The sequence below is a fragment of the Sphaerotilus montanus genome (assembly GCF_013410775.1).
In the GTDB taxonomy this organism is placed as follows: domain Bacteria; phylum Pseudomonadota; class Gammaproteobacteria; order Burkholderiales; family Burkholderiaceae_C; genus Sphaerotilus; species Sphaerotilus montanus.
This window is the reverse complement of the sequence record NZ_JACCFH010000001.1, coordinates 3,490,550-3,545,667: the sequence shown is the minus strand read 5'-3', so window position 1 is coordinate 3,545,667 and position 55,118 is coordinate 3,490,550. Positions and strand designations below refer to the sequence as shown.

The following is a 55,118-nucleotide window of genomic DNA, read 5'->3' as shown; positions in this document are numbered from 1 at the left end:
ACGTGCTGCCGCAGTCGCTCGAAGTCATCCGCACCCGCGCCAAGCCGCTGGGCATCACGGTCGACCAGGTCCACGCGACCGAGATCGCCGCCTCGCTGGCCGCCGCACCCGCGTTCGGCGTGCTGCTGCAATACCCCGGCGTCAACGGCCAACTGCGCGACCTGAAGCCGATCATCGACGCCGCGCACGCCGCAGGCGCCATGGCCATCGTCGGCGCGGACCTGCTGGCGCTGACGCTGCTGGTCTCGCCGGGTGAACTCGGCGCGGACATCGCGTTCGGTTCGACCCAGCGCTTCGGCATGCCGATGGGCGCCGGCGGCCCGCACGCCGCGTATCTGGCCACGCAAGACGCCTTCAAGCGCTCGCTGCCCGGCCGGCTGGTCGGCGTCAGCGTCGACAGCCACGGCGCGCCCGCCTACCGCCTCGCGCTGCAGACCCGCGAGCAGCACATCCGCCGCGAGAAGGCCACGTCGAACATCTGCACCGCGCAGGTGCTGCCCGCCGTCGTCGCGAGCCTCTACGCGGTCTACCACGGCCCGGCCGGCCTGAAGCGCATCGCGCAGCGCGTGGCCGTGCTGACCGCGATCCTGGCCGAAGGGCTGAAGGCAATGGGCTGGCGCCTGCTGCACGACACAGCCTTCGACACGCTGCACGTCGAAGCCGGTGAGCGCCGTGACGCGCTGATGGCCGCTGCCGTCGCGTCGGGCCGCAACCTGCGTGCCGCGAGCGCCGACACGCTCGGCATCAGCCTGGACGAGACCAGCACCCGCGCCGATGTCGAGGCGCTGTGGGCCGTCTTCGCCCAAGGCAACGTCACGCCGACCATCGCGCAGTACGCCGACACGGTGACGCCGATGATCCCCGCCGCGCTGCAGCGCACCAGCGACTACCTGACGCACCCGGTCTTCAACACGCACCACAGCGAGACCGAGATGCTGCGCTACATCCGCATGCTCTCGGACAAGGATCTGGCGCTGGATCGCAGCATGATCCCGCTGGGTTCCTGCACGATGAAGCTCAATGCGACCTCGGAGATGATCCCGATCACCTGGCCCGAGTTCGCGCACATCCACCCCTTCGCGCCCGCCGAACAGCTCGCCGGCTACGCCGCACTGAACACGCAGCTCACCGGCTGGCTCGCCCAAGCCACCGGCTACAGCGGCATCAGCCTGCAGCCGAACGCCGGCTCGCAAGGTGAATACGCCGGCCTGCTTGCCATCATGGGCTGGCACGCTTCGCGCGGCGACGCCCACCGCAAGGTCTGCCTGATCCCGGAAAGTGCCCACGGCACCAACCCGGCCTCGGCACAGATGGCCGGGATGCAGGTCGTCGTCGTCAAGTGCGAGGCGGGTGGCAACGTCGATCTGGACGACCTGCGCGCCAAGTGCGGCAAGCACGCCGCCGATCTGGCCGCGATCATGATCACCTACCCCTCGACCTACGGCGTGTTCGAGCCGCAGGTGCGCACGCTGTGCGAGATCGTGCATGCGCATGGCGGGCGGGTCTACGTGGACGGCGCGAACATGAACGCGCTGGTCGGGCTGGCCGCGCCGGGCGAGTTCGGCGGCGATGTGTCGCACCTGAACCTGCACAAGACCTTCTGCATCCCGCACGGCGGTGGCGGGCCGGGCGTCGGGCCGGTCTGCGTCGTGGAAGACCTCGTGCCGTTCCTGCCGGGCCATGCGACGGCCGGTGAAAAGCGCGCTGGGGGCGTCGGCGCCGTGTCGGCCGCGCCGCTGGGCAACGCAGCGGTGCTGCCGATCTCGTGGATGTACATCCGCATGATGGGCGCGGATGGCCTGAAGTCGGCGACCGAAATCGCGATCCTGAGTGCCAACTACATCGCCGCCCGACTGGCCGACCACTACGACATCCACTTCAGCGGCGGCATCGACGGCGTGAAGGGCGGCGGCGTGGCACACGAGTGCATCCTCGACCTGCGCCCGCTCAAGGACTCGTCCGGCGTCAGCGCCGAGGACGTGGCCAAGCGGCTGATCGACTATGGCTTCCACGCCCCGACGCTGAGCTTCCCCGTCGCCGGCACGCTGATGGTGGAGCCGACCGAGAGCGAGCCGCTGGCCGAGCTGGACCGTTTCTGCGACGCGATGATCGCCATCCGCGGCGAGATCGCGCAGGTCGAATCCGGCGCCTGGCCGCGCGAGGACAACCCGCTGAAAAACGCCCCGCACACGGCGGCCAGCCTGCTCGCCAACGACTGGACCCACGCCTACGCCCGTGAAACCGCCGCTTACCCGGTGGCGAGCCTGCGCCGCGGCAAGTACTGGTCGCCGGTCGGGCGCGTGGACAACGTCCACGGGGACCGGAACCTGTTCTGCTCGTGCCTGCCGGTGGGCGACTACGCCGGCGAATGAGGCACCGCGCGCCCGCTAGGGCGCCGAGGCTGCAGCGGGCGGGGCCGTGAGCTGGTGGTACACCGCTTCGGCCACGGCCTGCAGCTGCGGCCGCGCGACCCGGCCCGACAGCGCGTAGCCGAAGCCGTCCTCGACCCAGTAGAAGACCTCGACATCGCCTTCCCGGGCCACCTGGAAGGCGGTCAGCGTGTCCGCGGGCATGACCCCGGCCGGCGCGGCGCGGCGCACGTAGAGCGTCAGCCGGGCGCCTGCCGCGTTCTGGTACATGAACTGCGCGACCGGCCCTTCCCCTGCCGCGAGCAGGCGCCCGCCCAGCAGCTCGTAGCCCAGTGGCGCGAGTTGCGGCGCGTGCAGCGGCGTGCCGAGCCGCTTGGACAGCCAGGCGACAAGGTGGTCCACCTGCCGGGCATCGACCTCGACCGGATGGCGCTGCTCGGGTGTGTAGACGGCATGCGCCAGCGCGGCGTCGTGGACGAAGCGGCCAGAGGCGGCGGCCGTGACGCCGGCCGTCTGCCCACCTTGGCCAAGCCGGTAGCCCAGACCACCGCCCACGGCGAGTCCGACCAGCCCGCAGACCAGCGCGGCGGTGGCGGCGCGGCCCGAGCCAGCCCGCGACCACAGACGCCAGCGGCCAGCGTTGCCCGACTGCGGCGGCGACACCGACGTCGGCGCCCCCCCCTGCGCGGCGCGGACCAGTCGCAGCGGCAGCGGCTCGTTGAGCACGTCGTCGAACCCCAGGTGCAGCGCCTGGTTCAGCGACTGCCACTGGCGCACCTGCGCCGCCTCGTCCGGATGCGCGGCCAGCCAGGCCTGCACCGCCAGCCGGCGCTCGGGCGGCAGGCGGCCGTCGGCGTAGGCGTGCAGTTCGTCGGCTTGAACGTCAGCGGTCATGGTGTTCACTTGACTCCGTCACTTCACCACCTGCTTCACCACGTTCCAGCCCGCCGCCACGCCCTGCCGCGGCGTGGCCACCGGATGCGACAAGGCCACCCGCATCGCCGCCCGCGCCCGCGACAGCCGCGACATCACGGTGCCCACCGGCACATCGAGCACGGCCGCCGCCTCGGCATAGCTGAATTCCTCCAGCCCGACCAGCAGCAGCACCTCGCGCTGCGGCAGCGGCAGGCCCGCCAGCGCCGCGTGGATGTCGCGCAGCGCCAGCGTCTCCAGCTGCCCGCCGCTGACCACGGGCAGCGCCGGATCGTCCTGCAGCTCGTCCAGTGGATCGGTGGGCAGGCGGTGCTGGCGCAACTGGTTCACGTGGACGTTGTGCATCAACGTGAACAGCCAGGCCCGCAGCCGTTCGGACGGATCCGCCGGGTCGTCCTCCGCCGGCGCACGCCACTGGTGCAGCCGCGCCCAGGCGCGCTCCAGCGTGTCCTGCACCAGATCGTCGGCGCTGGCGGCGTCGCCCGTCAGTGCGCGCGCATACCGCCGCAGGCGCGGCAGGTGCACGATCAGGTCCGGCAGATCGGGTTCGGCCACAGCGGCGGCGGGCGGTCGCGTTCAGGGACGGGCGATGTGCCAGACGCTGTTGAAGCCGTCGCCAGTGGTGTCGCCGGCCTTCATGTCCTTGACCCAGGTGTAGAGCGGCTGGCCCTTGTAGGCCCACTGGCGCGAGCCGTCGTCGCGGGTGACGACGCTGTAGTCGCCGCGGGGCTTGGCATCGGCCGGGGCCATCAGCGGCGGCCAGTTCTTGGCGCAGGGGCCGTTGCAGGCACTGCGGCCGGCGGCGTCCTTGTCGAAGGTGTAGAGCGTCATGCCCGCCGCGTCGGTCAGCAGGCCGCCCGCGGTCATGGCCGGTGGCGGTGCCATCACCGCGCAGGCGCCCAGCACCAGCGTGGCCGAGACGGTGAGCGCGAGGCTGACACGGCGGATCGAGGAACGAATCGAGGTCATGGCGTTATCTCCAGGGTTGCGCAACGGCAGGGCCAGCAGCCGCAGAGATCGACACTGCACGCCTGCAACCCGGTGAACACAGGATGCGCCCGGTTCATTCCAGCGTTCATCAAATAAACAGCGCGACAATCCCGCCCCATGAGCACCCCGTACCCCGCCCCGGCCGAAACCACGCCCCCCCGCCAGCACTTCGCCAGCGACAACTACGCTGGCATGTGCCCCAACGCCGCGCGCTGGTTCATGGAAGCCCAGACCAGCGGCCACGAACCCGCCTACGGCGACGACCGCTGGACGCAGCAAGTCTCGGAATCCCTGCGCGAGCTGTTCCAGACCGACTGCGACGTCTACTTCGTCTTCAACGGCACGGCGGCCAACTCGCTGGCGCTGGCCTCGCTGTGCCAGAGCTACCACTCGGTGATCTGCACCCCGGTCGCGCACATCGAGACCGACGAGTGCGGCGGGCCGGAGTTCTTCTCCAACGGCTCCAAGCTGCTGACCGCCGAGGGCGAGAGCGCCTCTGCCAGGCTCGGCAAGCTGACGCCCGACGCCGTGGAGACGCTGGTCACCAAGCGCAACGACCTGCACTACCCCAAGCCCAAGGTGGTAAGCCTCACGCAGGCCACCGAACTCGGCACCGTCTACAGCGTCGAGGAAGTCCGCGCCATCGCCGCCATCGCCAAGCGGCGCCACCTCAAGGTGCACATGGACGGCGCGCGCTTCGCCAACGCGGTCGCCACGCTGGGCTGCCACCCGAGCGACATCACCTGGCGCGCCGGGGTCGATGTGCTGTGTTTCGGCGGCACCAAGAACGGGCTGCCGATCGGCGAGGCGGTGGTGTTCTTCGACCGGACACTCTCGGAAGACTTCGCCTACCGCGTCAAGCAGGCGGGGCAGCTCGCCTCGAAGATGCGCTTCATCTCGGCGCCCTGGCTCGGCCTGCTCGAAAACGACACCTGGCTGGCCAACGCCCGCCACGCCAACGCGATGGCACTGCGGCTGTACCGGGCGCTGGACGGTGTGGCCGGGGTCGAGCGCCTGCACGCTCCGCAGGCGAACGCCGTGTTCGCCCGGCTCTCGCCTGCGGCCATCGCCCGGGTGCAGGCCAAGGGCTGGCGCTTCTACCAGTTCATCGCGGGCGGCGGCTGCCGCTTCATGTGCTCGTGGGACACGACGCCTGAGTCGGTGGACGCCTTCGCCGCCGACATCGTGCAGGCCTGCGCCTGAGCGCCGGGCGCCCCCGCCTCCTCTGCTTCCGTTTCACCAAGGATTCCCCATGACCGCTCGCCTGATGCAGAGCCTGCCGGACTCCGGCGCCCCCGCCCAACTCTTCATCCTGCTGCACGGCGTTGGCGCCTCGGCCGACGACCTGGTGCCGCTGGCCAAGGTGCTGCGCCAGTCCTTCCCGCAGGCGGCGCTGCTGCTGCCGGACGGCTTCGAGCCCTTCGACGCCGCACCCGCCGCGCAGGGTCGCCAGTGGTTCTCCATCGTCGGCGTGACGGAGGAGAACCGTGCCGAGCGCGTGCAGGCCGTGGTGCCGACGCTGATCGACTGGGTGCGCGGCCACCAGCAGCGCCTCGGCGTGGGCCCGGCGGCGACCGCGCTGGTCGGCTTCTCGCAGGGCAGCATCGTGTCGCTCGAAGCGGCGGTGGCGGCGCCGGATCTGGTCGGGCGGGTGCTGGCGTTCTCGGGCCGCTTCGCGCAGCTGCCGGAAGCTGCCCCGCCGCTGACCACCTTCCACTTCTTCCACGGCGCGCAGGACAGCGTCATCCCGGCGCAACAGTCGACCACCGCCTTCGAGCACGTGGCCGCACTCGACGACGGCGATGCCACCCTCGACATCGCCGAGGAAGTGGGACATGCACTGCATCCGGCGCTGCTGGAGCGGGCCGTGTTTCGCCTGACGCACCACGTGCCGCCGCGCCTCTGGCGCGAGGCCATGAGCCTGGCTGGCGCCCCCACCGACGCAGCCTGAGGGCCGGCACCCGTTTGTTCACCTGGGCATCGATCCGGGCTGAACTGCCCTTCAATTGCTCCTGAATTTCGGGGATTGCGCAAGACGGACAAACGCGACAGTGCGGACTCTGCACTCCACTTCGCCTGTCATTCCCATGCCGCTGCATCCCCGGTCAGACTGCGATCCCGCCACACCGCTCGGCGAGGGTCCGCGCATGATGGTTGCCGAGGTCGTGCCCGTGTGGCAACGCCACGTCGAAGCGTCCCGGGCTGCCGTGGAGAGCAGCATCAGCGACCTGCTCGAAACGTTCTCCCGGCTGTGCGATGGCGTGCTGGCCGCCAGCCAGCACACACCCGGCACCCAGCAGGACCGCACCGACCCGTCGGTCACCGCGGTGCAGGCCTATCAGGACGCCGTGCTGACCCGCATGCTCGACGAGACGGGCATCATCCACCAGCGCCGCGAGCAACTGCTTGCGCAGCTGTCCGAATCCCTGCTGCAGCTGGATGCGATCGAGGCCGATCTGCGCGGCAGCCTGCCCCCCGATGCCAGGCCGCTGCTGCGACTGGACGACTCCCGCTCGGCGCTGGCCCTGCTGGCCCAGCAGGTGGCGGCGGACACGCGGGCAGACCATGAGCGCCAGGACCGGGCCTTCGTCGAAGCGCGGCAGGCGCTGATCCAGCTGACCCTGGAACGTGCGCCCGCCGAAACCGCGGCCCAGGCACTGCAGGCACTCAGCGCGCGCATCGAGAAGGACCTGGAGCGGATGCTGGTCAGCATGCAGTTCCAGGACCGCCTCAACCAGACGCTGGTCAGTGTCACCAGCGACATGCAGCGCTTCACGGAATGGATGCGCTGCAACGAGCACGCCAGCCACGCCGACGCGATGCGCTGGCTGGCCGAGCTGGAACGCTCCTACACGATGCAGGACCAGCGTGCCCGGCACCACGACCAGACCGACACCGCTGCGCCGGGTGGCAGCGTCGAGTTTTTCTGATTCAGACCGAGGACCTTTCCATGAACACGCCCCTTCCTGCCGGCAAGACCATTCTGGTGATCGACGATTCGAGCAGCTTCCGCACCGTCGTCAAGCTGGCACTGCAGAAGGCGGGCTACGCGGTGGTGGAGGCCGTGGATGGAGAAGATGCCGTGGCGCAGCTCGACACCCATCCGCCGGCCCTGATCGTCTGCGACGTCAACATGCCGCGCATGGACGGGCTGAGCTTCGCGCGCCACGTCAAGACCACCGCCGACCACCGGTTCACGCCCATCATCATGCTGACCACCGAGTCGCAGGACGCCAAGAAGGCGGAAGGGCGTGCGGCCGGCGTGCGGGCCTGGATCACCAAGCCTTTCCAGCCCTCGCAGCTGGTGGACGCCGTGGCCAGGCTGTGCCCGTGAGCAACCGATGAGCTGGCCGATCGACGGTGACCTGACCATCCGCCACGCCACCCGGCGGCGCGAACAGCTGCTCGCCTGGCTGGCCGAGGCCGGCCCGGACGACGCGCTGGACATGGCCCGCGTGGCCGCATGCGACTCGTCGGGACTGCAGCTGCTGCTGGCGCTGCGCCTCAGCCGTGCCGGGCAGGGCCGTGGTCTGGCGCTGTGCAACGTGACGCCAGCGCTGGCCGAGGTGCTGCAGCGCTGCGGTCTGGACAACACCCTGGCCCATGCCTGACCCGGCGCACCAGTACCTGCGCTTCGCACTGGGCCTGGGGCGCTACACGGTGGACCTGGCCCGGGTGAAGGAAATCCTGGAGATCGGTCCGCTGACGCCGGTGCCGATGATGCCGTCCTTCGTCCGCGGCGTGATGAACCTGCGCGGGGCGGTGGTACCGGTGATCGACCTCGGTGACCGCCTCGGCCTGGGCGTCGCCAGCATCGGGCGCCGGTCCTGCATCGTGATGGTCGATCTGGCCGTGCAGACGCGGGACGAACTGCCACCCATGGGCGTGCTGGTCGATGCGGTGGACGAGGTGGTCGATGCCAGGGCGGCCGACCACGAACCGGTCCCGCCCCTGGGCACCGAGGTGGATCCGCGCTATCTGCGCAGTCTGGTGCGGGTGCGCGGCGTGGCCACGCCGGAGCTGGACCTGCCCGCGGTGCTGGACCCGGCTGCGCTGGCACACGCCATGGTGGCCAGCACCTGCCGACGCTGAATCACGTCGAGAGCCCGTCAGCCCGCGTCCGGCAGGCTGCCCGGCAGCGGCGTCACCGGCAGTGCCACATCCCCGCACTGCGCACGGTGGCGCAGCACATGGTCCATCACCACCAGCGCCAGCATCGCCTCGGCGATCGGCGTCGCGCGGATGCCGACGCAGGGGTCGTGGCGGCCGAAGGTTTCCACCGTCGTCGGCTCGCCCGCGCGGTTGACCGAATCGCGCGGCGTGCGGATCGAGCTGGTCGGCTTGATGGCGATCGACACCACCAGATCCTGCCCGGTCGAGAGACCGCCGAGCACACCGCCGGCATTGTTGCTGCGGAAACCCTCTGGCGTCATTTCGTCGCCGTGCTCGGTGCCACGCTGAGCCACCGATGCGAAGCCCGCGCCGATCTCGACACCCTTGACTGCGTTGATGCCCATCATGGCGTAGGCCACGTCCGCGTCGAGCTTGTCGAACAGCGGGTCGCCCAGCCCGACCGGCATGCCGCGTGCGACCACCTGGATGCGCGCGCCGCAGGAGTCTCCCGCTCGACGCAGGTCGTCCATGTAGGTCTCCAGCGCCTCGATCTGCGACGTGCCGGGAGCAAAGAACGGATTCAGCGGGATTTGCGCCTCGTCCTCGAAGGGAATCGCGATCGGACCGAGCTGGCTCATCCAGCCCAGGAAGGTGGTGCCGTGGCGGGCCTGCAGCCACTTCTTGGCGACGGCACCGGCCGCCACCATCGGTGCAGTCAGCCGTGCCGACGAGCGCCCGCCGCCGCGCGGATCGCGCAGGCCGTACTTGCGCCAGTAGGTGTAGTCGGCGTGGCCCGGGCGGAAGGTGTCGAGGATGTTGCCGTAGTCCTTGCTGCGCTGGTCGGTGTTGCGGATCAGCAGGGCAATCGGCGTGCCGGTGGTCAGCCCCTCGTAGACGCCGGAGAGGATCTCGACCTGGTCGGGCTCGTTGCGCTGGGTGACGTGGCGGCTGGTGCCGGGGCGGCGGCGGTCGAGGTCGGGCTGGATGTCGGCCTCGGACAGCGCCAGCCCGGGCGGGCAGCCGTCGATGACGCAGCCGATGGCCGGGCCGTGGCTTTCGCCGAAATTGGTGACTCGAAACAGGAGACCGAAAGTGCTGCCGGACATGGTGCGGATGGGTGCTGCTTGCGCTGGAGAAGAACGCCCGATTGTAGGCGCCGACCTGTAGCGCGAACTGAGCCCCCTATCCCCTGCTGCTCCAGCCATTGGCATCGCCGCCGCCCATGAGAATTCAACCGAATCGCACATCAAGGATCAAGATGAGCACGGCCCTCAAGAACCCTACATCCCCCCGGTCATCGACTGGCGGCGGAACCCCCTCCGCACAGCGCAGCGGCAACGCTGCAGGCGCTGCCGGTGATACCAGCCACATGCGAGGCGAGTACCTGACGTTCCGCCTCGGCCATGAGGAATACGGCATCGACATCCTCAAGGTGCAGGAAATCCGCTCCTACGAGGCCCCGACGCGCATCGCCAATGCCGCCTCGTGCTTCAAGGGCGTGGTGAACCTGCGCGGCGTGATCGTGCCGATCGTCGATCTGCGCATCAAGTTCGGCTGCGAGAGCGTCGAGTACAACGGCTTCACGGTGGTGATCGTGCTGAACATCCGCGGGCGGGTGGTCGGTGCGGTGGTCGACTCGGTGTCGGACGTGCTGGAGTTGCCCGGCGAGGCCGTGCGCCCTGCCCCGGACATGGACACCAGCCAGGACACCAGTTTCATCACCGGCATTGCCAGCCTGCAGGACCGCATGCTGATCCTGCTCGACATCGAACGCCTGATGGGCAGCAACGACCTCGGCCTCAGTTCGGCCTCGTCCGACATGTGAACAGATGCTGAAGATTCCAGCCGCGAGTCCCCAGGGGCTCGTTTCAGGCACGGTGCGTTAAGGGCACCGTGCCTTTTTTATGGCATCCTGCGTTAATAACATTTAGTTACTTTTGTATCAGAAATTGATACGTAATCGATCCAGGAGGAAAAAACCATGGCTGATCGCTTCCGACACATGTCCATCCAGACTCGGCTGGTCCTGGGAACCATGGTTCCGCTGGGGTTTGCCGCTGCAGGCATGGGGATGGCCTGGGTGCCGGCCATCACCGGTTCGGCCAGCGCAGGCCGCTTCGAGCTGCTGTCCGTGGCGCTGCTGTTCGTGGCCATCGGAACGGGGCTGGTCCTGCTGCAGGTCAACACCCAGGCCGTCCAGCGCCCGCTGGAAGACGCCAGCGCGATGACAAAGGCACTGATGCAGGGGCAGTACGGGGTCCACGTGCGCGTGAACCGGCTGGACGAGACAGGCCAGTTGCTGGTCGCGCTGGAACAGCTCGGTGACTACCTGGCGGTGATGCTGCCGGAACCCGATGACGAGGCATCAGGCCGTTCGCGACACACGGGCCCGACGACCGGCGCGCTGGAGCGCATTGCCGAGCAGTTGCGCGGCGACGAAGACCGGTCTGCCGCACCGACTGCGGTCCTGCCGAAGGCATCGCCGACACCATCGCCAGCACACCTTCGTCTGCTGACCGCTCAGGCCTGACCGCGGACCGGGTCGGTCGTGGTCGGCTCGGTCGCGTCGGCCGGCCAGTCGCGGATATAGGCCTTGAGCATGCGGTTCTCGAAGTCCTGGCTGTCCACCACGGCCTTGGCGACGTCGTAGAACGAGATCACGCCCATCAGCATGCGCGCGCTCATCACGGGCATGTAGCGCGCATGGCGCTCCAGCATCATGCGGCGCACCTCGTCGATCTCGGTGCCGGGCGTGCAGGTCAGCGGATGGTCGTCCATCACGCCACGCACCAGCATCTTGCCGACCACGCCGCCATTGCGCACGATCGCCTGGATCACTTCGCGGAAGGTGAGCATGCCGGCCAGATCGCCGTGCTCCATCACCACGAGCGAGCCGATGTCGTTCTCGGCCATGGCCGTGATCGCTTCGGACAGCGGGTGGTCCGGGGTGACGGTGAACAGCGTGTTGCCCTTCACACGCAGGATGTCGCTGACTTTCATGGTGGCCTCTCGAAGACTGGAATACTGGAAACGCTGGAAACGCTGCAAACGGATGCGCGAACGACAGGCGCTGTTGCGCCAATATAGCCCACAATGCGCGCAAAAATCACCCTGAGGAGCCCCCGATGGCCGGATACGCCGCCCCCGGATTCGACACCCTCGCGCTGCACGCCGGCAGCGCGCCCGACCCGGTCACCGGGGCCCGCGCCGTCCCGCTGCACCTGAGCACGTCCTTCGTCTTCGAGTCGGCCGAGCATGCCGCCTCGCTGTTCAACCTGGAGCGCCCCGGTCACGTCTACAGCCGGCTGTCCAACCCGACCACCGCGGTACTGGAGGAGCGCATCGCCGCGCTGGAAGGCGGTGTCGGCGGTCTGGCCACGGCCAGCGGACAGGCCGGTCTGATGCTGGCCATCACCACGCTGGCCAGCGCGGGCGACCACATCGTGGCCAGCAGCGCGCTCTACGGCGGCTCGCACAACCTGCTGCACTACACGCTGCCACGCCTGGGCATCCAGACCACCTTCGTGCGCCCTGGTGACCACGACGCCTGGCGCGCCGCGATCCGGCCCGAGACCAGGCTGCTGTTCGGCGAGACGCTGGGCAGTCCGGGTCTGGACGTGCTCGACATCCCCGCCGTGGCGCAGATCGGCCACGACCACGGCCTGCCGCTGCTGGTGGACGCCACGCTGACCACGCCCTGGCTGCAGCGTCCGCTGGACCTTGGGGCGTCGCTGGTCCTGCATTCGGCGACCAAGTTTCTCTGCGGCCACGGCACGGTCGTCGGGGGGCTGCTGGTCGATGGGGGCAACTTCGACTGGGACGCCGCCCATGCCCGGCACGGCCGCGCCGCGACGCTGTGCGAGCCCTGCGACGGCTTCCACGGCATGGTGTTCACCGAGGAAAGCTCGGTCGGCGCCTTCGGGTTGCGGGCACGGCGCGAAGGTCTGCGCGATTTCGGGGCCTGCATGAGCCCGCACACGGCGTGGCTGATCCTGCAGGGCATCGAGACGCTGCCACTGCGCATGGCGCGCCATGTCGAGAACACGCAGCGCATCGTCGAGTTTCTCGCCACACAGCCGATGGTCGGTCGCATCCGCCATCCCTCGCGGCCCGACCATCCCGACCACGCCCTGGCCAGCCGCCTCCTGCCCAAGGGCTGTGGCGCGGTGTTCAGCTTCGACCTGCAAGGCTCGCGCCGGCAGGGCCAGGCCTTCATCGAGGCGCTGGAGCTGTTCTCGCACCTCGCCAATGTGGGCGATGCCCGCTCGCTGGTGATCCACCCGGCCTCGACCACCCACTTCCGCATGGACGACGCAGCGCTGGCCGCCGCCGGCATCGGCCCCGGCACGGTCCGGCTGTCGGTCGGCCTGGAAGACCCGGCCGACCTGATCGACGACCTCCAGCGCGCCCTCAAGGTGGCGCAGAAAGCCGCGTGATGGCCATGCCCATGTCCCTTTCCACCCGCTCTGCCATGTACGCCTACACCGGCGGCCGGCCGTTCGACGCAGCCCTGCCCTGCGTCGTGTTCATCCACGGCGCGCTCAACGACCACAGCGTCTGGACGCTGGCCGCGCGCTGGTGCGCACACCACGGCCACGGCGTGCTCGCCGTGGATCTGCCGGGGCATGGCCGCAGCGCGGGCCCTGCCCTGCCGGATGTCGAAGCGATGGCCGACGCCGTGCTCGCGCTGCTGGCCGAACACGGCGTGCAGCAGACGGCGCTGGTCGGGCACAGCATGGGCTCGCTGATCGCGCTGGAAGCCGCCAGTCGGGCCGCACCAGGGCTGGTCAGTCACCTCGTGATGGTCGGTACCGCCTATCCGATGCGTGTCTCGCCCGCGCTGCTGGCCACTGCGGCACAGGAGCCGCTGGCGGCGATCGACCAGGTGGTGACCTTCTCGCACGCGTCGATGGCAGCCAAGCCATCCTACCCCGGGCCAGGTGCGTGGCTGCATGGCGCCAGCCGCGCGCTGATGCGTCAGGTGCTCGCGCGGGGCACCGGGGTGGCAGGCATCGAACACAACCTGTTCCACCACGACTTCACGGCCTGCGACCGCTACGCCCATGGACTGGCCGCAGCGGAGCAGCTGCGCACCGCCGGAAACACCCGCTGCAGCCTCATCGTGGGCGGCCGGGACCGCATGACCATGCCGAAACAGGCCGCCACGATCGCCCAGGCCCTCGGTGCACAGGTGCACACGCTGCCGACCGCCGGCCACGCCCTCATGCAGGAAGACCCGGACGGCCTGCTCGCCGCGCTGCGCCTGTCGCTGCGCTGAGCGACTCAGCGCGACATCGCCGGCTTCATCTGGCGGCGCAGGGCAACCGCCGACGTGGCCGCTGCGGGTTGGGCCTGGGTGTCCAGCCGAAAGATGCGGACCGCTTCGGACACCATCTCGGCCTGCGCGCCCACCGAACTGGCCGCACGGCTCAGGTCCTGCACCAGCGTGGCGTTGTGCTGGGTGAGGGTTTCCATGTTGGCCACGGCCTCGTTGATCTGCGAGATGCCGACCAGTTGCTCGGTGGCGCCCGCGCCGATGCCGCCCACCAGCGTGCTCATCTGCCGCACGGCAGCGAGCGCCTCGTCCATGGAGCTGCAGGCCAGGTCGGTCTGCAGGGTCCCCGCCTCGACCTTGCTGGCGGCATCCTGGATCAGCTCCTTGATTTCCTGCGCCGCCACCGACGTGCTCTTGGCCAGCTGGCGCACCTCGCCCGCCACCACGGCAAAGCCGCGGCCCTGCTCACCCGCCCGGGCCGCCTCGACCGCTGCATTCAGCGCCAGCAGATTGGTCTGCAGCGCGATGCCATCGATGACCTGGACGATTTCCTGGATGCGGCGCGAGGCCTGGCTGATGGTCTGCATCGTCTCCGTCACGCGGTGGACGGCGTTCGTGCTGCGCGAGGTGATGTCCGACGTCTGCAAGGCCATGTCGGCCACGCCGCGGGCGCTTTCGGCGCTGTGGCGCACGGTGGCGGTGATCTGCGTCATCGACGCCGACGTCTGAACCAGACTGGACGCCTGGGACTCGGTGCGCTCGGACAGTTCGAGGTTGCCGCGGGCCATTTCACCCGCCGTGCCCTGCAGCGATTCCACCCCGGCACGGGTGTCCCCGACAATCGCCAGCAGGTTGACCGACAGCTGGTTGAGTGCCCGTTCGAGCCGCCCGGCCAGACCGGGTTGATCGGCTGGCAGGCGGCGGCTCAGATCACCCGCAGCCATGCGGTTGGCGAACTGGAGCAAGCGCTGCATCGGCTGCACGGTCGTGAAGCCGATGCGCCAGGCGGCCACTGCTGCCGCGCCCGCCACCAGCACCGCGGCCAGCACCCACGACAACACACCCAGGCCCCCAGCAGCCGCCTGGCCGACCTGTCCGGCGACCATCCCGGTCAGGCCACACCCGCAGCAGAGCAGAAACAGTCGCTTGGATGGACGGACTGCCAGCCGGCGGCCCAGCCTTGCTGACCAAGTGTGCAGTTCGACCCGTCCGCTGCGCAGCCGGTGACGGCCGGCACCGCCGGACGACTGCTCCGCCCGCATCGCGGCGTAGAGTTGCTCCGCAGCCTCGATTTGCGCGCGACTGGCCTGCGTGCGCACCGACATGTACCCCGCGGGCCGATCGCCCTCGAACAGTGGCGTGACATTGGCCATGACCCAGTAATGGTCGCCGTTCTTGCGCCGGTTCTTGACGATCCCGGACCAGGGCTCGCCACCAGCGATCGTGGTCCACATGTCGCGAAAGGCCTCCGCCGGCATGTCGGGATGGCGGATCAGGTTGTGCGGCTGCCCGAGCAGTTCCTCCCGGACAAAACCACTGACCTCGATGAACGCGGGATTGCAATAGAGGATGCGCCCCTGCGCATCCGTGGTTGACACCAGTGCTCGCCCGGTCGGAAATGGATATTCAGTCTGGGTGACTGGCAAGTTGCTGCGCATGGGATACCCCCCGGTAACACGCTCGGCCCGATTCCGTCAAATGACGGTCTGGCGAGAGGTTATGCAATGCACGCGCGCCAGAGATGCATAAAACAGGGACTAACGCGGGGTAGTTTCAGCGCGAGACAGGGACAGATGCCGGTACCGGTACCGATACCGACACCGATACCAGCATCAAGGCGAGAACGCCCCGCCCAGCGCGTCCGCCAGTCGCATCTCGGACAGACCGGCATGGCGCCAGAACGGCTCATCCTGCCAGCGTGCGGACAGCAGCAAGGCCTGCACCAGTGGCGCCACCGGCGTGCAGGCCGGATCGATCAGCAGCACGTGGCGCGCCAGCCCCGGCTCGGACAGGCTGCCGACCCAGTCCAGGCGCTGCAATTGCTCGACCACCGGATCGACCTGCAGCGGATCCAGATGCAGCCGCTCGCACAGCTCGACCAGCGCCACACCACGCACCGTGCTCTGCCGGGCCAGGGCCAGTTCGCGCAGCACGGTCAGCGCGAGCATGAACCGCCATCCCGGCGTCACCGCGTGGCGCACCACGCGCATCTGCAGGCTCGGCGCATAGGCCGCGATCACCGCGCCGAGCAGCACGATCACCCAGCCCAGGTAGATCCAGCTCAGCAGGATCGGCACCGTGGCGAATGCGCCGTAGATCGTGGTGTAGGTCGGTGCGAGGCCCAGGTACCAGGCCAGCCCGCGCTTGGCCAGCTCGAACCCCACGGCGACAAACACGCCCCCCAGCGCCGCATGGCTCCAGCGCACCTGGGTGTTGGGCACGAACTTGAACAGTGCCGACATGCCGGCGGCCATCAGTCCCAGCTCGATCAGCCCCAGCAAGAAGGAGACCCCGCCCGGCAAGGCCTCGACCAGTCCGCTGGAAGCGGACACGGCATACGAGGTCATCGACAGGCTGACACCCAGCACCAGTGGTGTCAGCGTGGCCGTGGCCCAGTACACCAGCACGCGCTGGGCGAGCGGTCGGGGCTGGCGCACCCGCCAGATGGCGTTGAGGGAGCGGTCGATGGTCAGCAGCAGCGCGAGGGCCGTGAAGACCAGCACCACCAGGCCGATCGTACCGACCTGGCTCGCCTTGCTGGCGAACAGCGTCAGCTGCTTCAGCACGGGGCGGGCGATGGCGTCCGGCACCAGGTTCTGCAGGAAATAGACCTCCAGCGCCTTGCGGAAATTCGCGAACATCGGGAAAGCCGTGAAGAGCGCGAAGGTCACCGTCGCCAGCGGCACCAGCGAGATCATGGTCGTGAAGGTCAGGCTGCCGGCCGTGACACCGAGCCGGTCTTCACGGAAACGCTGGCGCAGCGTGCGCAGCGTGTCGAGCCACGGCCAGTGCTGGAGGGCAGCCCAGCGACTGCTGAAGGGATTCATGATGGCTATCATGCCAAAGCTGAACCGATGACCCCCACGATGACCGAACCCGCCCTGTCCACACCCCACGCTGTCCCTGCGCCCGCCCATCCGGCCGGCATCCCCACCTCCGCGGTCCTGCGCAGCCGCTGGCTGGCCTTCGGGACCTGTCTGGCGCTCGTGGCGCTGGGGCTGCTCTGGGAACTGGCACTGGCACGCACCGGCAGCGGCACGCTCGCCATCAAGGTGCTGCCGCTGGTGCTGGCACTACCGGGCCTGTGGCGCATGAAGCTCTACACCTACCGCTGGCTGAGCCTGGCCGTCTGGCTCTACGCCGCCGAAGGCGCGGTGCGGATCAACAGCGCGCCAGGACGCGAGGTGCCGCTGGCCGCGGTCGAGATCGTGCTCTCGGTGCTGCTGTTCACCGCCTGTGCCTGGCATGTGCGTGAACGGCTGGCAGCCGGGCGGCTGGCCGCTGCGGTGGCCTGAACGGCAGGAGGACACCCATGCCGAACCAGGACCTTCCGCTGATCGCCGAACTCTGCACCGCTGTCGGAGCCGCCCACGTGCTGCGCGACGGTGATCTGGTGGCCTACGAACGCGACTGGCGCAAGCGCTGGCACGGCCGCGCGCTGGCGGTGGTGCGGCCCGGCAGCACGGCCGAAGTGGCCGCGGTGATGCGCCTGTGCGCCCGACACGGCGTGGCCGTGGTGCCGCAGGGCGGCAACACCAGCCTGGTTGGTGGCTCGGTGCCGGACGACAGCGGCACGCAAGTGCTGCTGAACCTGGGCCGGCTGCACCGGGTGCGCAGCATCGACGCGGCCAACCTGACGATGACGGTCGAGGCCGGCTGCGTGCTGCAGGCCGCACAGGCCGCGGCCGAGGCGGCAGGGCTGCTGCTGCCGCTGAGTCTGGCGGCGGAAGGCAGTTGCACCATCGGCGGCAACCTCTCGACCAATGCAGGGGGCACGCAGGTGCTGCGCTACGGCAATGCCCGCGAGCTCTGCCTCGGGCTGGAGGTGGTGACGCCATCCGGCGACATCTGGGAGGGTCTGAGCGGACTGCGCAAGGACAACACTGGCTACGACCTGCGCCACCTCTACATCGGCAGCGAAGGCACGCTGGGCGTGATCACCGCCGCGGTGATGCGCCTGTATCCGCAGCCGGCGGCCTCGATGACCGCGCTGGCCGCCTGTGCGTCGGTGGAACAGTGCGTGGCGCTGCTGCAACTGGCACAGGCCCGCGCGGCGGCATCACTGACCGGCTTCGAGGTGATGAGCGACTGCGCGCTGTCGCTGGTCCGCAAGCACTTCCCGCAGATCCCGCAGCCGCTGCCACCCGCCGCCTGGACCGTGCTGCTGGAAGTCTCCGACGCCGAAAGCGCCGACCACGCCCGGACCGTGTTCGAAGGGTTGCTGGAGGCCGCGCTGGAGGCCGGGGCCATCACCGATGCGGCCGTGGCGTCCTCGGTCGCACAGTCGCGGTCGATGTGGCACCTGCGCGAGTCGATCTCGATGGCGCAGGCCGAAGAAGGCCTCAACATCAAGCACGACATCGCCTTGCCTGTGTCGCGCATTCCGGCCTTCGTGGCCAGCACGGATGCGGCGCTGGAGCAGGCCTTCCCGGGCGCACGGCTGGTCAACTTCGGGCATCTCGGCGACGGCAACCTGCACTACAACGTGCAGGTGCCGGTCGGTGGATCCCCCGCGGAGTTCCTGGCACGGCACGAACACGCGGTCAACACGCTGGTCTATGACGCGGTGCAGGCGCACGGCGGTTCGATCTCGGCCGAGCACGGCATCGGGGCCCTGAAGCGGGATGAACTGGCGCAGCGCAAGTCACCGGTCGCGCTGACGCTGATGCGGTCGATCAAGCAGGCACTGGACCCCGGTCAGCGCATGAACCCTGGCCGGATGCTGGACACCGCCAGCATCACTGCAACGGACCCTTGAGTCCCTCGGGAATCGGCAGGTGAACGACGTCGATGCCCTCTTCGCGCAGGGCCTGCGCCTCAACAGGTGTCGCCTCGCCGCGGATGTTGCGGTGTTCGATCTCGCCGTGGTGGATGCGCCGGGCCTCCTCCGCGAAGTGCGCCCCGACGTCTTCGGTGTTGGCCAGGACATGGCGCATGGCCTGGAGCAGGATGGCCTCGGCCTGGGCACGCTCGGGGGTCTGGGCAATGCGTGAGCCCGGTTCAAGTCCGGACCTGGGCACATGGCCTGGTGCGGGACTGGCGGGAGCCGATGGGATGTCCGCAGGGGGTGTTCTGGCGCCGGACAGGTTGAGCCGCGGTGCAGAGGGCATGCGCAGGACCTCGGCCATCCCGCACATCGGACAGGTCAGCAATCCGCGGGACTGCTGCGACTGGTAATCCTCTTCCGAGCCGAACCAGCCCTCGAAGGCATGGCCGGACGCACATTGCAGATTGAGTACTTTCATGACCGAACGATTATCGGTCGCAGCCCCAGTCTTCGGCTTTTTTCCAGGTCAAAGCCCAGCGACCGGCACGCCATTGCTGCAACCAGAGCAGCGCGACCATGGTCTTGGCATCGGTGACGGAGCCATCGGCGATCCATCCGGCCAGATCGTCTTCGGTGGCCGCGAAGACATCGAGGAACTCCCCCGCATCCAGTTGCCGCTCGCCCGCCACCAGTCCGCGGGCGAACCAGACTTCGATCCGCTCGCTGGAGTAGGCAATGGCGTTGTGCAACTCTCCTGCATACGCCCATTCGGCCGCACGGTAGCCCGTTTCCTCGAACAGCTCGCGCACGCCGCAGACGATGCCGGGCTCGCCCGCTTCCAGCTTGCCGGCCGGAAATTCGAGGTAGGCACGGTGCATGGGGTAACGGTACTGCCGCTCCATCACCAGACGCCCGTCGTCCAGCACCGGCACGACCATCACGGCACCCGGGTGAACGATGTATTCGCGGTACGAGGTGCTGCCATCGGGCAGCGACACATCGTCCTGGCGCACCTGCAGGAAGCGTCCGCGGTAGGCCTCGCGCGATTGCACGCAGGTCTCGCGCAGGTGCGCGTCATCGGCGGGCAGTCCATCCAGTTCCAGCAATGCCATGGAGGGGTCTTGTCTCTCAGTGCTTGCGGCGAAGGTGGCGCCAGACGAACCCCGGGAAGGCCAGCGTCAGCATCACGCACACCAGAACTGCGTAGAACTGCCAGCCCTGTTCGGCCATCTGGCCGCCACGGCCTTCCAGCCAGCGGCCGACCCCCGTCACCACGGCGGTGTAGAGCATCAGCTCCAGCAGGCGCCACGACACGGTTCTGGTCGTCCTGCGGGGACCCACCGCAAAAAGCCGTTCACTGAAGAACGGCAGGTTGGCCAGCACGGCTGCGAGCAGCAGCACCAGCCAGATCGAGGCTGCCGGCGTCATCAGGTGGCCAGCGCCTTGACGATGGCCTGCGCACACATGGCCATCAGACTGCCCGGCAGGACGCCCAGCAGCAGCACCGCGGCACCATTCAGCGACAGCACCGCGCGTGCACCCGTGGGCGTGACGATCGGCGATGTGTCCTTCGGCTCATCGAAGTACATGACCTTGACGATGCGCAGGTAGTAGAAGGCACCGATCAGCGACATCACCACCGCGAAGAGCGCCAGCAGCAGGTGCACCGTGTCGTTGGTCGAAACCAAGGCCTGCAGCACGGCCAGCTTGGCATAGAAACCGACCATGGGCGGCACACCGGCCAGCGAGAACATGAAGATGCCCATCACCGCGGCCAGCGTCGGGCTGCGGCGGTGCAGTCCGGCCAGATCGGCAATCTCGTCCGCCTCGAAGCCGGCGCGTGCCATCAGCATGATCAGACCAAAGGTGCCCAGCGTCGTCACCACATAGGTGATGATGTAGAACATGGACGAGCTGTAGGCATTGGCCGCGGACAGCGTGTTGCCGTTGACCACGCCGGCCAGCAGGCCCAGCAGCAGGAAGCCCATCTGCGCAATGGTCGAGTAGGCCAGCATGCGCTTCAGGTTCGTCTGGGCAATGGCCGCCAGATTGCCGACCAGGAGCGAGCAGACCGCCAGCACCATCAGCATCTGTTGCCAGTCCACCGCAAGTCCCAGCATGCCATCGACCAGCAGACGCATCGTCATGCCGAAGGCCGCGATCTTGGGGGCACCAGCGATCAGCAGCGTGGCAGCCGTCGGAGCCCCTTGGTAGACGTCCGGCAGCCACATGTGGAACGGCACGGCACCCAGCTTGAATGCCAGACCGGAGACGATGAAGACCAGCCCGAACACCAGCAACTGGTGACTTTCGCCCCTGCCGATGAAGTCGAAGATCTGGCCCAGATCCAGCGAGCCGGTGGCACCGTACATCATCGACATGCCGTAGAGCAGGAAGCCCGAGGCCAGCGCGCCCAGCACGAAGTACTTCATGGCCGCTTCGGTGGACTGCGCATGGTCACGGCGCAACGCGACCAGCGAGTACAGCGACAGGCTCATCACTTCCAGGCCGAGGTACAGCGTCAGCAGGTTGTTGCCGGACACCATGATCGAGATGCCGAGCAGCGAGAACAGGCTCAGCGTGTACAACTCGCCCTTGAGCATCTCGCGGCTGGCGGCATAGGGACGCGCGTAGACCAGGGTCACGGCCACCGCGATCGTGGCGAACAGGGCCAGCAGGTGCCCCATCGGGTCGGTGACCACCATGCGGTTCATCGCATAGGAGGTCTGTCCCTCGTTGAACAGTACCCAGTGCATGCCGCCGACGCCGATCAGCGTCAGCAGGGTCAGCACATGGGTCGGCGTGCGCCGGGGGTCGGTGACGAACAGGTCGGCCAGCGCGACCACGCAGGCCATCACCAGCAGGAAGATCTCGGGATACACCGCGAGCCAATTCATTGCAGTCATGGGGTGCAGCGCTCCAGGATCACAGTTTCGACACGCCAACGTGGCGGATCAGCTCGGTCACCGACACATGCATGACGTCGGTGAAGGGCTTGGGGTACAGACCCATCGCGAGGGTGCAGATCGCCAGCACTGCCAGCAGCAGGTACTCGCGGGCATTGATGTCGGCGAGTTCACGCACATGGTCATTGGCAACTTCACCGAAGTAGACCCGCTTGACCATCCACAGCGTGTACGCAGCGCCAAAAATCAGCGCGGAAGCCGCCAGCATGCCGATCCAGAAGTTGAACTGCACGGCACCGAGGATCACCATCCACTCGCCGATGAACCCTGCCGTGCCAGGCAAGCCGGCGTTGGCCATGCCGAAGAACACCGCGAATGCCGCGAACTTGGGCATGGTGTTGGCCACGCCGCCGTACGAGGAAATTTCACGCGAATGCACACGGTCGTACAGCACCCCGATCGACAGGAACATCGCACCCGACACGAAGCCGTGCGAGATCATCTGCACCAGACCGCCGGAAATGCCCAGTTCGCTGAAGAAGAAGAAGCCCAGCGTGACGAAACCCATGTGCGCGATCGACGAGTAGGCGACCAGCTTCTTCATGTCGGTCTGCACCATCGCGACCAGGCCGATGTAGATCACCGCGACCAGCGACAGCGTGATCAGGAGACCCGACCACTCGTGCGAGGCATCCGGCGCGATCGGCAGCGAGAAACGCAGGAACCCGTAGGCGCCCAGCTTCAGCATGATCGCGGCCAGCACGATGGAGCCACCCGTGGGCGCTTCGACGTGGGCGTCCGGCAGCCAGGTGTGCACCGGCCACATCGGCACCTTCACCGCGAAGGCGGCCAGGAAGGCGAAGAAGAGCATCGTCTGGGCATCGGCCGGCAGCGGGAGCTTGTGCCAGGTCAGGATGTCGAAGCTGCCACCCGACTTGTAGTACAGGAAGATCAGGGCCAGCAGCAGCAGCAGCGATCCTGCCAGCGTGTACAGGAAGAACTTGATCGCGGCGTAGACACGGCGCGGTCCGCCCCAGATGCCGATGATGATGTACATCGGGATCAGGGTCGCTTCGAAGAACACGTAGAACAGCATGCCATCGGCCGCCGAGAACACGCCGACCGTCAGGCCGGACATGATCAGGAAGGCACCGATGTACTGGTGGGCACGGTCGGTGATGACTTCCCAGCCCGCCAGCACGACGATGATCGAGATGAAGGCCGTGAGCAGCACGAACCACACCGAGATGCCGTCGACACCCAGGTGGTAGCGGATATTGAACCGCGGAATCCAGGCGAAGTTTTCCTGGAACTGCAGGGCCGCCGTCGTGGTGTCGAAGCCGGTGATCAGCGGCAGCGTGACCGCGAAACCGATCAGCGCACCGATCAGGCCGATCCAGCGGGCGGCCTGGGGTTGGTCATCACGCCCGATCGCCAGCAGCAGCACGCCAAAGGCGATGGGGATCCAGATCGCAAGTGAGAGGTATGCCATGGTCCTTACCTCCGCTCAGCGATACTGCAGCACGAACCACGTCATCAGCGCGAAGACGCCGACGAGCATGACCAGTGCATAGTGGTAGATATAGCCAGTCTGGAACAGGCGCACGAGCGACCCGATCCAGCCCACCAGGCGAGCGGAACCATTGACGAACAGGCCGTCGATGATCGTCACGTCGCCGATCTTCCACAGGCCGCGGCCCAGCAGACGGGCGCCTGCAGCGAAGATGTTCTCGTTGATCCAGTCCATGTAGTACTTGTTTTCCATCACGGTCACCAGCGGTGCCAGTGTCCGGGCGAAGAACGCCGGGACAGCCGGAACCAGCATGTAGAACACGTACGCCGTCACGACGCCGCCCAGGGCCAGCATGAACGGCAGCGTACTGAACGCATGCATGGCCATCGCCGCCGCACCGTGGAACTCCTGCGCCAGTTCTTCCATTGCAGGATGCGCATGCAGATTCACGGAAATCGCATCCTTGAGGAAATCACCGTACAGCATCGGCTGGATGGTGAGGTAGCCGATCACCACCGAAGGGATCGCCAGCAGCAGCAGCGGCACGGTCACGACCCAGGGCGACTCGTGCGGCGTGTGTGCATGCGCATGGCCGTGGTCGTCTTCGTCATGGTGGTCGTGCTCGCCGGGGAACGGCTTGTGGTGGAAGTGCTCCTTGCCATGGAAGACGAGGAAGTACATGCGGAACGAGTAGAACGCCGTGACGAACACGCCGATCACGGCCGCCGCGTAGGCGATCGGGGCTGCGGACAGCGTGCTCGCGTGCAGCGCCTCGATGATCGAGTCCTTCGAGTAGAAGCCCGAGAAGAACGGCGTGCCGATCAGCGCAAGCGAACCCAGCAGCGACGTGATCCAGGTGATGGGCATGTACTTGCGCAGGCCGCCCATGTTGCGGATGTCCTGGTCGTGGTGCATGCCCATGATGACCGAGCCGGCACCGAGGAACAGCAGTGCCTTGAAGAAGGCGTGCGTCATCAGGTGGAACACGGCGACCGAGTAGGCCGAAGCGCCGAGCGCGATCGTCATGTAACCCAGCTGGGACAGCGTGGAATACGCGACCACCCGCTTGATGTCGTTCTGGATGATGCCCAGGAAACCCATGAACAGCGCCGTGATCGAACCGATGACCAGGATGAAGTTCAGTGCGGTGTCCGACAGCTCGAACAGCGGCGACATGCGCGCCACCATGAAGATGCCGGCCGTCACCATCGTCGCCGCGTGGATCAGCGCCGAGATCGGGGTCGGGCCTTCCATCGAGTCCGGCAGCCAGACGTGCAGCGGGAACTGCGCCGACTTGCCCATCGCGCCGATGAACAGGCAGATGCAGATCACGGTGATCAGCATCCAGTCGCCACCCCAGGTGTCGTACGGGAAGACGATCTTCGAGAGTTCATCCGCCTTGGCGAAGGTCTCGGTGTAGCTCAGCGTGCCCGCATAGGCGGCGATCAGGCCGATGCCGAGGATGAAGCCGAAGTCACCGACGCGGTTGACCAGGAAGGCCTTCATGTTGGCGAACACCGCGGTCGGCTTCTTGAACCAGAAACCGATCAGCAGGTAGGACACCAGACCCACCGCTTCCCAGCCGAAGAACAGTTGCAGGAAGTTGTTGCTCATGACGAGCATCAGCATCGAGAACGTGAACAGCGAGATGTAGGAGAAGAAGCGCTGGTAACCCGGATCCTCTTCCATGTAGCCGATGGTGTAGATGTGCACCATCAGCGACACGAAGGTCACCACGCACATCATCATCGCCGTGAGGCCGTCGATCATGAAACCGACTTCCATCTTCATGCCGCCCAGCACCATCCATTCATAGACGGTCTGGTTGTAGCGCGCCCCGTCCAGGGCAACGGCCTTGAGCGTGATGGCCGACAGGATGAAGGCGACCAGCACGCCCAGGATGGTGGCGACGTGTGAACCCGTCCGGCCGATGGACTTGCCGAAGAAACCGGCCAGCACGGCACCCGCGAGGGGCGCCAGCGGCACGGCCAACAGCATCGATTGCGAGAGCTGAGACATTTTCTGTTGTTCCCCTTGGCGTCAGCCCTTCAGCGAGTCGAGCTCATCGACATTGATCGTGGCGCGGTTGCGGAACAGCACGACCAGGATGGCCAGACCGATCGCGGACTCGGCCGCGGCCACCGTCAGGATGAAGAACACGAACACCTGGCCGGCCATGTCCCCCAGGTAGTGGGAGAAGGCCACGAAATTCAGATTGACCGCCAGCAGCATCAACTCGATGGCCATCAGCAGCACGATCAGGTTCTTGCGGTTCAGGAAGATGCCGACCACGGAGATCGCGAACAGGATCGCGCCCAGCGTCAGATAGTGTCCGAGCGAGATCATGCTTTTCCTTTCGGGGCGGCGTCGGCAGCGGGCGCGGCAGCAGGCACGGAGGCCACTTCGCGCACGGCATCCATCTTCACGATGCGCAGGCGGTCGGCCTTCTTCGCCTTGACCTGCTCGGACGGGTTCTGGCCGCGCACGTCCTTGCGGCGACGCAGCGTCAGCGCGATGGCGGAAATGATCGCCACCAGCAGCAGCACCGCAGCGATTTCCAGCGGATAGAGGTAGTCGGTGTACAGCTCGATGCCCAGCAGCTTGGTGTTGGGCATGCCGACCGGACCTTCCATCGGCTTGACCACGGAGGTGTTGAATCCCCGTTGAAGCACCCAGGCCATTTCCAGTGCGATCACGACACCCACGAGTGCCGCCACGGGAAAGTGTTTCCAGAAACCCTGCTTCAGCACCTCGATGTTGATGTCAAGCATCATCACGACGAACAGGAACAGCACCATGACGGCGCCGACATACACCAGCACCAGCGAAATCGCCAGGAACTCGGCATGCAGCAGCATCCAGATGCACGAAGCGCTGAAAAAAGACAGCACCAGGAACAGCGCGGAATGGACCGGGCTGTTGGCCGTGATGACTCGGAAGGCCGAGAGCAGCAGCACGGCGGAGAAGACGTAGAAGAGCGCGGTGGTCGTGTCCATGTCGTAGTCGGGTACGCGGTTGGTGCAAGCCCAGTCCCGCAGTGCAGTCATCAGGACCGCGGCCGCGAGTGTGGGCGCCTTGCCTTACCGGTACTTGGCGTCCGCCTCCTTGTTGGCTGCAATCTCTTTTTCGTAGCGATCGCCGACGGCCAGCAACATGTCCTTCGTGAAGTACAGGTCACCGCGTTTTTCGCCGTGGTATTCGAAGATGTGCGTCTCGACGATCGAGTCGACCGGACAGCTCTCTTCGCAGAAACCGCAGAAGATGCATTTGGTCAGATCGATGTCGTAGCGGGAGGTACGGCGGCTGCCATCGGCGCGGACGTCCGATTCGATGGTGATCGCCATCGCCGGACAGACCGCCTCGCACAGCTTGCAGGCGATGCAGCGCTCTTCGCCGTTTTCATAACGACGCAGCGCATGCAGACCGCGGAATCGCGGCGAAAGCGGCGTCTTCTCTTCCGGAAACTGCACAGTCACACTGCGCTGGAAGAAGTGACGCCCCGTCAGCTTCATGCCCTTGAGCAACTCAAGCAGCATGAAACTGGAGACAAAATCCTTGACACTGGCCACGGCGGACATGGTTGTTTTCCTCGCTCGCTCGGATTATTTCCAGATGTTCCAGGGCGACTGGATCCACAGACCCACCACCACCAGCCACACCAGCGTGATCGGGATGAAGATCTTCCAGCCCAGGCGCATGATCTGGTCATAGCGGTAGCGCGGGAAGGTGGCGCGCACCCACAGGAACATCGTCGCGACACAGAAGGTCTTCAGGCCCAGCCAGATCCAGCCCGGGATGAACCCCAGTGCGGTGAACGGAGTCGACCAGCCACCGAGGAACATCAGCACGGCCATCATCGACACCAGGATCATGTTGGCGTATTCGGCCAGGAAGAACATGGCGAACGACATGCCCGAATACTCGATCATGTGACCGGCCACGATTTCGGCTTCACCTTCGACCACATCGAAGGGGTGGCGGTTCGTCTCGGCCAGACCGGAGATGAAATACACGATGAACACGGGGAACAGCGGCAGCCAGTTCCACGACAGCAGGGGAACACCCATGTCGGCAAAATAGCCCTTGGTCTGGCTCATGACGATGTCCGTCATGTTCAGACTGCCAGCGACCATCAGCACGACGACAAAACAGAAGCCCATCGCGATTTCGTAGCTGACCATCTGGGCCGAGGCACGCATCGCACCCAGGAAGGCGTACTTCGAGTTCGAAGCCCAGCCGGCGATGATCACGCCATAGACTTCCATCGAGGTGATCGCCATCAGGAACAGCAGGCCGGCGTTGACGTTGGCCAGCGCCACTTCCGGACCGAACGGCACGACCGCCCAGGCAGCCAGCGCCGGCATGATGGTCATGATCGGGCCCAGGAAGAACAGGCCCTTGTTGGCGGCGGTCGGGGCAATGATCTCCTTGAAGATCAGCTTGACGGCGTCGGCGATCGGAGTCAGCAGACCCCACGGACCGACCCGGTTCGGGCCGGGACGGATCTGGGTCCAGCCGATGGCCTTGCGCTCCCAGAGCGTCAGATAGGCCACGCAGCCGAGCAGCGGCAGCAGCACGGCCACGATCTTGAGCAGCGTCCAGACCACGGTCCAGGCGGAGCCCAGCGTGGAAGCGCCGACGGTTTGCAGGGTGTCCAGCATCATCAGGTCCTTCTGCGGCTCAGGCGCGTTCGATGCTCAGGGTGCCGAACACGGCCCCCAGAACGGCGGTGGAGGGATGACCGGCGCTCACCCGTGCGGTGTTGGCAGCCAGCGTGGCATCCAGCGAGGCGGGCAGCACGACACTGCCGTCACCTTGCTTGACACGCACCTTGGCGCCTTCTTGCAGCCCCAGATGCGCCCAGAGCGCGGCGTTCAGGGCCACCAGCGGCGCGTTGGCGTCTGCGGTTTCCTGCAGCGACGGAGCACGACGGACGATGGAATCCGTGGCATAGACCGGCACGTTGGCAATGCGTTGCAGCCCGGCCGGGGCGGCCATGATCTGCGGCGTGGCGCTGCTCGCGTTGGACAGGCGGGCAGCAATCTTGCCGGCATCGTTCAGCCCGGCAGCCGCACGCACGTCCTCGACCGACTCCTGCGCGAAGCCGTTCAGGCCCAGCAGGTTGCCCAGCACACGCAGCACCTTCCAGCCCGGACGGGTGTCGCCCAGCGGACGCACCACACCGTGGAAGCTCTGCACGCGGCCATCGGCGTTGACGAAGCTGCCACCGGTTTCGGTGAACGGCGCGATCGGCAGCATCACGTCGGCGAACTCGGCATTCGCCTGGAACGGGCTGAAAGCGATGACCATCTCGGCCGCTTGCAGCGACTTGGCGGCTTGCGCTGCGTTGGCAGCGTCCAGCACCGGCTCGGTGTTGAACAGCAGGTAAGCCTTGAGCGGCTTGGCCAGCATCTGCCCGGCGTCCAGACCGCCCTGCCCCGGCTGCGCACCGACCAGCTGAGCGCCGACACCGTTGCCGGAGTCCCCCAGGTAGCCGCAGCGGGCACCGGCTTGCTCGGCAATCCAGTTGGCGATGGCCAGCAGTTCGGCCGCTTGCGGGTGTGCCGCGGCAGCGTTGCCCAGCAGCACGGCCTTGCGTTCACCCGACAGCAGCGCGTTGGCGATGGCTTGCGCCTGCTCGCCAGGCGTCACCGACAGCGGCGCGGTCACGCCCTTGGCGGTCGCGACAGCCGCGGCCACCTCGATCAGCACCGACAGCCAGTCCGACGGCGCCGCGACGATCTCGCCGGCGACGTTCATGGCCCAGTTGTCCGACTGTGCGCCGATGCGCATGACACGCGCACCGCGGCGGGTCGCCTGGCGCAGACGCTGCGCGAACAGCGGGTGGTCCTTGCGCAGGAAGGAGCCGATCACCAGCGCGCGGTCCAGCGTGGACAGCTCGGCAATCGGCAGCCCCAGCCAACGCACGGCACCGGCTTCGGTACGGAAATCGGCGTGGCGCAGGCGGTGGTCGATGTTCTGGCTGCCCAGACCGCGCATGAACTCGCCCAGCAGGAACAGCTCTTCGCTGGTGCTCATGGCCGAGGCCAGCGCACCGATCGAAGCCGCGCCGTGCTGCGTCTTGATCTGCTTCAGGCCATTGGCGACGTATTCGAGCGCCGTGGTCCAGTCCACCGGCTTCCACTGGCCGCCCTGCTTGAGCATCGGCTGCGTCAGGCGGGCATCGCTGTTGAGCGCCTCGTAGCTGAAGCGGTCGCGGTCGGCGATCCAGCACTCGTTGACGGCGTCGTTTTCCAGCGGCACCGCGCGCAGCACCTTGTGGTTCTTGACCTGCACGATCAGGTTGGCACCCGTCGAGTCGTGCGGGCTGACGCTCTTGCGGCGCGACAGTTCCCAGGTGCGGGCGCTGTAGCGGAATGGCTTGCTGGTGAGCGCGCCGACCGGGCAGATGTCGATCATGTTGCCCGACAGCTCGGAATCGATCGTCTGGCCGACAAAGGTCGTGATCTCGGAGTGCTCGCCACGCTGCAGCATGCCGAGTTCCATCTGGCCGGCGATTTCCTGGCCGAAACGGACACAGCGCGTGCAGTGGATACAGCGGCTCATCTCCTGCATGGAAATCAGCGGACCGACCTCCTTGTGGAAGACGACGCGCTTTTCTTCTTCGTAGCGCGAGGCCGACTTGCCGTAGCCCACGGCCAGATCCTGCAGCTGGCACTCGCCGCCCTGGTCACAGATGGGGCAGTCCAACGGGTGGTTGATGAGGAGAAACTCCATCACCGACTGCTGGGCCTTCAGCGCCTTGTCGCTCTTGGTACGCACGATCATGCCCTGCGTCACCGGCGTGGCGCAGGCAGGCATGGGCTTGGGCGCCTTCTCGACGTCCACGAGGCACATGCGACAGTTCGCGGCGATCGAGAGCTTCTTGTGGTAGCAGAAGTGCGGGATGTAGGTGCCCGCCGCTTCGGCAGCATGCATCACCATGCTGCCCTCAAGCACGGACACCTTCTTGCCGTCGAGTTCGATTTCAACCATGTTGGTTCGTCCCGGCCATGCAGGTCTTGTGTTCGATGTGGTGGACAAATTCGTGGCGGAAATGCTTGAGCATGCCGCGCACCGGCATCGCTGCCGCGTCCCCCAGCGCACAGATGGTGCGGCCCATGATGTTCTCGGCCACGTTGTCGAGCAGCGCCAGATCGTCCGGGCGACCGTGGCCGGTCTCGATGCGGTCGACCATCTTGGACAGCCAGCCAGTGCCTTCGCGGCACGGCGTGCATTGGCCGCAGGACTCGTGGGCGTAGAAGTAGGACAGGCGCTGCAGGCTCTTGACCATGCAGCGGGTCTCGTCCATCACGATGACGGCGCCCGAGCCGAGCATCGAGCCCGCCTTGCTGATGGAGTCATAGTCCATCGTGCAGGCCATCATCACGTCCGCGGGCAGCACCGGCGACGACGATCCACCCGGGATCACCGCCTTGAGCTTCTTGCCACCCTTGACGCCACCCGCGAGCTCCAGCAGCTTCGAGAACGGCGTGCCCATCGGGATCTCGTAGTTGCCGGGACGCTCCACGTCGCCGACCATCGAGAAGATCTTGGTGCCGCCGTTGTTCGGCTTGCCACATTCCAGATACGCCGGACCACCGTTGCGGATGATCCAGGGCACGGCCGCGAAGGTCTCGGTGTTGTTGATCGTCGTCGGACGACCATAAAGACCGAAGCTCGCGGGGAACGGCGGCTTGAAGCGGGGCTGGCCCTTCTTGCCTTCGAGCGACTCCAGCAGGGCGGTCTCTTCACCGCAGATATAGGCGCCAAAGCCGTGGAAGGCGTGGAGCTGGAAGCTGTGCTTGCTGCCGAGGATGTTGGCACCCAGGTAGCCAGCGGCACGGGCTTCTTCCAGAGCCTCTTCGAAGCGCTCGTAGGCCTCGAAGATTTCACCGTGGATGTAGTTGTAGCCGACCGAGATGCCCATCGCGTAGGCGGCGATGATCATGCCCTCGATGACGATGTGCGGGTTGAAGCGCAGGATCTCGCGGTCCTTGCACGTCCCCGGCTCGCCTTCGTCGGAATTGCAGACGAGGTACTTCTGCACCGGCAGCGCGCGCGGCATGAAGCTCCACTTCAGGCCGGTCGGGAAGCCCGCACCGCCACGGCCACGCAGACCCGAAGCCTTCACGTCCGCGATCACTTGGTCGGGGGTCATGCCCTCGCCCTCGGCCTGCGACAGGATCTTGCGCAGCGCCTGGTAACCACCACGCGCTTCGTAGTCCTGGAGGTGCCAGTTGCTGCCGTTCAGACCCGCATAGATCTGCGGATTGATGTGCCGGTCATGGAAACAGGTCTCGAAACCGGTCGCCTGGAATTTGGAGAGATCAAGAGTCATGTGCTTGTCCGCCCCTGGGGTCAGTTGGCCTTGGCCCTGGACTGCGCCTTGAGCGTGGCGACCAGGTCATCCAGCCGGTCGTTGCTCATGTAGCTGATCATCTGGCGGTCGTTGACCAGCATCACCGGCGCGTCGGCGCAAGCGCCCAGGCACTCGCACTTCTGCACGGTGAACAGACCGTCAGCGGTGGTGCCACCGTCTTCGACGCCGAGCTTCTCGCACAGGTAGTCCATCGCCTGCTGACCGTTGCGCAGCTGGCACGGCAGGTTGGTGCAGACGTTCAGCTTGAACTGACCCACCGGACGCTGGTTGTACATGTTGTAGAAGGTCGTGACCTCGCGCACCGCGACCGGCGCCATGCCGAGGACATCGGCGATGGCCTTCTCTGCCTCGGCCGAAACCCAGCCCAGTTCCTGCTGGGCAATCGACAGGCAGGCCATCACCGCCGACTGCTTCTGGTCGGCGGGGTACTTGGCAACTTCGCGCGCAAAGCGCGCCAGGGTGGCTTCACTGAACATGGAGGTGGTCGCTTCCGGAGAGCATCAGTCAATCAGCGGTCGATCTCGCCGAACACGACGTCCATCGTGCCGATGATGGCCACGGCGTCCGCGATCATGTGGCCGCGCGACATCTCGTCGAGCGCGGCCAGATGCACATAGCCGGGCGGGCGGATCTTCATGCGGTAGGGCTTGTTGGCACCGTCGCTGATCAGGTAAATGCCGAATTCGCCCTTCGGATGCTCGACAGCGGCGTAGGCCTCGCCTTCGGGCACGTGGAAACCTTCGGTGAAGAGCTTGAAGTGGTGGATCAGCTCTTCCATCGAGGTCTTCATCTCGACGCGCGACGGCGGTGCCACCTTGTGGTTGTCGGTGATGACCGGACCGGGGTTCTTGCGCAGCCAGTCGACGCACTGCTTGATGATGCGGTTGGACTGGCGCATTTCCTCGACACGCACCAGATAGCGGTCGTAGGTGTCGCCGTTGACGCCGACCGGGATGTCGAAATCCATGCGGTCGTAGACTTCATACGGCTGGTTCTTGCGCAGGTCCCAGGCAATGCCCGAACCCCGCAGCATCGCGCCCGTGAAACCGAGATTCAGCGCCCGCTCCGGCGACACGACACCGATGCCGACCGTGCGCTGCTTCCAGATGCGGTTGTCGGTGAGCAGGGTTTCGTACTCGTCGATCAGCGTCGGGAAGCGGGTCGCGAAGTCATCGATGAAGTCCAGCAGCGAGCCCTGGCGGTTCTCGTTCAGACGCGCCATCGCCTTGGCGTTGCGGATCTTGCTGTGCTTGTACTGCGGCATCGTGTCCGGCAGGTCGCGGTAGACGCCACCCGGACGGAAGTACGCCGCGTGCATGCGCGCACCCGACACCGCTTCGTACATGTCGAACAGGTCTTCCCGCTCGCGGAAGCAGTAGATCAGCATGTTCATCGCGCCGCAGTCCATGCCGTGGCAACCCAGCCACAGCAGGTGGTTCAGCAGGCGGGTGATCTCGCTGAACAGCACACGGATGTACTGTGCGCGGATCGGCACATCGACACCCAGCAGCTTCTCGATCGCGAGGCAGTAGGCATGCTCGTTGGCCATCATCGACACGTAGTCGAGGCGGTCCATGTAGGGCAGCGACTGGATGAAGGTCTTGCTCTCGGCCAGCTTCTCGGTGGCGCGGTGCAGCAGGCCGATGTGCGGGTCGGCGCGCTGGATGACTTCGCCGTCCAGCTCCAGCACCAGGCGCAGCACGCCGTGCGCGGCCGGGTGCTGCGGACCGAAGTTCAGGGTGTAGTTCTTGATTTCAGCCATGGATCAACCTCAGGTTGGGCGCTGCGCCAGCTCAGTGCAGGCCGCCGTAGTTGTCTTCGCGGATGATGCGCGGCGTGATCTCGCGCGGCTCGATCGTGACCGGCTGGTAGATGACACGCTTCTGCTCCGGGTCATAGCGCATCTCGACGTGCCCCGTGACCGGAAAATCCTTGCGCATCGGATGCCCGATGAAACCGTAGTCCGTCAGAATGCGGCGCAGGTCGTCGTGACCGTCGAACACGATGCCGAACATGTCGAACGCTTCGCGCTCGAACCAGTTGGCAGAGGACCACAGCGGCGTGAGTGCCGCCACGACCGGGAAGTCGTCATCGGTCGCGAACACCTTGAGACGCAGACGCCAGTTCAGGCGCACGGACAGCAGGTGGCTCACGACAGCATAGCGAGGCCCCTCGTGTGCGCCATCGCGGTAACCGCTGTAATCGACGCCGCAAAGGTCGATCAACTGCTCGAATCCGAGGTCCGGATGATCGCGCAGAGTCTTGGCAACGGACAGGTAGTCGGTCGCCTTGACCGTGATCGTGAGTTCCCCACGTGCACGCACCAGGCGCACGAGGCGGTCGGCCAGCACACGCTCCAGCGCAGCTTGCAGGGTATCGAGTTTCTGAGTCATGTCGGATGCACCTGCTCAGCGGGCGATGGTGTTTTCGCGCCGGATCTTGGCCTGCAACTGCAGGATGCCGTACAGCAGCGCCTCGGCCGTGGGCGGACAGCCCGGCACATAGACGTCCACCGGCACGACACGGTCACAACCCCGCACCACCGAATAGCTGTAGTGGTAATAGCCACCGCCGTTGGCACAGGAGCCCATGCTGAGCACCCAGCGCGGCTCGGCCATCTGGTCATAGACCTTGCGCAGGGCCGGCGCCATCTTGTTGCACAGCGTGCCGGCAACGATCATCAGATCGGACTGCCGGGGACTTGGCCGGAACAGCATGCCGAAGCGGTCGATGTCGTAGCGGGACGCTCCCGCGTGCATCATCTCGACCGCGCAGCAGGCCAGACCAAAGGTCATCGGCCAGAGCGAACCGGTCTTCGACCAGTTGATCAGGGTATCGACACTGGTCGTGACGAAACCTTCCTTGAGTACGCCTTCAATGCCCATGGTGTGCTTCCGTGGCTCTCGTGGTCTGGATCGAATTCATTCCCAATCGAGGGCGCCCTTTTTCCATTCGTACACGAATCCGACCACCAGGATGCCCAGGAAGATCATCATCGCCCAGAAACCTGTCGCCCCGATTTCACGCAGCGACACCGCCCACGGAAACAGGAACGCAATTTCCAGATCGAACAGAATGAAGAGAATCGCCACCAGGTAGTAGCGCACATCGAACTTCATGCGCGCATCCTCGAATGCCTCGAAACCGCATTCGTAGGGGGAGTTCTTGGCAGGATCCGGACGGTGCGGACCCAGCAGCGCACCCAGCAACTGGGGCGCAACGCCGACACCGACGCCGACAAGAATGAACAGAATGACGGGGAGGTATTGTTCCAGATTCATGTCAGCCTCTCATGCGGCAAAAATAAAGCGCGCCGCCCGGGAAAGCACTTGAGTGCTTAACCGCGTGCTTAGCGCGCCCACCTGTTCCCTGCGCCTAAGTATTGCCAGGGCGCCGAACCAAACCCTCGAAGAGAATCTGATTCACATGTCATTTCGTATGGTGCCGACGGCGAGACTCGAACTCGCACAGCTTTCGCCACTACCCCCTCAAGATAGCGTGTCTACCAATTTCACCACGTCGGCACGTGAAACCATCATTCTACAACCAGCATCGCCGCTGCATCTCTGCAATCAAGCGAATCCAGAACCTTGTCTGGCTGGCTGAACTGCAGGTAATCCCTTGCAGCGCAGCCTTGAATTCTAATGCCAACAAGGGTTTGCCTCAAGTACCCAGCCTGATTTTTCGCTCGATTCAGCGCGAGGCGGGCGCCGAAGCGGCCGCAGCAGAGGCTGCAGGAGCAGCCACCAGACCCGGAATCTGGGCCGCAACCGGGCCGCTGGCCGCCACTGGCGCAGGCGCAGAGGCCCTGTCCAGGATGCTGCCATCGGAGCCGCCAGCGCCGCGCAGGTTGCCGAAGTAGGCCAGCGCCAGAGTGCAGACAAAAAACAACGTTGCAGCCACCGCAGTCGAACGGGACAGGAAGTTGGCACTGCCTGTGGCGCCAAACAGACTGCCGGAGGATCCCCCACCAAAGGCGGCCCCCATGTCGGCGCCCTTGCCGTGCTGCATCAGCACCAGCCCGATCATGGCAATGGCCGTCACCAGCTGCAGCAGCAGCACCAGATTCATCATCACTTGCATGGAAAGAAACTCCGTATGAACTCGACAGGACCGACCGGCAATCGGTCAGCTCGCTGCGCGCGCCACGGCGACGAAATCCGCCGCCTTGAGTGCCGCGCCGCCGATCAGGCCGCCATCGATGTCGGCCTGGGAAAAGAGAATCGCGGCGTTGTCAGGCTTGACGCTGCCACCGTACAGCAGCTTCATGTCGCTGGCCCGCGGCGTTGCCGCAGCCAGCTGGGCACGCAGCACGGCATGCACGGCCTGCGCCTGCTCCGGGGAGGCGGTCCGGCCCGTGCCGATGGCCCACACCGGTTCGTAGGCCACGACCACTTCACCGATGCACTGCCCGAGCGCGTGGATGACCGCCGACAGCTGGCGCTTCACGACTGCCTCGGTCTCGCCGGCCTCGCGCTGCTCCAGCGTCTCGCCGACACACACGATGGGCGTGATGCCCTTGGCCAGCGCCGCCTTGGCCTTGTCCGCCACGAGCTGGTCCGACTCCCCATGGAAGGCGCGGCGCTCCGAGTGCCCGACGATGGCGTAGCGGCAGCCGAACTCGGCCAGCATCGTCGCCGACACTTCGCCGGTATAGGCGCCCTGCACATGGGCGGAACAATCCTGCGACCCCCAGGCCACGCTGCTGTTGGACAGCGTCACCGCCACTTCGGACAGGTAGGGAAACGGTACGCACACCGCCACCTCGGCCACGAAGGGCCGAGCGGCCAGAATGCCCTGCAGCAGTTCGGCGTTCGCCGCGTGGCTGCCGTGCATCTTCCAGTTGCCCACCACCAGCTTGTGACGTGTCGTCATGATGAATGCTCTTCGATCAAGTTGAAAAATGAGGTTCAGGCACCAGCCGCTTCAGGCGTCCAGCGCAGCACGATCTTGCCGACATGCTGGTTGGACTCCATCAGCGCGTGGGCCTGTGCGGCCGATGCGGCGGGCAGCACGCTGTACAGGACCGGACGGATCCGGCCTGCCGCGATCAACGGCCACACACGCTCGCGCAAGGCGCGGGCCACTGCGCCCTTGAAGTCCACGGAACGCGGCCGCAGGGTCGAGCCCGTGATGGTCAGACGACGCCGCAGCACCAGGCCAGCATCGAACTGCGCCTTCACGCCACCCTGCACGGCGATCACGACCAGCCGACCGTCCTCGGCGAGCGCTGCCACTTCGCGTGCGATGTAGTCGCCAGCCACCATGTCGAGGATGACGTCGACACCGCGCCCCGCAGTGAGTCGGCGCACCTCTTCGGCGAAGTCGGCCGTGCGGTAATTGATGGCGTGGTCGGCCCCCAGGTCCAGGCACGCCTGGCACTTGGCGTCGCTGCCGGCCGTGGCGATCACCGCCGCGCCCAGCGCCTTGGCCATCTGGATGGCTGTGACACCGATGCCGCTCGTGCCGCCCTGGATGAGCAGGGTTTCGCCCGCCTGCAGTCCGGCACGCATGAAGACGTTGGACCACACGGTGAAGCAGGTCTCGGGCAGGCTGGCGGCCTCGATGTCGCTCAGGCCGTCCGGCACCGGCAGGCACTGCACCGCCGGCGTCACGCACAACTCGGCGTAGCCACCACCCGGCGTCAGCGCGCAGACACGCTGCCCGACCGACAGACCGGCGGCGGCCATCGCCTCGGCATCACCCGACACGATGACCCCGGCCACTTCCAGCCCCGGCAGGTCCGACGCTCCCGGCGGCGGCGGATAGGCGCCCATCCGCTGCAGCACGTCCGGGCGGTTGATGCCGCTGGCGGTGACACGGATCAGCACCTCGCCAGCGCCGGGTACCGGATCCGCGCGATCGACCAGCGTCAGCACGTCCGGAGCACCCGGGCGAGAGATTTCAATGGCTTTCATGCGCGGACTCCTCCGGACGGACAGGGATCAGGACTGCGACGGCTCCGAACCGGCGTCCGGTGCAGCCACCGGAGCGGACGCTTCCGGCGCAGCAGCAGGCTGCTCGCTGCGCGGCGGGCGCTCGCTGCGCTCACGGCGCGGACCACGGTCGCCACGGTCATTGCGGTCCCCGAACTCGCGGCGCGGCGCACGCTCGAAGCGCTCTTCTTCCATGCCTTCCGGACGCTCCAGCAGCGCCTTCATCGACAGCTTGATGCGGCCCTTCTCGTCCGTCTCCAGCACCTTGACCTTGACGATCTGGCCTTCGGTCAGGAAATCGGTGACCTTCTCGACGCGCTGGTGGGCGATCTGGCTGATGTGCAGCAGGCCGTCCTTGCCCGGCAGCACGTTGACCAGTGCACCGAAGTCCAGGATCTTGACGACCGGGCCTTCGTAGACCTTGCCGATCTCGGCTTCGGCGGTGATGTCGGCGATGCGCTTCTTGGCGACGTCGGCCTTGGCGCTGTCGGTCGAGGCGATCGTGATCGTGCCGTCTTCGTCGATGTTGATCTGGCAGCCGGTCTCTTCGGTCAGCGCACGGATGACGGAGCCACCCTTGCCGATGACGTCACGGATCTTTTCCGGGTTGATCTTCATCGTGTACAGGCGCGGCGCGAAGTCGGAGACCTCGGTGTTGGCCGTGCCCATGGCTTCCACCATCTTGCCCAGGATGTGCAGACGCGCTTCCTTGGCCTGCGCCAGGGCGACCTGCATGATTTCCTTGGTGATGCCCTGGATCTTGATGTCCATCTGCAGGGCGGTCACGCCGGTGGTGGTGCCCGCGACCTTGAAGTCCATGTCGCCGAGGTGGTCCTCGTCACCCAGGATGTCGGTCAGCACCGCGAAGCGGTTGCCATCCTTGATCAGGCCCATGGCGATGCCGGCGACGTGCGCCTTCATCGGCACGCCGGCATCCATCAGCGCCAGGCAGCCGCCGCAGACGGAGGCCATCGACGAGGAGCCGTTGGACTCGGTGATCTCGGAGACGACGCGGATCGTGTAGGCGAAGTCTTCGCGGTTCGGCAGCAGCGGCACCAGGGCGCGCTTGGCCAGACGGCCGTGGCCGGTTTCGCGGCGCTTCGGCGTGCCCATGCGGCCGGCTTCGCCGGTGGCGAAGGGGGGCATGTTGTAGTGGAACAGGAAGGTGTCGCGGAAATCGCCGGCCAGCGCGTCGATGCGCTGCGCGTCCTGGTCGGTGCCGAGGGTGGCGACGACGAGGGCCTGCGTTTCACCACGGGTGAACAGCGCCGAGCCGTGGGTGCGCGGCAGCACGCCGTTGCGGATCTCGATCGGACGCACGGTGCGGGTGTCGCGGCCGTCGATGCGCGGCTCGCCGGCGAGGATCTGGCCACGCACGGTCCTGGCTTCGATCTCGAACAGCAGGTTGTCGATTTCGACACCGTCGAACTCGATGCCGTCGGCCTTCAGCGCGGCCTTGACTTCGGCGTAGGCGGCGCGGCAGGCGTCGGTACGGGCCTGCTTGGAGCGGATCTGGTAGGCAGCTTCGATCTTGGCCAGACCGAATTCGGCGACCTTGGCGATCAGCGGCTCGTTCTTGGCCGGAGCCTGCCACGTCCATTCCGGCTTGCCGGCGTCACGCACCAGCTCGTTGATCGCAGCGATGGCGACCTTGGCCTGCTCGTGGCCGTACACGATGCCGCCCAGCATCACTTCTTCGGTGAGCTGCTGCGCTTCGGATTCGACCATCAGCACGGCGGCTTCGGTGCCGGCGACCACCAGGTCCAGCTGCGACTGCTTGAGCTGCGTCGGGCCCGGATTCAGGACGTATTCACCGTTGATGTAACCCACGCGGGCTGCACCCACCGGGCCGTTGAACGGGATGCCGGAGATGGCCAGCGCAGCGCTTGATCCGATCAGCGCGGCGATGTCGGCCGAGGCTTCCGGGTTCAGCGACAGGACGTGGATGACGACCTGGACTTCGTTGTAGAAGCCTTCCGGGAACAGCGGGCGCAGCGGGCGGTCGATCAGGCGGCTGGTCAGCACTTCCAGCTCGCTCGGCTTGGCTTCGCGCTTGAAGAAGCTGCCCGGGATCTTGCCGGCAGCGTAGGTCTTCTCGATGTAGTCGACCGTCAGCGGGAAGAAGTCCTGGCCCGGCTTGGCTTCCTTGCGGGCGACCACGGTGGCGAGCACCACGGTGTCGTCCATGTTGACGATGACAGCGCCACTGGCCTGGCGGGCGATTTCGCCGGTTTCCAGGGTGACGGTGTGCTGACCCCATTGGAAGGTCTTGGTGACTTTGTTGAACAGGCTCATGGAATGCTTTCTTCTGGTAGGTGGCCGGTCACCGCGGCGGGATGCCATTCCATCCGGACCCGCCACCTGCACAGCAGGATCGGATCGGGATGGAATGACACAGCAGCGCCCACGCGTGGCCGTAAAAACAAAGAGCCTGTGCTGGAGGGTCCAGACAGGCTCTTCACATGCATGCAGCGATTACTTGCGCAGGCCCAGCTTCTGGATCAGCGAGGTGTAACGGTCAGCGTCACGGTCCTTCAGGTAGTCCAGCAGCTTGCGGCGGCGGCTGACCATGCGCAGCAGACCGCGACGACCGTGGTGGTCCTTCTTGTGGGTCTTGAAGTGCGGGGTCAGGTGGTTGATGCGGGCGGTCAGCAGGGCGACCTGGACTTCCGGCGATCCGGTGTCGGCGACGCCGCGGGCGTTGGCGGCAACAACTTCTGCCTTGTTGATTTCGGACATGTCAAATTTCCTTCGGTTTCGAGGTTCACTTGCGGCCGTGGGGGAAACCGCCCCGCGCCGTGCACGCGCCGATGCGCGTTCCTCCGCCACCAGAAACGGCAGCGAAGCCTGCGATTATAGCGCCAAGGCGCGCGCCAGCCGATCCACCCCCTGAAGCAGCCGCTGCGGCTGGCGCGAGGCAAAGCACCAGCGCAGCCAGCCCTCGGCCTCGTCACCGAAGGCGGTGCCCGGCGCCAGACCCAGACCGTGGTCGGTCACCAGCCGCCTGGCGAGCGAGAGTGCATCGCGCTCGCCATCGATGCGCAGGAAAGCGTACATCGCGCCGGGCGGTGTGGCCACCTCGACCCGCGGCAGGGTCTGCAGCGCGGCGACCAGCGTGTCGCGGCACACCCGCAGCCGCGCCTGCAAGGCCGGTACCGACACCGGCGCATCGGCCAGCGCCGCCAGCCCTGCGCGCTGCACGAACACCGGCGTGCAAGAGGTATTGAATTCGATCAGCTTGCCGAGCTGCTCGATGAGTGCGGCCGGCGCGACCAGATTGCCCAGCCGCCACCCTGTCATCAGGAAGGATTTCGAGAAGCTGTGTACGACGACCAGCCGGTCCTCCGGATCGGCCAGATCGAGAAAGCTCGGCGCACAGACCACCTGCCCGGGCCGGGGCACGGCGTCCGGGTAATAAAGACGCTCGTAGACCTCGTCCGACACGATCCAGGTGCCCGTGCGGCGGCAGTGGTCGAGGATGACCTGCTGCTCGGCGCGGGTCAGCGTCCAGCCGGTCGGGTTGTTCGGCGCATTGAGCACCAGCACGCGCGTGGCCGGCGTCACCGCCGCCAGCAGCTCGTCCAGGTCGAGTCGCCACGCACCGGCTTCGGCGCGCAGGCTCACCCGGCGCACACGGGCGCCCATGATCGCGGGCTGCGCCGTCAGGTTCGGCCACACCGGCACGACCACGACCACCTCGTCGCCCGGATCGACCAGCGCCTGCTGCGCCAGCATCAGCGCACTCACGCCGGACGACGTCACCGCGATGCGCTCCACGCCCACCGGCCGGTGCAGCGCCGAGATGTAGCCCGACAGCGCCTCGCGCAGCGCCGGCAGGCCGAGGTTGTGGGCATAGAAGGTCTCGCCCGCCTCGATCGACGTCACGGCCGCGTCGCGCACGCCCATGGGCGTGATCTCGTCGCTTTCGCCGAACCAGAAGGCCAGCACATCGCTGCGGCCCAGGCCGGCATTGGCCACTTCACGGATGCGAGAAGCCGGCAGATCGGCAATCACCTGACGCATGAACACCCCACTGTGGACACAGAGCAGATCCGCAAGGATCAGAGGGGAGCCATCTTGCACGAATGCGGCTGCGCCGTCTGCTCGGCGGTCAGGTAACGAACAGTGCGGAAGCCGTAGCCGGAGCCCTCGACATCGAAGCGCACGCCCTCGGTGCCAGCCTTCTGCATCGTGCTGACGTAGAGCGGCTGCAGGAACTGGTGGTCCCCGGCGCGCATCTGGCCGGCCCCCAGGCCACCCAGCGCCTTGCCATCGAAGCGCGCACCGGACAGCGCCTTGGCGACCGCCGCGGCATCGGTGGCGTGCGCACGCTCCATCGCCTGCGCGAGCATCTCGACCATGGCCTGCATGCGCACGTGCAGGTAGTCGTCCTCCGGCTTGGGGAAGCGCTGGTGGAAGCTGGTGACGAGCGCGTCGGATGCCTTGCCACCCGCGTTCGGATGCCACTCGGCCACGGCCACCACGCGCCCCACGCCGGCATCACCCAGCGCGCCCGGCACGCCCAGCGCGTTGCCGTAGAAGGTGTAGAACTTGCCCTCGAAGCCGACATCGCGCGCCGCCTTGACCAGCAGCGTCAGGTCGTTGCCCCAGTTGCCGGTGACGACGGCCTGCGCGCCACTGGCCTTGATCTTGGTCGCGTAGGGCAGGAAATCCTTGACGCGCCCGACCGGGTGCAGCTCTTCGCCGACGACCTGGATGTCCGGACGCTTGGCCACGATCATCGCCCTGCCCTGGCGCACGACGTGCTGGCCGAAGCTGTAGTCCTGGCCGATCAGGTAGACACGCTTGAGCGCGGTGTCCTGCTGCAGCACGTCGGTGAGCGCGGCCAGGCGCATGTCGGCGTGGGCATCGAAGCGGAAGTGCCACGGACTGCACTTCTCGTTGGTCAGCGAGGGCTCGACGGCGGAGTAGTTGAGGAACACGGCGCGGCGCTGGGGTTCGCGGTCGTTGTGCTTGTTGAGCGCGTCGATCAGCGCAGCGGCGGTGGCGGAGCTGTTGCCCTGCAGCACGACACCGATCTGCTGGTCGACCGCGCTCTTCAGCATGGTCAGCGCCTCCTCGGTGTTGCCCTTGCTGTCGAGACGGACCAGTTCAAGCGGCCGATTGCCACCGGGCAACTTCACGCCGCCACGGGCATTCACCCGCTCGATCGCCCAGTTGAGGTTGCGCGCCACCGCTTCGCCGGCGTTGGCAAACGGGCCGGACAGGCCTTCGATGAGACCCAGACGGATCGGATCGGCCGCCTGGGCCGCCGACGCACCCAGCGCCAGCGCGCCCGACAAGGCCAGGAAAGAAAGGGAGAACGGGGTATTTTTCATGGATTTTGAATTATGCATTACAAAATCCAGCCCAACGCCGCGTTCAGACCGTGGACAGATCCCAGCGCGGACGCACGTCGAAGGCGTACTCCCGGCTCGCCTGCGCCCGGCCGCTCTGCAGCCGCATGGCACCGGCCAGCGCGATCATGGCGCCGTTGTCGGTGCACAGGTGCAGCTCCGGGTAGTGCACGCGCACCCCGCGGCGGCGGCACTGCGCGTCAAGCTGCGCCCGCAGCCGCCGATTCGCCCCCACCCCGCCCGCGACCACCATCCGCTTCAGCCCGGTCTGCTTCAGCGCCAGCAGCGACTTGGCCACCAGCACATCGACGATCGCCGCCTGCGTCGAGGCGGCCAGATCGGCACGGGCCTGCGCGGCATCCTCCGCAGCGGGATCGAGCTTGTTCAGCTGCGTCCAGACGGCGGTCTTCAGGCCCGCGAACGAGAAGTCCAGCAGGTCACCGCGCATCAGCGGCCGCGGCAGCTTGAACGCGGCGTCATCGCCCTGCTCGGCCAGCTTCGCCAGCGCCGGCCCACCCGGATAGCCGAGCCCGAGCATCTTGGCCGTCTTGTCGAAGGCCTCGCCGGCCGCGTCATCGATGGTCTCGCCGAGCATCGTGTAGTGCCCGACCCCGTCGACCCGCATGAGCTGCGTGTGGCCACCCGACACCAGCAGCGCCACGAACGGGAACTGCGGCGGATCCACCGAGAGGAAGGGCGACAGCAGATGCCCTTCCAGGTGGTGCACGCCCAGCACCGGCCGGTCCAGCGCCATGCCCAGCGCACAGGCCATGCCGGTGCCCACCAGCAGCGCGCCGGCCAGCCCTGGCCCCTGCGTGTAGGCGACGACATCCACGGCGTCCAGACCGAGTCCGGCGCCGCTCAGCGTCTCGCGCAGCAGCGGCACGACGCGGCGGATGTGGTCGCGCGAGGCCAGCTCCGGCACCACGCCGCCATAGGCCTGGTGCATGTCGATCTGGCTGTGCAGCGCCTGGGCCAGCAGCCGCGGCGGCGCCGCTCCGCCCACCCCCTCGGGCAATTCGACCAGCGCGATGCCGGTCTCGTCGCACGAGGATTCGATGCCCAGCACCCTCAGCGGCCCGCTCACGCGCGTCTCCCCGCCCAGACCCAGATGCCCATGCCCGCGACCACCATCGGCACGCACAGCCACTGGCCCATGCTCAGGTTCAGCGCCAGCAGCCCGAGGAAGCTGTCTGGTTCGCGGAAGTATTCGGCGATGAAACGGAATGCGCCATACCCGATCAGGAACAGCCCCGACACCCGGCCCCAGACCACCGAGCCATCCGGCCGAGAATGTGCAGAGCGGGTGCGCCCGTAAAACCACAGGATCACGAACAGCAGCAACCCTTCGAGCAGGAACTGGTAGACCTGGGACGGATGGCGCGCGATCTCGCTGCCCGACTGCGGGAACACCATGGCCCACGGCACGCTGGCATCCGCAGCGCGGCCCCAGAGTTCGCCGTTGATGAAATTGCCGACACGCCCGCAGGCGAGCCCGGTCGGCACGCACGGCGCCACCAGATCCGTGACCTCGAAGAAACGCTTCTTGCGCACCCACGCGAACACGGCCATCGCTGCGATCACGCCCAGCAGCCCCCCGTGGAAGGCCATGCCCCCCTTCCAGACCGCGAAGATCTCGCCCGGGTTGGCCAGGTAGTACGCGGGCTTGTAGAACAGCACGTAGCCGAGACGCCCGCCCAGGATCACGCCCATGACACCGTAGAAGAGCAGATCTTCGACCTCGCGTGGCGTCCATCCGCCCGCGGCGTACGGTGGCTGGCGGATGCGGCGGGTGGCCAGCCAGTAGAACAGGCCGAAGGCGGCCAGATAGGTCAGGCCATACCAGTGGATCTGGAGGAAGCCCAGGTTCAGAGCGACTGGGTCGAATTGGGGATGCACCAGCATCGGCGGCACTCCATGAGTGGGAAACAGGTGCGGATTGTCGCTGCTGCGCCAGCCCGGCGCGGCAAGGGTGCGGGATCGGGGCCGACTTCAGCGGCGGCGCGGCAACGGCGTCTTGCGACCCAGCGCGTCGATGGTGTTGCGCCGGCGCTGGTCGCGGTGCGCATCCTCGCGCTTCTGGCGGGCGCGGGCCGTGAACCCGAGGGCATCGGACACCGACCACCAGACGATCGCCATCCCGAACGGCGCCAGCACCGTCCACCACGACCACTGGGCCACCGGACCGATCTCCAGCCACTTCAGCAGCAGCCCCACCACACCCAACCACACCAGCGCCATTCGACTACCCCTCGGCATCCGTCCATCACGAAATGCATGCCCGCCGAGGATACCCCGACGGCCTCTGCCTGGCGTTGCAGGCGGATCGACAAGGTCAACGCAGGCGCCTCTAGAATCGTTCTCCAGTGGGCATTCACACCACCACTTTCAACAGAAACGGAACCTTTCCACCATGAAGCCGCTGCTTGCACTCGCCGCCCTGGCCATCGCCACCTTGTCCGGCCCGGTCTTCGCCAACGCCGAACTGGCACAGAAGAAAAACTGCATGGCCTGCCACGCCATCGACAAGAAGGTCGTCGGTCCGGGCTACAAGGACATCGCGGCAAAGTATGCGGGCCAGAAGGACGCCGTCGCCAGGCTGGCCGAGAAGGTCATCAAGGGGGGATCGGGCGCCTGGGGGCAGATCCCGATGCCGGCAAATGCCGTGACGCCAGACGAGGCCAAGACGCTGGTGACCTGGGTACTGAGCCAGAAGTAAGTTCAGCGCAATCAGTCAGCGCAAAACAAAAAGCCCCGACGGATCGGGGCTTTTTTCATGGCCCGAAGGCCAGCATGGTCCGGTCAGGCCGGATCAGTACGCCTGGCCGAGCTGGCTCAGGATGGTCGGGTTTTCCAGCGTGCTGGTGTCCTGGGTGATCTCTTCGCCCTTGGCCAGCGAGCGCAGCAGGCGGCGCATGATCTTGCCCGAGCGGGTCTTGGGCAGGTTCTCGCCGAAGCGGATGTCCTTCGGCTTGGCGATCGGACCGATCTCCTTGCCGACGTGGTCACGCAGCTGCTTGGCGATGGCCTTGGCCTCGTCACCGACCGGCAGCGGACGCTTCAGCACGACGAACGCGCACACGGCCTCGCCGGTCGTGTCGTCCGGACGGCCGACCACGGCGGCTTCGGCCACCAGTTCGGTGCAACTCACCAGCGCGGACTCGATTTCCATCGTGCCCATGCGGTGGCCCGAGACATTCAGCACGTCGTCGATGCGGCCAGTGATGGTGAAGTAGCCGGTCTTGGCGTCGCGGATCGCGCCGTCGCCTGCCAGGTAGTACTTGCCCTGGAAGTCGGCCGGGTAGTAGCTCTTCACGAAGCGCTCGCCGTCACCCCAGATGGTGCGGATCATCGACGGCCACGGCTTCTTGACGACGAGGATGCCGCCCTGCCCGTTCGGCACGTCCTTGCCGGTCTCGTCCACGATCGCGGCCTGGATGCCCGGGAACGGCAGCGTGCAGGAACCCGGCACCATCGGCGTGACGCCCGGCAGCGGGGTGATCATGTGGCCGCCGGTCTCGGTCTGCCAGAAGGTGTCGGCGATCGGGCAACGGCTGCCGCCGACGTGCTTGTAGTACCACTCCCAGGCGGCCGGGTTGATCGGCTCGCCCACCGAACCCAGCAGGCGCAGGCTCGTCAGGTCATAGCTCTTCGGATGCACGGCGTCGTTGGCTTCGGCGGCCTTGATCAGCGAGCGGATCGCGGTCGGCGCGGTGTAGAAGATCGAGACCTTGTGGTCCTGGATCATCTTCCAGAAGCGGCCGGCGTCCGGGTAGGTCGGCACGCCTTCGAACACGATCTCGGTACCGCCGAGGGCGAGCGGGCCGTAGGTGATGTAGGTGTGGCCCGTGACCCAGCCGATGTCGGCCGTGCACCAGAACACGTCATCGGCCTTCAGGTCGAAGGTCCACTTGGTGGTCAGCGCAGCGTGCAGCAGATAGCCGCCGGTGGAGTGCTGGACACCCTTGGGCTTGCCGGTCGAGCCGGAGGTGTAGAGCAGGAACAGCGGGTGCTCGGCGCTGACCCATTCCGGCTCGCAGGTGGTGGCCTGACCGGCAGTGAGGTCGTTCATCCACACGTCGCGGCCTTCGACCATCGTGACCGGCGCATCGGCGCGGTTGACGACCAGCACCTTCTCGATCTTCTCGCAGCCGGGCATGGCCAGCGCTTCGTCGACGATCGACTTCAGCGCCAGCTTCTTGCCGCCGCGGACCTGGCAGTCGGCGGTGATGACGGCCTTGGCGCCGGTGTCCTCGATGCGATCGCGCAAGGACTGCGCCGAGAAGCCGCCGAACACCACCGAGTGCGTCGCACCGATGCGGGCGCAGGCCTGCATGGCAGCCACGCCTTCGATGGACATGGAGATGTAGATGACGACGCGGTCACCCTTGCCGATGCCGATCGAGCGCAGGCCGTTGGCGATCTGGCAGGTCTTGGCCAGCAGTTCGCTGTAGGTGATCTTGGTGACTTCGCCGCCGTCGGCTTCGAAGATGATCGCGGTCTTGTCGCCCAGGCCGCGCTCGACGTTGCGATCGAGGCAGTTGTAGGAGGCGTTCAGCGTGCCGTCGGCGAACCACTTGAAGAACGGGGCATTCGACTCGTCCAGCGCCGTGGTGAACGGGGTTTTCCAGCTGATCAGTTCGCGGGCGAGGTCGGCCCAGTAACCTTCGTAGTCGGCTTCGGCCTTGGCGCACAGGGCCTCGTAGGCGGCCATGCCGGAGACGGCGGCATTCGCGACGAAGGCGTCGGAAGGCAGATAGATCTTGGTTTCTGAGGTGGTTTCGGCTTGGGTCACGCTTGTCTCCTGCGGTGGAAAAGTGCTGTCCCCCACATTAGGGAGGGGCTCTTACGAACCCCTTACTTCGCAATTTTCATTCCTGTGGGAACCTGGTCGAGATCAGGAAATCGCGCGCCATCCTGACACGATCGGCCCACTAGAATCCTCTGGTTTTCCCGTGCTTTTTCCCACAGTTGTTCCGTTTCGAATCCGATCGCTGACACGCCCATGGCCCACACACCACTTGCACCCTCCTCGACCCTTTCGCCGCTGTCGAAACTCATCTTCGCCAGCCGCTGGCTGCAGTTGCCGCTGTACCTGGGGTTGATCCTGGCGCAGGGGGTCTATGTGCTGCAGTTCTGGAAGGAGCTGGTCCACCTGATCGAGGCCGCGCTGGGCAACCAGCATGCGCTGCAGATCCTCGTGTCCAGCATCGGCTACAAGAGCAACACGCCGATCGAAGCCCTCAACGAGACCGTGATCATGCTGGTGGTGCTCGGGCTGATCGACGTGGTGATGATCTCGAACCTGCTGATCATGGTGATCGTGGGCGGCTACGAGACCTTCGTGTCGCGGCTGAATCTGGACGGGCACCCGGACCAGCCGGAGTGGCTGAGCCATGTCAACGCGTCGGTGCTGAAGGTCAAGCTGGGCACGGCCATCATCGGCATCAGCTCGATCCACCTGCTCAAGACCTTCATCAACGCCGAAAACTACAGCGACAAGACGCTGATGTGGCAAACCATCATCCACGTGGCGTTCCTGGCCTCGGCCATCGCCATCGCGATGGCCGACCGCATCATGCATCCGCCGTCGGCAGGTGGCGCCGGAGAGCACTGACCCCGGGGATCAGGACGCCGGACACGCTGCGGCAGCAACGCCGGAGAGCACCGGCTTGAGCAGCGGCGCCATGTTCTTCAGGATCTGGGTCGGCAGGGCACTGGTGAACTTGTAGCCGCCGGCCTCCGGGCCGAGCACGAAGGCGGTGAGCGTGCCGAAGTGGCGCGGCCCCAGGTAGAACACGAAGGTCGCGGTCCGGCTGGTGACCTTGGACGCCAGCAGCCCGCCTCCACGGGTATAGGTGTTGAGCCGGTTGTCGCCGGTGCCGGTCTTGCCGCCGATGACCATGGGCGGCTGGCCAGGCTCGTCCAGCGTGCCCTTGATGCGCCGGGCGGTTCCATCGCTCACCACGAGCGCCAGCGCCTTGCGCGCCGTGGCCGCGACTTCCGGCCGCAGCACCTGCTCGCCCTCGACCGGCTTTTTCTTCAGCGTCACCTCGTAAGGCGATCCGGCGGCGAAATGCAGCGTGTCGAGCATCGCGGCAGGCAGGCGCCGGCCGTCGTTGACCAGGATGCCCATCAACTCGGCCAAGGCGGCAGGCCGGTCGCCAGAGCTGCCGATGGCCGTGGCATACGACGGCACGAGCGTCTCGAACGGAAACCCCACCTGCTTCCACTGGGCGTGGATCCTGGCGAAAGCCTCGATCTCCAGCAGCTGCAGGATGCGGCTGTTCTGTCCGCGCCGCGCCTTGTTGCGCAGCAGCCAGTTGTAGGACTCCTCGCGCTCGACCGCCCCGGCGTCGAGCACCTGCTCCAGCGTCGCGGCGGGGTTCTGGCGCAGGTAGTTGGCCACCCACAGCTCCAGCGGGTGCAGCCGCGCCAGATAGCCTCGGTCGGCCAGCGAGTAATTGCCGGGGGCATGCCGGTCGTAGAGCTTGCGCAGGTAGTCCGGCGGCAGCGGTGCGCCGGGCAGCTGGCGCACGATGTAGGCGCTGAAGTCCTCGAAGCTGCCGTCCGGATGGACCGAGCGGTAGATCACGGCCAGCCGCGGCGCCGTCTTGCTGACGCTGGCCGCCATGCGCTCCAGCATCCCCTCGACCGGCTTGTCGTGGTGGCGCTGGTAGAACTTGCGCATGAACTGGCGCCCCTCCTTGTTGATGAAGAGCTTGAGCAGTTCCATCCGGCGCGGATGGTCCTCGTCTTCGAGGATGTCGGCAGCAGGGTTCGCGGCGTTGTAGAGGTGGTGGTAGACGATGTCGCGCATTAGCCGGATGAAGGGCAGGTTGAGCGAGTCGCGCAGCGATTCGTAGAGCGTGGCCATGCGGCCGTTGTCGGAGGCGTTGAAGTTGGCGAACACGTGCGCGCCGCCCCCGGTGAAGAAGCTCTCGCCGGGGCTGGCCGAATACTTGCGCAGCATGGCCGCTTCGAGCATGGCCGACAGCGAGCGGTCCTTGGCCGTCACCAGCCAGTCGATGGCCCAGCGCGTCAGGCGGTCCTTGGGGCCGACCTCGACCGCGGCAAGCGCCTTCGGGTCCATCGCCGCATGCGCCTGGTGGAGCTTGGCGATGATCTCCAGATACGTCACCAGCGTGCGCAGCTTGGCGGTGGAGCCGAGTTCGAGCTTGGCGCTGCCGTTGATGTCGAAGGGCTGGTCGAGGTTGTCGGTCTGCACCCGCACACGGTTGACACCCTCGCCGCGTTCGTAGAGGGTGAAGCTGTAGAGCAGCTTCGAGGGATCGCCCTTCTCCAGCAGCTGGAAGCCGAGCAGGCCGGCCTCCTTGGCCACCTGCGGATCGCGCAGGCGGTTGAGCAGATTCGTGATCTCGCGCTGCAGGCGGCCGTCGAGGTGGCTGGTGGCACCCAGGTCGTAGCGGTCCAGCTCGTACAGCCGCGGCGTGTTGAGCATCGATGACAGCTGCACCCGCAGCAGCGTCGAGGCGTTGCGTTCGCCGAACTCGATGCCCGCGGCCGGGCCGGTATAGGCGCCGCGCACGTCCAGCGGCGCGGCCAGGGCGGCGTCTCGCAGCGCCGGACCGATGATGCCCTCCTGGGCCAGCAGCCGGATGTAGCTGGCGGTCATGTTCAGCAGCTGCGCATGGCCAGGGCCGAAATAGTGGGCCGGACGGCGCTGGGCGATCATCAGGCTGAGCACCTGCCGGAACGCCAGGCCACGCGCCTGCAAGCCGGACTCCTGCTCGCCCGGTTCGCGCAGGCGCCGGTTGGCCGCCTCGACATCGACTCCGTACCAGGCGGCCAGTCCGTCATTGACGCCATGCACTTCGCCCCAGCCTTTCTGGGCACCCAGCGGCAGGCTGTTGAGGTAGTCCTGGAGGATGCGGCGGCGTGCGGCCACGGTATTGTCGCCGTCACGGTAGGCGCGCACGGAGGCCGACACCATCTGGAGGTACTTGTCGCGGACCGAGGAGGTCCGGCCGTCGGGGGAATGGCGGAACTTTTCCGTCTGGGTGGCCAGCGTGCTGCCGCCAGCGGCGGCGTGGTCCTCGTGGGCGACGGCGACGGCCTGGTCCAGCACGGCCTTGCCGAGCCGGGTCCACTCGATGGCCGGGTTGTGCCGCGGCTCGCTGGTGTCGAGGACCTCGCGGTTCTCGATGAACCCGAGTGTCTGCGCCACCAGCGCCGGCATGTCCTGCTCGTGCTCGTAGGTGTGGAGCGGAAACCGCGAACGGAACAGCGGCTCGCCGCGGCAGTCCGTCAGCGTCAGCCCGGTCTGCACCTTTTCAGGATACGGCGGGAAGAAGCCCCGGGCCATGAAGTCCTGCAGGGCGGCAGACTGCCGGGCCTGCGACACGATCTGGTAGCTGCGGCCGGTCAGGCTCGCGAGAAAGTCCGGCAGACGCGTGTAGCCCATGCGCTCGTCGCTCGGGCCGGCCTGGGGATAGCGGCTGCCAGTGGCAGGCTGCGGCTGCAGTTCGTATCCGAGCCTGGCCGCCCAGTCGGAGAAGAAGCGGGATTGCAGCGTCGACGACTGCATCTCGACATGGACCAGAGACGACACCCCGGCAACCACTGCCAGACCGGTGGACCACTTGGCCAGCGTGACCGGCCAGCGGCGGGGTGACGACGGGGCTGCCACGGGAGGCGTCGCCGTCGGCGGCGGGGTGTCCGGCACCTCGGTGCCGGCAGTGGAAGTGGAGGCCGCGTCGGGGGCGCTTGCAGCCGACGGCTGGTTCCCGGTGTCGCCTGGAGTCATGGGCAGCACGTACCTGAATATTCTTGTGGGTCTCCCGGGGCAAGCACCCGGACTGCAAGGTTCCGCCGCATCGCCGGACCTCCTGGAAGCTTATCGTATCGACACCCCCCGGCTGAAACTGAAAAGCTGGTGAATGCGGCCTCTTGAAACGATTGACGCGCACCTGTTGCCACTGCCCTGCACCTGTGGCAAGACGGGACACCCGCTTGAGTAAACTCGCAGCAAGTCGAGGGGCGCAGCATCGCGGATCCGCTTCCGCCTGGGCCTGTCGCCTCCGCATTCACGTTCCATCCGCCCGCCGGGCGATCCGTCGAAAGTCCCGTCATGACCACCATCCGCCAAGCCGATCTGGTTGAAAGCGTCGCCGCCGCGCTGCAATACATCAGCTACTACCACCCGGCCGACTACATCGCCCACCTCGCCCGCGCCTACGAGCGCGAGGAATCACCCGCCGCCAAGGACGCGATCGCCCAGATCCTGACCAACAGCCGCATGTGCGCCGAAGGCCGCCGCCCGATCTGCCAGGACACCGGCATCGTCAACGTGTTCCTGAAGATCGGGATGGACGTGAAGTGGGAGGGCTTCACCGGCTCGATCGCCGACGCCGTGAACCAAGGCGTGCGCCAGGGCTACCTGAACCCGGACAACGTGCTGCGCGCCTCGGTGCTGGACGATCCGATCTTCGCCCGCAAGAACACCAAGGACAACACGCCGGCCGTCATCCACATGGAAGTGGTGCCCGGTGACAAGGTGGACGTCATCGTCGCGGCCAAGGGCGGCGGCAGCGAGAACAAGTCCAAGATGTACATGCTCAACCCGGGCGACAACATCGTCGACTGGGTGCTGAAGACCGTGCCGACGATGGGCGCGGGCTGGTGCCCGCCGGGCATGCTGGGCATCGGCGTCGGCGGTACCGCCGAGAAGGCCGTGATGATGGCCAAGGAAGCGCTGATGGAGGACATCGACATGTATGAACTCCTGGAGCGCGGCCCGCAGAACAAGCTCGAAGAGATGCGCATCGAGCTGTACGAGAAGGTCAACGCGCTGGGCATCGGCGCGCAGGGCCTGGGCGGGCTGACCACCGTGCTGGACGTGAAGATCAAGACCTTCCCCACGCACGCCGCCTCCAAGCCGATCGCGATGATCCCGAACTGCGCCGCGACGCGCCACGGCCACTTCGTGCTGGACGGCTCGGGCCCGTCCTACATGACCCCGCCGAGCCTCGACCTGTGGCCGGACGTCCACTGGGCACCCGACTACAACAAGAGCAAGCGCGTCGACCTGAACACGCTGACCAAGGCCGAAGTGGCGAGCTGGAAGCCGGGCGACACGTTGCTGCTGAACGGCAAGATGCTCACCGGCCGCGACGCCGCCCACAAGCGCATCGCCGACATGCTGGCCAAGGGCGAGACGCTGCCCGTAGACTTCACCAACCGTGTCATCTATTACGTCGGCCCGGTCGATCCGGTGCGTGACGAGGTGGTCGGCCCGGCTGGTCCGACGACGGCGACCCGCATGGACGGCTTCACCCGCATGATGCTGGAGAAGACCGGCCTGATCTCGATGGTGGGCAAGGCCGAGCGCGGCCCGGTCGCGATCCAGGCGATCAAGGACAACCAGTCGGCCTACCTGATGGCGGTCGGCGGCTCGGCCTACCTCGTCTCCAAGGCGATCAAGGCGGCCAAGGTCGTCGGCTTCGCCGATCTGGGCATGGAAGCGATCTACGAGTTCGACGTGGTCGACATGCCCGTGACGGTGGCGGTGGACGCAGGAGGCACCAGCGCCCACATCACCGGCCCGAAGATCTGGCAGGCCAAGATCGGCAAGATCCCGGTCGTCGAGGCCTGAGCCGCATGACTGATCCCGTGCGCGAACGGCTGCTCACCCCGCTGCCCGCCACGGGCTGCCCGCTGTGCGGCGGGCCGAACGGCTGCGCGCCAGCGGTGTCCGGCTCCTTCGACAGCCCCTGCTGGTGCACCACGGTGCAGATCCCGGCCGAGGTGCTGGCGCGGGTGCCCGCAGCGCAGCGCGGGCAGGCCTGCATCTGCCGCGCCTGCGCCGAAGCGGGTGCCCGCCAGGCTCAGGCGGACGCCGACAGCGGCTGCTGAGCCGAGAAGCGGCACAGCGCCGCGAACTCGGCCGCGGGCACCGCCTGGCTGAACAGGAAACCCTGGAACTCGTCGCAGCCGAGCTGGCGCAGGGTGTCCGCCTGGGCCTGGGTCTCGATGCCCTCGGCCACCGTGTGCTTGCCCAGCGCCTGGGCCAGCGTCAGGATGGCGCGGGTCACGGCCAGCGCGGACGGGTCCTCGCTCAGGTCCTGCACGAAGGCGCGGTCCACCTTCATCACGTCGATCGGCAGCGTGCGCAGCGTGGCCATCGACGAGTAGCCGGTGCCGAAATCGTCCAGTGCGATCAGCACGCCCCGCTCGCGCAGTCGCCCGAGCTGCTCGCTGGCAGAGCGCGCATCGCCGACCAGCAGGCTTTCGGTCACCTCCAGCTCCAGCATGTTCCACGGCACGCCGTGCCGCACCAGCGCCTCTTCGACATCGTCCATCAGCCGGCCGGACTGCAGCTGGCGCGGCGAGACGTTGACGGACAGGCGCTTCAGCGGCACGGCCTCGCGCCGCCAGCGGGCCAGCTGGGCGCAGGCGGCCTGGATCACCCACTGGCCGATCACCTCGATCAGCTCGGACTCCTCGGCCAGCGGGATGAACACCGACGGCCCCAGCAGCCCGCGGGTCGGGTGTCGCCAGCGGATCAGCGCCTCGGCGGACACGATGCTGCCATCGGCCACACAGATCCGGGGCTGGTAGAACAGCACCAGCTCCTTGCGCGCCACCGCCTGGCGCAGGTCCGCCAGCAGGGAGCTGCGCTCCAGCAGCCGGGCATCCAGCGGCTCCTCGAACATGGCGTGGCGCCCGCGCCCGGCGTCCTTGGCCGTGTACATCGCCATGTCGGCATGGCGCAGCAGGTCGATGCGCGTGTCGCCATGCACCGGCGCCAGCGCGATGCCGATGCTGGCGCCGAGGAAATGCTCCTTGCCACTCAACGTGAACGGCACCGCCATGCGCCGGCAGACCGCCGAGGCCACGGCGGTCGCGGCCTCGGCCCCGGCCCCCGGCAGCAGCAGGACGAACTCGTCCCCGCCCGGCCGCGCCACCACGGCGCGGGTCGGGGCACTCGCCTCCAGCCGCTCGGCGGCCTGGCGCAGCAGTTCATCCCCCAGCCCGTGGCCCAGGTTGTCGTTGACCGTCTTGAAATGGTCCAGGTCGATGAACAGCACTGCCAGCGCAGCGGCGCCTGGCTCGGACCCCTCGGCCCCCTCGGGCGTCACGAGCAGCGCATCCAGTTCCTGGTGCAGGCCATTGCGGTTGAGCAGGCCGGTCAGGTCGTCGTGCCGCGCCTGCCACGTCAGTTCGCGCTCGCGCTGGTGCGCCGCCAGTGCCACCGACAGCCGGTCACGCAGCTCACCCGCCTCGCGCACGCGCTGCGGTGACGAGGCGGCCGACCAGCCCAGCAGCAGCAGCCCGTGGGTGCGGCCCTGCCAGCGCAGCGGCAGGGCCTGCAGCGCCAGATCCTTGTCCTGACG

Annotated in this window: 54 protein-coding genes and 1 tRNA gene (2 of these 55 running past the window's edge); 17 read left to right on the top strand and 38 right to left on the bottom strand. The window is 66.9% G+C overall.

Going from position 1 to position 55,118, the window contains the following annotated elements:
* Window positions 1-2,372: the 3' portion of an aminomethyl-transferring glycine dehydrogenase gene (gene gcvP / locus BDD16_RS16165; protein ID WP_179634897.1), read on the top strand. 541 nt of this gene lie to the left of the window's left edge; only the last 2,372 of its 2,913 coding nucleotides appear in the window; its start codon lies beyond the left edge, outside the window; it ends in the stop codon at window positions 2,370-2,372.
* Between the two features lie 15 nt (window positions 2,373-2,387).
* On the opposite strand, the gene BDD16_RS16160 is transcribed toward gcvP, so the two are convergent.
* The 3 genes from BDD16_RS16160 to BDD16_RS16150 are packed head-to-tail and all read right to left on the bottom strand — an operon-like array spanning window position 2,388 to window position 4,271.
* Window positions 2,388-3,263 (bottom strand): anti-sigma factor family protein, encoded by an 876-nt coding sequence (locus tag BDD16_RS16160; RefSeq protein WP_179634896.1) that lies wholly within the window; start codon window positions 3,261-3,263, stop codon window positions 2,388-2,390.
* An 18-nt stretch (window positions 3,264-3,281) separates the two neighbouring features.
* Window positions 3,282-3,857, bottom strand: coding sequence for an RNA polymerase sigma factor (locus BDD16_RS16155; protein WP_310732781.1), 576 nt, complete (start codon window positions 3,855-3,857; stop codon window positions 3,282-3,284).
* A 21-nt stretch (window positions 3,858-3,878) separates the two neighbouring features.
* Window positions 3,879-4,271 (bottom strand): COG4315 family predicted lipoprotein, encoded by a 393-nt coding sequence (locus BDD16_RS16150; protein WP_179634895.1) that lies wholly within the window; start codon window positions 4,269-4,271, stop codon window positions 3,879-3,881.
* 138 nt (window positions 4,272-4,409) lie between these two features.
* Between BDD16_RS16150 and BDD16_RS16145 the strand changes: the two genes are divergently transcribed.
* The 6 genes from BDD16_RS16145 (at window position 4,410) to BDD16_RS16120 (ending at window position 8,384) form a co-directional block, all read left to right on the top strand.
* The gene (locus BDD16_RS16145; protein WP_179634894.1) at window positions 4,410-5,495 is read left to right on the top strand and encodes a threonine aldolase family protein; all 1,086 of its coding nucleotides are present in this window, start codon (window positions 4,410-4,412) and stop codon (window positions 5,493-5,495) included.
* A gap of 49 nt (window positions 5,496-5,544) precedes the next feature.
* Window positions 5,545-6,243, top strand: a complete 699-nt coding sequence (gene ypfH / locus BDD16_RS16140) for an esterase (protein ID WP_179634893.1) — start codon at window positions 5,545-5,547, stop codon at window positions 6,241-6,243.
* A 196-nt stretch (window positions 6,244-6,439) separates the two neighbouring features.
* Entirely contained in the window at window positions 6,440-7,222 is a 783-nt protein-coding gene (locus BDD16_RS16135) for a hypothetical protein (RefSeq protein WP_179634892.1), read from the top strand.
* 20 nt (window positions 7,223-7,242) lie between these two features.
* Complete coding sequence (locus BDD16_RS16130) at window positions 7,243-7,626, top strand: response regulator (RefSeq protein WP_179634891.1); 384 nt, start codon at window positions 7,243-7,245, stop codon at window positions 7,624-7,626.
* A gap of 7 nt (window positions 7,627-7,633) precedes the next feature.
* A complete protein-coding gene (locus tag BDD16_RS16125; RefSeq protein ID WP_179634890.1) occupies window positions 7,634-7,903 on the top strand; it encodes an STAS domain-containing protein in 270 nt (89 codons plus the stop codon).
* Window positions 7,896-8,384, top strand: coding sequence for a chemotaxis protein CheW (locus BDD16_RS16120; RefSeq protein WP_179634889.1), 489 nt, complete (start codon window positions 7,896-7,898; stop codon window positions 8,382-8,384). Before BDD16_RS16125 ends, BDD16_RS16120 begins: the two co-directional genes overlap by 8 nt.
* Before the next feature lie 17 nt (window positions 8,385-8,401).
* On the opposite strand, the gene aroC is transcribed toward BDD16_RS16120, so the two are convergent.
* Window positions 8,402-9,511: a chorismate synthase gene (gene aroC / locus BDD16_RS16115; protein WP_179634888.1), complete on the bottom strand. Its 1,110-nt coding sequence runs from the start codon at window positions 9,509-9,511 to the stop codon at window positions 8,402-8,404.
* A 263-nt stretch (window positions 9,512-9,774) separates the two neighbouring features.
* Between aroC and BDD16_RS16110 the strand changes: the two genes are divergently transcribed.
* Together BDD16_RS16110 and BDD16_RS16105 are read left to right on the top strand one after the other, a co-directional pair.
* Complete coding sequence (locus tag BDD16_RS16110; protein ID WP_246332811.1) at window positions 9,775-10,230, top strand: chemotaxis protein CheW; 456 nt, start codon at window positions 9,775-9,777, stop codon at window positions 10,228-10,230.
* 177 nt (window positions 10,231-10,407) lie between these two features.
* A complete protein-coding gene (locus tag BDD16_RS16105) occupies window positions 10,408-10,935 on the top strand; it encodes a hypothetical protein (RefSeq protein WP_179634886.1) in 528 nt (175 codons plus the stop codon).
* Here BDD16_RS16105 and BDD16_RS16100 read toward each other — a convergent pair.
* Window positions 10,926-11,405, bottom strand: a complete 480-nt coding sequence (locus BDD16_RS16100; RefSeq protein ID WP_179634885.1) for a CBS domain-containing protein — start codon at window positions 11,403-11,405, stop codon at window positions 10,926-10,928. The two genes, BDD16_RS16105 and BDD16_RS16100, sit on opposite strands and share 10 nt — an antisense overlap.
* 125 nt (window positions 11,406-11,530) lie before the next feature.
* Here BDD16_RS16100 and BDD16_RS16095 point away from each other — a divergent pair, with 125 nt between their 5' ends.
* Both BDD16_RS16095 and BDD16_RS16090 read left to right on the top strand, forming a co-directional pair.
* Window positions 11,531-12,841: an O-acetylhomoserine aminocarboxypropyltransferase gene (locus tag BDD16_RS16095; protein ID WP_179634884.1), complete on the top strand. Its 1,311-nt coding sequence runs from the start codon at window positions 11,531-11,533 to the stop codon at window positions 12,839-12,841.
* Window positions 12,842-12,846: 5 nt separating this feature from the next.
* Entirely contained in the window at window positions 12,847-13,683 is an 837-nt protein-coding gene (locus BDD16_RS16090) for an alpha/beta fold hydrolase (RefSeq protein WP_179634883.1), read from the top strand.
* Window positions 13,684-13,688: 5 nt separating this feature from the next.
* Here the strand turns inward: BDD16_RS16090 and BDD16_RS16085 are convergent, their stop codons facing one another.
* The gene (locus tag BDD16_RS16085) at window positions 13,689-15,278 is read right to left on the bottom strand and encodes a methyl-accepting chemotaxis protein (RefSeq protein WP_310732780.1); all 1,590 of its coding nucleotides are present in this window, start codon (window positions 15,276-15,278) and stop codon (window positions 13,689-13,691) included.
* Between the two features lie 234 nt (window positions 15,279-15,512).
* Window positions 15,513-16,727, bottom strand: coding sequence for a YihY family inner membrane protein (locus BDD16_RS16080; protein ID WP_246332574.1), 1,215 nt, complete (start codon window positions 16,725-16,727; stop codon window positions 15,513-15,515).
* Window positions 16,728-16,766: 39 nt separating this feature from the next.
* Between BDD16_RS16080 and BDD16_RS16075 the strand changes: the two genes are divergently transcribed.
* Window positions 16,767-17,195: a DUF2069 domain-containing protein gene (locus tag BDD16_RS16075; RefSeq protein WP_179634880.1), complete on the top strand. Its 429-nt coding sequence runs from the start codon at window positions 16,767-16,769 to the stop codon at window positions 17,193-17,195.
* A gap of 17 nt (window positions 17,196-17,212) precedes the next feature.
* The gene (locus tag BDD16_RS16070) at window positions 17,213-18,658 is read left to right on the top strand and encodes an FAD-binding oxidoreductase (protein ID WP_179634879.1); all 1,446 of its coding nucleotides are present in this window, start codon (window positions 17,213-17,215) and stop codon (window positions 18,656-18,658) included.
* Here BDD16_RS16070 and BDD16_RS16065 read toward each other — a convergent pair.
* The 28 genes from BDD16_RS16065 to BDD16_RS15930 all read right to left on the bottom strand — a co-directional run bounded on the left by BDD16_RS16065 (window position 18,639) and on the right by BDD16_RS15930 (window position 45,003).
* Window positions 18,639-19,145 carry a DUF1178 family protein gene (locus tag BDD16_RS16065; RefSeq protein ID WP_179634878.1) on the bottom strand — a complete coding sequence of 169 codons (507 nt, stop codon included), beginning with the start codon at window positions 19,143-19,145 and terminating at the stop codon, window positions 18,639-18,641. The two genes, BDD16_RS16070 and BDD16_RS16065, sit on opposite strands and share 20 nt — an antisense overlap.
* A 10-nt stretch (window positions 19,146-19,155) precedes the next feature.
* Window positions 19,156-19,779: an NUDIX domain-containing protein gene (locus BDD16_RS16060; RefSeq protein WP_179634877.1), complete on the bottom strand. Its 624-nt coding sequence runs from the start codon at window positions 19,777-19,779 to the stop codon at window positions 19,156-19,158.
* Window positions 19,780-19,795: 16 nt separating this feature from the next.
* Window positions 19,796-20,095, bottom strand: a complete 300-nt coding sequence (locus BDD16_RS16055; RefSeq protein WP_179634876.1) for a DUF2818 family protein — start codon at window positions 20,093-20,095, stop codon at window positions 19,796-19,798.
* Window positions 20,095-21,573: an NADH-quinone oxidoreductase subunit NuoN gene (gene nuoN / locus BDD16_RS16050; protein ID WP_179634875.1), complete on the bottom strand. Its 1,479-nt coding sequence runs from the start codon at window positions 21,571-21,573 to the stop codon at window positions 20,095-20,097. Before nuoN ends, BDD16_RS16055 begins: the two co-directional genes overlap by 1 nt.
* Before the next feature lie 19 nt (window positions 21,574-21,592).
* Window positions 21,593-23,065 carry an NADH-quinone oxidoreductase subunit M gene (locus BDD16_RS16045; RefSeq protein WP_179634874.1) on the bottom strand — a complete coding sequence of 491 codons (1,473 nt, stop codon included), beginning with the start codon at window positions 23,063-23,065 and terminating at the stop codon, window positions 21,593-21,595.
* 15 nt (window positions 23,066-23,080) lie between these two features.
* Window positions 23,081-25,105, bottom strand: coding sequence for an NADH-quinone oxidoreductase subunit L (gene nuoL / locus BDD16_RS16040; RefSeq protein ID WP_179634873.1), 2,025 nt, complete (start codon window positions 25,103-25,105; stop codon window positions 23,081-23,083).
* A 21-nt stretch (window positions 25,106-25,126) separates the two neighbouring features.
* Complete coding sequence (gene nuoK, locus BDD16_RS16035; protein ID WP_179634872.1) at window positions 25,127-25,432, bottom strand: NADH-quinone oxidoreductase subunit NuoK; 306 nt, start codon at window positions 25,430-25,432, stop codon at window positions 25,127-25,129.
* Window positions 25,429-26,082 carry an NADH-quinone oxidoreductase subunit J gene (locus BDD16_RS16030; RefSeq protein ID WP_179634871.1) on the bottom strand — a complete coding sequence of 218 codons (654 nt, stop codon included), beginning with the start codon at window positions 26,080-26,082 and terminating at the stop codon, window positions 25,429-25,431. The genes nuoK and BDD16_RS16030 overlap by 4 nt, the downstream gene beginning before the upstream one ends.
* Window positions 26,083-26,166: 84 nt before the next feature.
* Complete coding sequence (gene nuoI / locus BDD16_RS16025; protein WP_179634870.1) at window positions 26,167-26,664, bottom strand: NADH-quinone oxidoreductase subunit NuoI; 498 nt, start codon at window positions 26,662-26,664, stop codon at window positions 26,167-26,169.
* Window positions 26,665-26,688: 24 nt separating this feature from the next.
* Window positions 26,689-27,750: an NADH-quinone oxidoreductase subunit NuoH gene (nuoH, locus tag BDD16_RS16020; RefSeq protein ID WP_375139078.1), complete on the bottom strand. Its 1,062-nt coding sequence runs from the start codon at window positions 27,748-27,750 to the stop codon at window positions 26,689-26,691.
* A gap of 16 nt (window positions 27,751-27,766) precedes the next feature.
* The gene (nuoG, locus tag BDD16_RS16015; RefSeq protein ID WP_179634868.1) at window positions 27,767-30,082 is read right to left on the bottom strand and encodes an NADH-quinone oxidoreductase subunit NuoG; all 2,316 of its coding nucleotides are present in this window, start codon (window positions 30,080-30,082) and stop codon (window positions 27,767-27,769) included.
* Entirely contained in the window at window positions 30,075-31,427 is a 1,353-nt protein-coding gene (nuoF, locus tag BDD16_RS16010) for an NADH-quinone oxidoreductase subunit NuoF (protein WP_179634867.1), read from the bottom strand. Before nuoF ends, nuoG begins: the two co-directional genes overlap by 8 nt.
* A 20-nt stretch (window positions 31,428-31,447) precedes the next feature.
* The gene (nuoE, locus tag BDD16_RS16005; protein ID WP_179634866.1) at window positions 31,448-31,945 is read right to left on the bottom strand and encodes an NADH-quinone oxidoreductase subunit NuoE; all 498 of its coding nucleotides are present in this window, start codon (window positions 31,943-31,945) and stop codon (window positions 31,448-31,450) included.
* Window positions 31,946-31,977: 32 nt separating this feature from the next.
* Complete coding sequence (locus BDD16_RS16000) at window positions 31,978-33,231, bottom strand: NADH-quinone oxidoreductase subunit D (RefSeq protein ID WP_179634865.1); 1,254 nt, start codon at window positions 33,229-33,231, stop codon at window positions 31,978-31,980.
* Window positions 33,232-33,262: 31 nt separating this feature from the next.
* The gene (locus BDD16_RS15995) at window positions 33,263-33,862 is read right to left on the bottom strand and encodes an NADH-quinone oxidoreductase subunit C (RefSeq protein WP_179634864.1); all 600 of its coding nucleotides are present in this window, start codon (window positions 33,860-33,862) and stop codon (window positions 33,263-33,265) included.
* Window positions 33,863-33,877: 15 nt separating this feature from the next.
* Window positions 33,878-34,354 carry a NuoB/complex I 20 kDa subunit family protein gene (locus BDD16_RS15990; protein ID WP_012346532.1) on the bottom strand — a complete coding sequence of 159 codons (477 nt, stop codon included), beginning with the start codon at window positions 34,352-34,354 and terminating at the stop codon, window positions 33,878-33,880.
* 36 nt (window positions 34,355-34,390) lie between these two features.
* Window positions 34,391-34,750, bottom strand: coding sequence for an NADH-quinone oxidoreductase subunit A (locus tag BDD16_RS15985; RefSeq protein ID WP_179634863.1), 360 nt, complete (start codon window positions 34,748-34,750; stop codon window positions 34,391-34,393).
* A 158-nt stretch (window positions 34,751-34,908) separates the two neighbouring features.
* Window positions 34,909-34,993, bottom strand: a tRNA-Leu gene (locus BDD16_RS15980).
* Window positions 34,994-35,162: 169 nt separating this feature from the next.
* Window positions 35,163-35,552 (bottom strand): preprotein translocase subunit SecG, encoded by a 390-nt coding sequence (gene secG, locus BDD16_RS15975; RefSeq protein WP_179634862.1) that lies wholly within the window; start codon window positions 35,550-35,552, stop codon window positions 35,163-35,165.
* A 45-nt stretch (window positions 35,553-35,597) separates the two neighbouring features.
* The gene (gene tpiA / locus BDD16_RS15970; protein ID WP_179634861.1) at window positions 35,598-36,344 is read right to left on the bottom strand and encodes a triose-phosphate isomerase; all 747 of its coding nucleotides are present in this window, start codon (window positions 36,342-36,344) and stop codon (window positions 35,598-35,600) included.
* Window positions 36,345-36,379: 35 nt separating this feature from the next.
* Window positions 36,380-37,387, bottom strand: a complete 1,008-nt coding sequence (locus BDD16_RS15965; RefSeq protein WP_179634860.1) for an NAD(P)H-quinone oxidoreductase — start codon at window positions 37,385-37,387, stop codon at window positions 36,380-36,382.
* Window positions 37,388-37,414: 27 nt separating this feature from the next.
* Complete coding sequence (gene pnp, locus BDD16_RS15960) at window positions 37,415-39,700, bottom strand: polyribonucleotide nucleotidyltransferase (protein WP_179634859.1); 2,286 nt, start codon at window positions 39,698-39,700, stop codon at window positions 37,415-37,417.
* A gap of 180 nt (window positions 39,701-39,880) precedes the next feature.
* A complete protein-coding gene (gene rpsO, locus BDD16_RS15955; protein WP_179634858.1) occupies window positions 39,881-40,144 on the bottom strand; it encodes a 30S ribosomal protein S15 in 264 nt (87 codons plus the stop codon).
* A gap of 114 nt (window positions 40,145-40,258) precedes the next feature.
* Window positions 40,259-41,428: a pyridoxal phosphate-dependent aminotransferase gene (locus BDD16_RS15950; RefSeq protein WP_179634857.1), complete on the bottom strand. Its 1,170-nt coding sequence runs from the start codon at window positions 41,426-41,428 to the stop codon at window positions 40,259-40,261.
* 38 nt (window positions 41,429-41,466) lie between these two features.
* On the bottom strand, window positions 41,467-42,744 hold the full coding sequence (locus BDD16_RS15945; protein ID WP_179634856.1) for a branched-chain amino acid ABC transporter substrate-binding protein: 1,278 nt from the start codon (window positions 42,742-42,744) through the stop codon (window positions 41,467-41,469).
* Window positions 42,745-42,787: 43 nt separating this feature from the next.
* Window positions 42,788-43,849, bottom strand: coding sequence for a tRNA (adenosine(37)-N6)-threonylcarbamoyltransferase complex transferase subunit TsaD (gene tsaD / locus BDD16_RS15940; RefSeq protein WP_179634855.1), 1,062 nt, complete (start codon window positions 43,847-43,849; stop codon window positions 42,788-42,790).
* A complete protein-coding gene (lgt, locus tag BDD16_RS15935; protein WP_179634854.1) occupies window positions 43,846-44,667 on the bottom strand; it encodes a prolipoprotein diacylglyceryl transferase in 822 nt (273 codons plus the stop codon). Before lgt ends, tsaD begins: the two co-directional genes overlap by 4 nt.
* 87 nt (window positions 44,668-44,754) lie before the next feature.
* A complete protein-coding gene (locus BDD16_RS15930; protein WP_179634853.1) occupies window positions 44,755-45,003 on the bottom strand; it encodes a TIGR04438 family Trp-rich protein in 249 nt (82 codons plus the stop codon).
* 172 nt (window positions 45,004-45,175) lie between these two features.
* On the opposite strand from BDD16_RS15930, the gene BDD16_RS15925 reads away from it, so the two are divergent.
* On the top strand, window positions 45,176-45,481 hold the full coding sequence (locus tag BDD16_RS15925; protein WP_179634852.1) for a c-type cytochrome: 306 nt from the start codon (window positions 45,176-45,178) through the stop codon (window positions 45,479-45,481).
* Window positions 45,482-45,574: 93 nt separating this feature from the next.
* On the opposite strand, the gene acs is transcribed toward BDD16_RS15925, so the two are convergent.
* Window positions 45,575-47,557, bottom strand: coding sequence for an acetate--CoA ligase (gene acs / locus BDD16_RS15920; RefSeq protein ID WP_179634851.1), 1,983 nt, complete (start codon window positions 47,555-47,557; stop codon window positions 45,575-45,577).
* A gap of 210 nt (window positions 47,558-47,767) precedes the next feature.
* Here acs and BDD16_RS15915 point away from each other — a divergent pair, with 210 nt between their 5' ends.
* Window positions 47,768-48,379: a TIGR00645 family protein gene (locus tag BDD16_RS15915; protein WP_179634850.1), complete on the top strand. Its 612-nt coding sequence runs from the start codon at window positions 47,768-47,770 to the stop codon at window positions 48,377-48,379.
* Window positions 48,380-48,388: 9 nt separating this feature from the next.
* Here BDD16_RS15915 and BDD16_RS15910 read toward each other — a convergent pair whose 3' ends face one another.
* On the bottom strand, window positions 48,389-51,529 hold the full coding sequence (locus tag BDD16_RS15910; protein ID WP_179634849.1) for a transglycosylase domain-containing protein: 3,141 nt from the start codon (window positions 51,527-51,529) through the stop codon (window positions 48,389-48,391).
* 324 nt (window positions 51,530-51,853) lie between these two features.
* Here BDD16_RS15910 and BDD16_RS15905 point away from each other — a divergent pair, with 324 nt between their 5' ends.
* Complete coding sequence (locus tag BDD16_RS15905; protein ID WP_179634848.1) at window positions 51,854-53,377, top strand: fumarate hydratase; 1,524 nt, start codon at window positions 51,854-51,856, stop codon at window positions 53,375-53,377.
* Window positions 53,378-53,382: 5 nt separating this feature from the next.
* Complete coding sequence (locus BDD16_RS15900) at window positions 53,383-53,637, top strand: cysteine-rich CWC family protein (protein ID WP_179634847.1); 255 nt, start codon at window positions 53,383-53,385, stop codon at window positions 53,635-53,637.
* Here the strand turns inward: BDD16_RS15900 and BDD16_RS15895 are convergent.
* On the bottom strand, window positions 53,610-55,118 hold the 3' portion of the coding sequence (locus BDD16_RS15895; protein ID WP_179634846.1) for a putative bifunctional diguanylate cyclase/phosphodiesterase. The gene runs 1,323 nt beyond the window's last position; the window shows 1,509 of its 2,832 coding nt (coding positions 1,324-2,832); its start codon lies off the right edge, out of view; the stop codon is at window positions 53,610-53,612. The genes BDD16_RS15900 and BDD16_RS15895 overlap by 28 nt on opposite strands.

Excerpts from the sequence above, each read along its gene's own strand:
- BDD16_RS16160 (WP_179634896.1), bottom strand. The coding sequence starts at position 3,263 with ATGACCGCTGACGTTCAAGCCGACGAACTGCACGCCTACGCCGACGGC.
- BDD16_RS16150 (WP_179634895.1), bottom strand. The coding sequence starts at position 4,271 with ATGACCTCGATTCGTTCCTCGATCCGCCGTGTCAGCCTCGCGCTCACC.
- BDD16_RS16145 (WP_179634894.1), top strand. The coding sequence starts at position 4,410 with ATGAGCACCCCGTACCCCGCCCCGGCCGAAACCACGCCCCCCCGCCAG.
- ypfH (WP_179634893.1), top strand. The coding sequence starts at position 5,545 with ATGACCGCTCGCCTGATGCAGAGCCTGCCGGACTCCGGCGCCCCCGCC.
- BDD16_RS16135 (WP_179634892.1), top strand. The coding sequence starts at position 6,440 with ATGATGGTTGCCGAGGTCGTGCCCGTGTGGCAACGCCACGTCGAAGCG.
- BDD16_RS16130 (WP_179634891.1), top strand. The coding sequence starts at position 7,243 with ATGAACACGCCCCTTCCTGCCGGCAAGACCATTCTGGTGATCGACGAT.
- BDD16_RS16125 (WP_179634890.1), top strand. The coding sequence starts at position 7,634 with ATGAGCTGGCCGATCGACGGTGACCTGACCATCCGCCACGCCACCCGG.
- BDD16_RS16120 (WP_179634889.1), top strand. The coding sequence starts at position 7,896 with ATGCCTGACCCGGCGCACCAGTACCTGCGCTTCGCACTGGGCCTGGGG.
- aroC (WP_179634888.1), bottom strand. The coding sequence starts at position 9,511 with ATGTCCGGCAGCACTTTCGGTCTCCTGTTTCGAGTCACCAATTTCGGC.
- BDD16_RS16110 (WP_246332811.1), top strand. The coding sequence starts at position 9,775 with ATGCGAGGCGAGTACCTGACGTTCCGCCTCGGCCATGAGGAATACGGC.
- BDD16_RS16105 (WP_179634886.1), top strand. The coding sequence starts at position 10,408 with ATGTCCATCCAGACTCGGCTGGTCCTGGGAACCATGGTTCCGCTGGGG.
- BDD16_RS16100 (WP_179634885.1), bottom strand. The coding sequence starts at position 11,405 with ATGAAAGTCAGCGACATCCTGCGTGTGAAGGGCAACACGCTGTTCACC.
- BDD16_RS16095 (WP_179634884.1), top strand. The coding sequence starts at position 11,531 with ATGGCCGGATACGCCGCCCCCGGATTCGACACCCTCGCGCTGCACGCC.
- BDD16_RS16090 (WP_179634883.1), top strand. The coding sequence starts at position 12,847 with ATGCCCATGTCCCTTTCCACCCGCTCTGCCATGTACGCCTACACCGGC.
- BDD16_RS16080 (WP_246332574.1), bottom strand. The coding sequence starts at position 16,727 with ATGAATCCCTTCAGCAGTCGCTGGGCTGCCCTCCAGCACTGGCCGTGG.
- BDD16_RS16075 (WP_179634880.1), top strand. The coding sequence starts at position 16,767 with ATGACCGAACCCGCCCTGTCCACACCCCACGCTGTCCCTGCGCCCGCC.
- BDD16_RS16070 (WP_179634879.1), top strand. The coding sequence starts at position 17,213 with ATGCCGAACCAGGACCTTCCGCTGATCGCCGAACTCTGCACCGCTGTC.
- BDD16_RS16065 (WP_179634878.1), bottom strand. The coding sequence starts at position 19,145 with ATGAAAGTACTCAATCTGCAATGTGCGTCCGGCCATGCCTTCGAGGGC.
- BDD16_RS16060 (WP_179634877.1), bottom strand. The coding sequence starts at position 19,779 with ATGGCATTGCTGGAACTGGATGGACTGCCCGCCGATGACGCGCACCTG.
- BDD16_RS16055 (WP_179634876.1), bottom strand. The coding sequence starts at position 20,095 with ATGACGCCGGCAGCCTCGATCTGGCTGGTGCTGCTGCTCGCAGCCGTG.
- nuoN (WP_179634875.1), bottom strand. The coding sequence starts at position 21,573 with ATGACTGCAATGAATTGGCTCGCGGTGTATCCCGAGATCTTCCTGCTG.
- BDD16_RS16045 (WP_179634874.1), bottom strand. The coding sequence starts at position 23,065 with ATGGCATACCTCTCACTTGCGATCTGGATCCCCATCGCCTTTGGCGTG.
- nuoL (WP_179634873.1), bottom strand. The coding sequence starts at position 25,105 with ATGTCTCAGCTCTCGCAATCGATGCTGTTGGCCGTGCCGCTGGCGCCC.
- nuoK (WP_179634872.1), bottom strand. The coding sequence starts at position 25,432 with ATGATCTCGCTCGGACACTATCTGACGCTGGGCGCGATCCTGTTCGCG.
- BDD16_RS16030 (WP_179634871.1), bottom strand. The coding sequence starts at position 26,082 with ATGGACACGACCACCGCGCTCTTCTACGTCTTCTCCGCCGTGCTGCTG.
- nuoI (WP_179634870.1), bottom strand. The coding sequence starts at position 26,664 with ATGTCCGCCGTGGCCAGTGTCAAGGATTTTGTCTCCAGTTTCATGCTG.
- nuoH (WP_375139078.1), bottom strand. The coding sequence starts at position 27,750 with ATGATGCTGGACACCCTGCAAACCGTCGGCGCTTCCACGCTGGGCTCC.
- nuoG (WP_179634868.1), bottom strand. The coding sequence starts at position 30,082 with ATGGTTGAAATCGAACTCGACGGCAAGAAGGTGTCCGTGCTTGAGGGC.
- nuoF (WP_179634867.1), bottom strand. The coding sequence starts at position 31,427 with ATGACTCTTGATCTCTCCAAATTCCAGGCGACCGGTTTCGAGACCTGT.
- nuoE (WP_179634866.1), bottom strand. The coding sequence starts at position 31,945 with ATGTTCAGTGAAGCCACCCTGGCGCGCTTTGCGCGCGAAGTTGCCAAG.
- BDD16_RS16000 (WP_179634865.1), bottom strand. The coding sequence starts at position 33,231 with ATGGCTGAAATCAAGAACTACACCCTGAACTTCGGTCCGCAGCACCCG.
- BDD16_RS15995 (WP_179634864.1), bottom strand. The coding sequence starts at position 33,862 with ATGACTCAGAAACTCGATACCCTGCAAGCTGCGCTGGAGCGTGTGCTG.
- BDD16_RS15990 (WP_012346532.1), bottom strand. The coding sequence starts at position 34,354 with ATGGGCATTGAAGGCGTACTCAAGGAAGGTTTCGTCACGACCAGTGTC.
- BDD16_RS15985 (WP_179634863.1), bottom strand. The coding sequence starts at position 34,750 with ATGAATCTGGAACAATACCTCCCCGTCATTCTGTTCATTCTTGTCGGC.
- secG (WP_179634862.1), bottom strand. The coding sequence starts at position 35,552 with ATGCAAGTGATGATGAATCTGGTGCTGCTGCTGCAGCTGGTGACGGCC.
- tpiA (WP_179634861.1), bottom strand. The coding sequence starts at position 36,344 with ATGACGACACGTCACAAGCTGGTGGTGGGCAACTGGAAGATGCACGGC.
- BDD16_RS15965 (WP_179634860.1), bottom strand. The coding sequence starts at position 37,387 with ATGAAAGCCATTGAAATCTCTCGCCCGGGTGCTCCGGACGTGCTGACG.
- pnp (WP_179634859.1), bottom strand. The coding sequence starts at position 39,700 with ATGAGCCTGTTCAACAAAGTCACCAAGACCTTCCAATGGGGTCAGCAC.
- rpsO (WP_179634858.1), bottom strand. The coding sequence starts at position 40,144 with ATGTCCGAAATCAACAAGGCAGAAGTTGTTGCCGCCAACGCCCGCGGC.
- BDD16_RS15950 (WP_179634857.1), bottom strand. The coding sequence starts at position 41,428 with ATGCGTCAGGTGATTGCCGATCTGCCGGCTTCTCGCATCCGTGAAGTG.
- BDD16_RS15945 (WP_179634856.1), bottom strand. The coding sequence starts at position 42,744 with ATGAAAAATACCCCGTTCTCCCTTTCTTTCCTGGCCTTGTCGGGCGCG.
- lgt (WP_179634854.1), bottom strand. The coding sequence starts at position 44,667 with ATGCTGGTGCATCCCCAATTCGACCCAGTCGCTCTGAACCTGGGCTTC.
- BDD16_RS15930 (WP_179634853.1), bottom strand. The coding sequence starts at position 45,003 with ATGGCGCTGGTGTGGTTGGGTGTGGTGGGGCTGCTGCTGAAGTGGCTG.
- BDD16_RS15925 (WP_179634852.1), top strand. The coding sequence starts at position 45,176 with ATGAAGCCGCTGCTTGCACTCGCCGCCCTGGCCATCGCCACCTTGTCC.
- BDD16_RS15915 (WP_179634850.1), top strand. The coding sequence starts at position 47,768 with ATGGCCCACACACCACTTGCACCCTCCTCGACCCTTTCGCCGCTGTCG.
- BDD16_RS15910 (WP_179634849.1), bottom strand. The coding sequence starts at position 51,529 with ATGACTCCAGGCGACACCGGGAACCAGCCGTCGGCTGCAAGCGCCCCC.
- BDD16_RS15905 (WP_179634848.1), top strand. The coding sequence starts at position 51,854 with ATGACCACCATCCGCCAAGCCGATCTGGTTGAAAGCGTCGCCGCCGCG.
- BDD16_RS15900 (WP_179634847.1), top strand. The coding sequence starts at position 53,383 with ATGACTGATCCCGTGCGCGAACGGCTGCTCACCCCGCTGCCCGCCACG.